This window comes from Parafrankia irregularis (assembly GCF_001536285.1).
GTDB lineage: Bacteria > Actinomycetota > Actinomycetes > Frankiales > Frankiaceae > Parafrankia > Parafrankia irregularis.
Map to the genome: position 1 here is coordinate 57,672 of NZ_FAOZ01000010.1, position 57,671 is coordinate 115,342.

The following is a 57,671-nucleotide window of genomic DNA, read 5'->3' on the forward strand; positions in this document are numbered from 1 at the left end:
GGGACGAGCGCTGCGTGCGGACGAGCGAAAGCGGCATATTCAAGGAGTCGGATGCGATGGCAACGGTACGTGCCGCGATCACCCAGGTGGCCTGGACCGGCGACAAGGAGTCGATGATCGCCCGGCACGAGGAGCTGGCCCGCGAGGCGGCGGCCGCGGGCACCCAGGTGATCGGTTTCCAGGAGCTGTTCCACGGCCCGTACTTCGGCGCCGTGCAGGACCAGAAGTACTACGCCTATGTCGAGTCGATCCCGGGCCCCACGGTCGAGCGGTTCCAGGCCCTGGCCGCCGAGCTGGGCCTCGTCATGATCCTGCCGGTCTACGAGGTCGCCAACGAGGGCGAGTACTACAACACCGCGGCGGTCGTCGACGCCGACGGCAGCCTGCTCGGCAGATACCGCAAGCACCATATTCCACACCTGCCGGCCTTCTGGGAGAAGTTCTACTTCCGCCCCGGAAACCTCGGCTATCCGGTGTTCAACACCGCGGTCGGCCGGGTCGGCGTCTACATCTGTTATGACCGGCATTTCCCGGAGGGATGGCGGGAGCTGGGACTGAACAACGCCCAGCTGGTGTTCAACCCGTCGGCGACCAAGCCGGGGCTGTCGAACCGGCTGTGGGAGATCGAGCAGCCGGCGGCGGCCGCCGCGAACCAGTACTTCATCGCGGCGAACAACCGCATCGGCCAGGAGATCGACGAGTTCGGCGCCGAGGCCCCGCATTTCTACGGCTCGTCCTATTTCGTCGACCCGCGCGGCCGGTTCGTCGGCGACGTCGCCTCCGCGGACAAAGAGGAGATCGTCATCCGCGATCTCGATCTCGACGAGATCAGCCGCGTCCGAAACGACTGGCAGTTCTACCGGGACCGCCGGCCCGACTCCTACCAGCGGACGGTGATGGCGTGAGCTCCCTGCTCATCAGCGGCGGTACGGTCGTCAGCGCCACCGGCACCGCCCGCCAGGACGTCCTCGTCGAAGGCGAGCGGGTCGCCGCCCTGCTGGAACCGGGATCCGCCCTCGCCGAGGCGATACGCACCGGCTCCGCGGTGCCGGACCGGGTCATCGACGCGACCGGCAGGTACGTGATCCCGGGTGGGGTCGACGCCCACACCCACATGGAGATGCCGTTCGGCGGAACGTTCGCCTGCGACACGTTCGAGACCGGTACCCGCGCCGCGGCCTGGGGCGGCACGACCACCATCATCGACTTCGTCGTGCAGGCCCACGGGCAGCGGGTGCAGGACCAGCTCGCGCTGTGGCATGAGAAGGCCGGCGGCAACTGCGCCGTCGACTACGCCTTCCACCAGATCATCGGCGACGTCGACGACGAGTCACTCAAGGCCATGAGCGAGCTGATCGGCGAGGGCGTCACCAGCTTCAAGCTGTTCATGGCCTATCCGGGGGTGTTCCTCTCCGACGACGGCCAGATCGTGCGGGCCATGCAGACCGCGGCCGACAACGGCGGGCTGATCATGATGCACGCCGAGAACGGCTCGGCGATCGACGTCCTGGTGCGCCAGGCCCTGGCGGAAGGCCGCACGACGCCGCTCCACCACGGGCTGACCCGGCCCTGGCAGACCGAGCAGGAGGCCACCCACCGGGCGATCATGCTCGCGGACCTCACCGGCGCGCCGCTCTACGTGGTGCACGTGTCGGCCCGGCAGGCCCTGGCGCGCATCGCCGAGGCCCGCGACGCCGGGCAGAACGTGTTCGGTGAGACCTGCCCGCAGTACCTGTACCTGTCGCTGGAGGACCAGCTCGGCGCCCGCGGCGAGCAGTGGGGCGACTTCGAGGGCGCCAAGTGGGTCTGCTCCACCCCGCTGCGCTCGCGGGCCGAGGGCCACCAGGACGAGCTGTGGCGCTACCTGCGCACCGGCGACGTCACCGCCGTGTCGACCGACCACTGCCCGTTCTGCATGAAGGACCAGAAGGAGCGCGGGATCGGTGACTTCTCCCGGATCCCGAACGGCATCGGCTCCGTCGAGCACCGGATGGACCTGCTCTTCCAGGGCGTCAGGGACGGCCGGCTGAGCGTGGCGCGGTGGGTCGACGTGTGCTGCACCGCACCGGCGCGCATGTTCGGCCTGTACGGCCGCAAGGGTGTGATCACGCCGGGCGCGGACGCCGACATCGTGATCTACGACCCGGACGGCCACACCTCCATCGGCATCGGCCCGGGCCGTAGCCATCACATGAACATGGACCACTCGGCGTGGGAGGGCTTCGAGATCGACGGGCACGTCGACATCGTCCTGTCCCGCGGCACCGTCATCAGGGACGAGACCGGCTACGTCGGCAGCCGCTCGCACGGCCGGTTCGTCCCCCGCGGCCTGTCCCAGAACCTCATCTGAGCCGTGTCTGAGCTGTGTTCGGAGGCAAGACCATGGATTTCGGCGTCGTTCTGCAGACCGACCCGCCGGCGTGGCGGGTCGTCGACCTGGCCCGCCAGGCCGAGCTGTACGGATTCAGCCACGTGTGGACGTTCGACTCGCACCTGCTGTGGCAGGAGCCGTTCGTCATCTACAGCCAGATCCTGGCCGCCACTCACCGGGTGACGGTCGGGCCGATGGTGACGAACCCGGCCACCCGCGACTGGACCGTCACCGCGTCCCTGTTCGCGACCCTGAACAGCATGTTCGGCAACCGCACCGTCTGCGGCATCGGCCGGGGCGACTCGTCGGTGCGGGTCACGGGCGGCCGGCCGGTCACCCTCGCGCATCTGCGCGAGTCGATCGAGGTGATCCGTCCGCTGGCCAACGGCGGGGTCGCCGAGTACCAGGGCACCAAGCTGCGCTTCCCGTGGGGCGGGGAATCCCGGCTGCCGATCTGGGTCGCCGCCTACGGGCCGAGGGCGCTCGCCCTCGCCGGTGAGGTCGGCGACGGGTTCATCCTCCAGCTTGCCGATCCCGACGTCACCGCCTGGTCGATTGCCGCTGTGCGCCGGGCCGCCGCCGACGCCGGCCGCGACCCCGCGACCGTCGCCATCTGCGTCGCGGCGCCGGCCTACGTCACGGACGGCACCGACGCGGGTCTGGCGCACGGGCGCGACCAGTGCCGTTGGTTCGGCGGCATGGTCGGCAACCATGTAGCCGACATCGTGGCCCGTTACGGTGCCGACGGCGCCGCCGTGCCCGCCGCGCTTTCCGACTACATCACCGGTCGCGCCGGCTACGACTACAACGCACACGGCAAGGCCGACAACTCGTGCACCGACTTCGTCCCCGACGAGGTCATCGACCGCTTCTGCCTGATCGGCCCGCCGGAAACCCACGTGCGGCGCCTCACCGAGCTGGCCGCCCTCGGCGTCGACCAGTTCGCGCTCTACCTGCAGCACGACCACAAGGACGCCGTCCTGACCACCTACGGCGAGAAGGTGATCCCTGCGGTCTCCACACGCCGCACCGCCAGGCTCTGAGCTGCGCCCACTCGCCGGTCCGTCGGTGCGGCCCGCGCGCTTCGGCCCACGATTACGGATGTCGCACCGACATCAAAGGTGAGTATGTATTTACTTATCCGCTGTCTGCGAACTCAGCTTTCGGCGCCCTCCACCAAAGCCGTCCCGCGACGCCACCGACTGGCGCCATTCGCAGAAACCGGCGTGCCGCGCCAGAAGTCCGACGGGCAAGCTGCTTCCCATTCTGGCCGCCTTCTGCGCCGGCAGATTCCGTCGTCGCGGTGACGGGCCCAACTGCACCCGGAACATGATTGCCGCCGCCTGCTCGCGTCGATGGCGGCCCCAGCGGCCGGCCGCCGGACAGCCCGGGTCAACCCGGGCTGTCCGGCACCTCACCTCTGCCAGGAGTGGCCCTGGGCCGACCGACGGCACCGGCAGACCTCCGCCCGGCGGACGGGAGGCCCCGATGAGACCACCAATCGGTGTCGCCAGCGTTGGACCTGACCTCCGCGCACCCTCGAGCTCCCCCGGAACACCTACTTGCTTTAAAGCAATTTCCTATGGAAGAAAATTGCATTCTCACCTATTTGGATCCGATCCAACTAGCCGTCCGGTTGGCTTGGCCACCAGTCCGACACATGGTGCCGCACGACCTCCATCAGGGGATGTCGATGAGGTCGCCGACGCCGTCTCCCACCCGCCAAAGGCGACCTCCGGAGCACCTTTAGCGCCTTGTTCGCAAGGTTTCGCCTAGCACGGCACGTCCATCGACCAGCCAGCCATGGTGGACCTTACGGAATTTGGCACTAGTTCAAGTTCATCCGGGACCTTGCGTCCCGGTTTGGCCAGTCCTAGGCTGCGCTGTGACCTGAGTGAGTGCTCACTGTTGAGAAACGCTCTCACGCCCATCGCCGGCGGCGACGAGATGCGCAGTCGGCCCGCGCCGACCGGGGTCGGAGTTCGGCGACGCCACATTCATCAGGGGAGGTGCTGTGCTTCTTGCCGGGAAGCTGGTTGTGGTCACTGGCGGCGGGAGTGGCATAGGTGCGGCGCTGGCCGTACGGGCTGCCGCGGAGGGCGCCAGCACCGTCGTGGTTTCCGATGTCAACCTGGCCGCGGCGAAACGAGTGGCCGAGATTGCGGCAGCACAGGGCTGTCGAACGGAGGCCGTCCGCGTGGATGTCGCGGACCGGGCGGACATCGACAGCCTCATCCGCTGCACCGAAAAGGATTTCGGCCCTGTCGACGTGTTCTGCTCCAACGCCGGGATAGCCGTCGGTGCCGGCCTGGAAGCCCGGCCGCGCCAGTGGGCCGGGACCTGGTCCGTGAACGTCATGGCTCACGTCCATGTCGCGCAGGCACTGCTCCCAGCCATGGTGGACCGCGGCTCGGGCGCATTGTTGATCACCGCTTCGGCCGCCGGGCTGCTTGGTCTCCCGGGCGACGCCCCCTACTCCGTAACGAAGGCTGCCGCGGTTGCTCTGGCGGAATGGCTCGCACTCAGTTACGGCGGCCGGGGCGTTCAGATCAGCGCGCTGTGCCCGCTGGGCGTCAACACGGACATGCTGAGGAACGGATTCGACTCCGGCCACCCGTCTGCGCGGGCGGTGGTGGCGAGCGCCCCGGTCCTGGAGCCCGAGCAGGTCGCCCGTTGCGCCTTTCAGGGCCTGGCGGCCAACCGCTTTCTGATCACGCCTCATCACGAGGTTGACGCGGCCTTTACGGAGAAGGCCGCAGACATCGACGAATGGCTGTCCGGAAGACGGGCATCCCTCTTCTCGGCTGCCAGCCGTACCAGTGGTGGTATCTAGTTCCGACTGGCACCCTTCCCGATCACGATTCAGTCGCAGGAACCCGATCTGATCTGCCTCGAGATCTGATCTGCCTCGAACAACGCAGGCAGGAGCACCGGACTCGACCGGCTGACCCACGGACACGAGGAAGTGACCTGTGAAATACGGCATGAAACACAGTCGAGACAGCGGATGCGACCAGATCGACAGGTCCCGGACAAATGTTCCGCGACGGGATCAGATTATCGGAGTCAGTCCTTTCGGCCTACCAGATCCCAGACTGGTCGCCGCGGTCAGTGGCGCGGGAGCGCTGGGGGTGCTCGACCTCGGCCGCGACCCGACCAGGGCGGCCGCTGCGCTGCGTCTGACCTCACGGATTGCCGGTACCTCGTTCGGCATTCGCGTCTCCGAACCTGCACAGCTTTCCCGATATTACCTGGCCCAACACGAGGAAAAGATTGACACCGTGTTCTGGCCCGGCGATGCGCTGGCCGGCCCCGGTGGCAGGCGTCAGCTTGCCAGATTGAAGAAAGAGCTTCCCGACACCCGGCTCCTGATCGAGATCACCAGCCTCAGTGAAGCGGCGACAGCGGTGGATGCGGGTGCCGACGGACTACTGGCACGGGGCAGCGAGGCCGGCGGTCGAATCGGCGAGCTCTCCTCCTTTGTCCTGCTGCAGCAGATTTTGGAAGCGGACCAGTTATGCCATGGAAGTTCCCCGCCGCCGGTGTGGTGCTGGGGCGGCGTGGGCTTACGGACGGCGGTGGCCGCGGTGGTCGGAGGCGCCGTCGGGGTGGTTCTGGATACCCAACTCGCCCTGCTCCGACAAGCCTCGACGCCGGCGCCCACCGCAGCCGCGCTGCGCAGGATGGACGGCACCGAGACCGTGACTGCCGGTGGTCATCGTGTCCACCAGTCGGCGGCTGCCAGGCGAACCAGGGGAAACGCTGAAAGCTGGCCCACCGAGGTGGTTGTCTCCAGCCTGGGCGGCGATGACCCCGACCTGCGGCTTCTGCCAGTGGGCGAGGACGTGTTCCTCGCCCGGGAGTTCGCCGCCCGGTTCGGGACGGTGGCAAAGGTGGTCCAGGCGATCCGTCAGGAGCTCGACACCACCGCGGACGCGGTGGGTCGCGGCGCCTCGGATGCCGCCTTCTCCGGAGAGTCACCCCTGTGCCGCGCGCTGGGAATCACGAGGCCGGTCGCGCAGGGACCGATGACCAGGGTGAGTGACCGCCCCGGCTTTGCGCGACGGGTCGCGGATGACGGGGCTCTTCCCTTTCTCGCGCTTGCGTTGGCGAACGGAGAGCAGTCCCGCCAACTGCTGACCGAGACCCGAGATCTGCTTGGTGACCGGCCCTGGGGCGTCGGTCTGCTGGGGTTCGCTCCCGAGGACCTGCGCACGGCCCAACTGGAAGCCGTCCGCGATATCCGCCCTTCCTGTGTGATTGTCGCGGGTGGCCGGGCCACCCAGGCCACCGATCTTGAGAAAATCGGGATTCCTACTTTTCTGCACGTTCCTTCGCCGGTACTCCTCCGTCAGTATCTGGCCGCTGGCTGCCGGCGCTTCGTCTTCGAAGGATCCGAGTGCGGTGGCCATGTCGGTCCGCGTGCAAGCTTCCCATTGTGGGAGGCTCAGATTTCGGTTCTCCTCGACCACGTCGGCGCGTCCTCGGCCGGTGTGGACCCGTCCACGGACATTCAGATCCTGTTCGCCGGCGGTGTGCACGATGCCCGTTCATCGGCAATGGTGGCCGCGATGGCGCGTCCGCTGATCGACCGCGGCGTCGGCGTTGGTGTGCTCATGGGCACGGCCTACCTGTTCACCGAGGAGGCCGTGGAACACGGGGCCATCCAGGAGGAGTTTCAACACCAGGCGGTGGCGGCGGGAAGGACCGCGCTCCTGCGGACCGCCCCGGGCCATGTCACCCGCTGTGTGGAGAGCCCGTACGTTGACCGCTTCCGGGCCGAGAACAACGAGTTGCGTGCGCAGGGCCTGGCCGATGAGCAGATCTGGGAACGACTGGAGCAGCTGAACATCGGTCGGCTCAGGGTGGCCAGCAAGGGTCTGGAACGACGTGGCGACAGCCTGGTTCCGGTCGGCCGGGAGCAGCAGCGCGACGAGGGACTCTTCATGGCCGGGCAGGTCGCTGTCCTCCGGTCGACGACCACGACCGTCCGGATGCTCCACGAGAGCGTCACCGAAGGCGCACGCCAGTACCTCCACGACCAGGCTCGCCGGCTGCGGGCGGAATACAGTCCGACGGACCCGCCGACGACCCTCGGTGCTGGACCGCTGGACATCGCGGTCGTCGGAATGGCGTGCGTCCTGCCGGGCGCACCCGACGTGGCCACCTACTGGTCCAATGTGGTTGCCGGCAGGGATTCCGTGACGCCTGTTCCAGCGGACCGCTGGGACACCGAGATCTATTTCGACCCGGAGGCCAGTGGGCCGAGCGGGGAGAGAACCCGCTCGAAATGGGGCGGCTTCCTGCCGCGGATCCCCTTCGATCCCCTGCGCTACGGAATCCCGCCCTCCGCGTTGGCGAGCATCGAACCGGTCCAGGTCCTTGCGCTGGAAACCGCGCGCCGTGCCCTCGAGGACGCCGGGCTGGACACGGACGAGGTAGATCACACACGGACCGGAGTGGTCTTCGGAACTGAGCCCAACAGTGATTTTTCCGCGGCGCTGACCCTGCGTGCGCTGCTGCCGGCATATTTCGGAGAGGTACCCGCGGAGCTCGACGATCTACTTCCCCGTGTGACGCCCGAGACCTTCACCGGCATTCTCGGCAACATCATTGCCAGCCGGATCTCGAACAGGCTCGACCTGGGTGGGCCGGCCTATACCGTGGACGCCGCCTGTGCCTCGTCCCTGGCCGCGCTGGACATGGCCTGCAAGGAACTTCGGTTCGGCAGCGCCGACGTGATGATCTGCGGTGGCGCCGACCTGCACAACGGCATCTTCGACTATCTGATGTTCTCCTCGGTGGGCGCGCTCTCGCCGACCGGTCGAGCCAGGCCCTTCGCCGCCGAGGCGGATGGAACGACCCTGGGCGAAGGGGTCGCCTGCGTCGTTCTGAAGCGGCTCGCCGACGCCGAACGTGATGGTGACCGCGTGTACGCCGTGATCAAGGGGGTCGGCGCGGCCAGCGACGGGCGTTCGCTCGGCCTCACCGCCCCGCGCCCGCAGGGCCAGCGGCTGGCGCTCGACCGTGCGTACCGCGCGGCCGACGTCTCACCCGCCCAGGTGGGTCTGGTCGAGGCCCACGGAACCGGGACGGTTCTCGGCGACCGCACCGAGATCGATGCCCTCACGGAGGTGTTCACCGAGGCTGGGGCCGCCGCCGGCTCCTGCGCCCTGGGGTCCGTCAAATCCCAGATCGGGCATACCAAGACCGCGGCTGCCCTCGCCTCCCTCGTGAAGGTCTCCCTGGCGCTACATCACGGAGTCCTGCCACCGACCCTGCACATCAGTGCGCCCAACCCGGCATGGGCTCCCGACGTCAGCCCGTTCGTCTTCTCCGACACGGCACGGCCCTGGTCCCCGCCGGCGTCCGAACGGGTCGCCGGGATCAGTGCCTTCGGCTTCGGCGGGGCGAACTACCACGCCGTGCTCACCGGCCACCCGGGTGCGGTGGACTCCCGGCACGCCCTCGACGAGTGGCCGGCTGAGCTGCTGCTGTTCCGGGGCGCTGACCTGGCGGCGGCGCTACGCGCCGTCTCGGAGCTGCGCAACCTGCTGACCAAGAACGACGCCCAGGGCCGGCCATGGCCGCTGCGTGACATTGCCGCCACCGCGGCGGTCACCCAGGCCCGACAGGGTCGGGTCCAGATCGCCGTCGTCGCCCGGGACCTCGATGACTGCGCACGTCTGCTGGAGCTGGCGGCGAGCGGCGGATCGGACCCACGCGGCGGGTTGTTCGTGGCGGACGGATCGCTCCCCGACGGGCCGCCCTCCGGCAAGGTGGCCGTGCTCTTCCCGGGGCAGGGAAGCCAGCGGCCGGGCATGCTCGGCGAGCTGTTCGTGGCATTCCCCGAGCTGCGGGACTATCTGCGGCTGGGGCAGGCGTGGGAGGGCACCATCCTGCCGCCCTCGCACTTCGACGCGGCGCAAGGCGCGGCGGCAGACGCGGCGGAGCGGCTGAAGGACACCCGGATCGCGCAGCCCGCGCTCGGCGTCGCCGGTCTCGGGATGTACCACCTGCTGTCCCGGCTGGGCCTGACACCGGACCTGGCGGCCGGCCACAGCTACGGCGAGCTGGTGGCGCTCTGTGTGGCGGGCGCCTTCGACGCCGAGACCCTGCTCGAACTCTCCGCCGCGCGGGGCGAGGCGATCATCGCCGCCGTCAGCGGACACCCGGCCGCCGAGGGCGCAGAGCCCGACCAGAGCGCAGTGCCCGACCAGGGCGCGATGGCCGCCGTCCGCGCCACCGTCACAGCCGTGACGTCGGTGCTGGCCGCCGACCAGCTCGCTGGCAGGGTGGTCCTCGCCAACCACAACGGTCCCGACCAGGTCGTGATCTCCGGGCCGACAGCGGATGTCGAGACGGCGATCAGGCTCCTGCGCGAGGCCGGGCACAGTGCTGTCCGGCTGCCCGTCGCGTGCGCCTTCCACAGCCCGCTCGTCGCTGACGCGGGCAAGGTCTTCGCCGCAGCGCTGAAGCAGGCCCGCGTCACCGCCCCCGGGCTCCCTGTCTGGTCGAACCGGACGGCTGCCCCCTACCCGGCCGCGGACGGGACCGGCGACGCCGTGCGGGTCGAGCTCGGCGCACAGATCGCGGCGCCGGTGCGGTTCGTGGAACAGATCGAGGCGATGTACGCCGCGGGCGCGCGGGTGTTCGTGGAAGCCGGACCCGGCCGGGTGCTCACCGGCCTGGTCACCTCGATCCTCGCCGACCGGCCGCACGTGGCGGTGGCCTGCGACGGGCGTCGGGGTGGGCTGACCGGCTTCCTGGACGCGGTCGGCGCGCTCGCCGTCGCGGGCGTGCCCCTGCGCACGGACTGGCTGGTCGACGGCCGCGACGCGGTCGACCGCACCGCGACGTTGCCCCCTGACCGCCACCGGTGGAGCGTCGACGGGCGCAGCATCTGCCTCGCGGACGGGAAGCCGGTGCCCGGCGGCCTGGTCCCCGCCCGGCGAGTCCAGCTGTCCCCGAGCGGCACGCCCGCCGCCGCGTTCCCCGTCGCGCCCGGCGCGCCCGCCGCGCCCGCGCCTGGGGCTCTGGTCAGCCAGTTCCTGCAGACCGCCCGGGACAACCTCGCCGGCCAACGGGACGTGTTGCTGTCCTACCTAGGCGTGGATTCCGCGCCGGCTCCGCGGAGCCGTAGCCGCACCGAGCTTCCGCCCGCTCCAGCGCTGCACGACCAGACCGTCGCAAGCCCTGGCACCAGCGGAACGCCGTGGGCCGCCGCGACGACGACACCAGCCGTGGCACCAGCCGCGGTGCCGGTGCAGGCAGCCGTGCCAGTGCCAGTGCCGGTGGCGGTGGCGGTGGCGGTGGCGGTGGCGCCGGATGTCACGACGGCCGTGGTCAATGTCATCGCCGACGGCACCGGCTACCCACCGGACATGATCGAGATCGACCTCGATCTCGAGACCGACCTGTCGGTGAACTCCCTCAAGCGCACCGAACTCGCCGGCAGGCTCTCGGAGCAGTTCGGGTTCGCCGACCGCAGCGGCGGCGTCGACGAACTGAGCCGCCTGCGCACCGTTCGCGGCATCGTCTCCTGGATCACCGACCAGACCCCCGCACCGTCCGCGCCCCCTCCCCCTCCCACGATCCAGACCGATCCCCCCGGCAGGGCGCGCGGCAGGAGCCCACAGCGCTTCATGCTCACGCGACAGCCGTCGCCGGCGGCACCGGGCCAGCCTGATCTGGCCGGAACCTCCTGGGTGGTGATCGGGCGCGGCCCCGAGCCGGCCATCGAGACCTCCGTCGCGGGTCGGCTGGTCGAACTCGGTGCGCGGGTCAGTTCCCGGGTGGGCGAGGACCTCGACGCCGCCGACCTGAGCGCGTTCGACGGCGTCCTGTACCTGGCCGGGTGGGGCGGCGACCTGGGCGGGCCGGAGCTGCCGGGCGCCTTCGGATCGCTGCGTGGCGCGCTCCGCGGGCGCCTGCGCTGGCTGCTGGCCGTGGCACCCACCGGCAGCACCCGCACGGCGGGCCTGCGCGGGCTGTTCCGCACGATCAGCCGGGAGTACCCGGCGATCGCCGTCCGGCTGCTGGAGGCCGGGCCGGACGCGGTGCCGAGGCTCGCGGATCTCGTGGTGGCCGAACTGAACGAGCCTCCGGGACCGGCCGCGGTCGTCTTCCACGACGGGGCGCGGCGCGAGACCGAGGCGCTGACGGCGGTCAGTGCCGGGCCGATGGCGTCGGTCGGTGCGGGGCCCGCCGACGACGGCGCGGCCGAGGCCGCCGCGCTCGGCCTGGACCGGGACGCCGTCGTCATCCTCATCGGCGGGGCCCGGGGCATCACGGCGGGCTTCACGACGCTGCTCGCGGGCGCCGGCCGATGCCATCTCGAGCTCGCCGGCAGCACCCCCGCGCCGGCGGACGACGAGGACCCGCGGCTGGCGGCGGCGGTCGACCAGCAGGCGCTGATCAGGATCCTGAGTGGCCTGGGGCAGGAGAGCCCGGGCAAGGTGGCCCGCAGGGCACGACTGGTGCTGGCGCAGCGGGAGATCCGGGCCACGTTGGCCGAGGTCGACGCCCGCGGCGGGCAGGCCCAATACCACCGGCTCGACGTCCTGGACACCGAGGCGGTCCATCAGTTCATCAAGCAGGTCCACGCCCGTCACGGCCGGATCGACGCGGTCGTCTACTCCGCCGGGATCATCGCCGATCGACTGATCGCGGACAAGGAACCCGAGGAGTTCCGACGGGTCTACGAGACCAAGGTCACCGGTGCCCGCACGGTGCTCGCGGCGCTGGGCGAGCTTCCCTTCCCGCCGCGGGCGGTGGTGTTCTTCGGCAGCGTCGCCGGCGCGCTCGGCAACCGAGGCCAGAGTGACTACGCCGCCGCCAACGACGCGCTCGAGACGCTGGGCGCGGACTGGCAGGCCCGAACCGGCCTGCGGGCGCTCACGGTCCACTGGGGCCCCTGGGCTCCGGACCCGCGGCACCCCGGAATGGTCAGCTCCGACCTGGAGAAGGACTTCGCCCGGCGCGGCGTGGACCTGATCGACCCCGACGAGGGCCACCGAAGCCTCCTGCGGGAGCTGGCCTGGGGGCCTCGTGACATCTGCGGTGTCGTGTACACGGCTTCCGGCTGGTAGGCGATGTCCACTTCTTCGACGTCCACTTCTTCGACGCCCACAGCCGCGACACCCACAGCCGCCACGCCTCCGGGCGCCTCGTCCGACTGGCGGCAGCCGCCGATCGCGGTGGTCGGCATGGCGGTGCTCCTGCCCGGAGCCCCGGACCTGGACACCTACTGGCGGAACCTGCTCGCCGGCGCGGACGCCATCACCGAGGTGCCGCCGAACCGCTGGGATCCGGCACTCTACGACCCGCGGGGAGCGACCGGCAGGCCGAGCGCCGACAGGATCTACTGCCGGCGCGGCGGGTTCGTCGACGAGTTCGCCCACGCCGATCCGCTCCGCTTCGGCATTCCGCCGCACGAGGTGGGGAGCATCGAGCCCGACCAGCTCATCGCGCTGCGCGTCGCGGCGGCCGCGATCGACGATGCCGGTGGCATCGAACGGCTGGGCGATCTGCGACAGACCGGCGTCGTGCTCGGCCGCGGCGGGTACCTCAGCCCCGGCTTCGTCCGTCTCAATCATCGGGTACGAACCGCCCGCCACCTGGTCGACACGGTCAGCGCCCTGCTACCCGACCTCGACGGTGATGATCTCGAGAGGATCCGCGCGGCGTTCCTCGAGCCGCTCGGCCCCGAGGTGCCGGAGGCGGCCATGGGCATCGTCCCGAATCTGGCCGCCTCCCGGATCGCCAACAGGCTGAATCTCGGCGGCCCGGCGTTCACCGTCGACGCGGCCTGCGCCTCCTCGCTGGTCGCCGTGGACAGCGCTGTGTCCGCGCTGGCTTCGGGGCGGTGCGACACGATGCTGGCCGGCGGCGTCCACCACTGTCATGACATCACCTTGTGGAGCGTGTTCACGCAGCTGCGGGCCTTGTCGAGGACCCAGCGCAGTCAGCCGTTCGACCGGAACGCGGACGGGCTTCTCATCGGCGAGGGCACCGGGATGGTCGTCCTGCGGCGGCTGGCCGACGCGCGGCGGGACGGGAACCGGATCTACGCGGTGATCCGCGGCACCGGCGTGTCGAGTGACGGGCGCGGCGGCGGGCTGGTCAGTCCCGATCCGGCCGGGCAGGCGGCCGCCATCGAACGGGCCTGGGACGCCGCCGGCCTCGACCCACGCGCCGCCGACGCGGTGGGCCTGATGGAAGCCCACGGGACGGGCACCCCGACCGGGGATGAGGCCGAGCTGGCAACCCTGGCCCAGGTCTTCGGTGGGCCCGTCGACGGTGATCCGGACGAGACCCGGCCCGCCGCCCTCGGCTCGGTCAAGGCGATGATCGGGCACACCATGGCGGCCGCCGGCATCGCCGGACTGGTGAAGGCCGTGCTGGCGCTGCACCACCGGGTCCTGCTGCCGGCGGTGAACTGCGCCGAGCCGCATCCGGCGCTCACCACCACCCGCTTTCGGCTGTTGTCCGCCCCGGTGCCGTGGGAATCCGCGGGCGTGCGCCGTGCCGGGGTCAACGCGTTCGGGTTCGGCGGTACCAACGCGCACGTGGTGCTGGAGGAGTCCCCCGTCGCCGCGCCGCCCGCTCCGGACCCGGCCCCAGGCACGAGCCCGCGGGCGAGGGCGAGCCTTCTCAGCGCGGTGGCCGAGCCCGAGGTGGTCCTGAGACTGGCCGCGGCGACACCGGACGAGCTGGCGGTCATGCTCGAGGTCGAGGACGAGACGCTGCGGCGCGACGCGGTGGGCACGCCCGCCTTCACCGGCGTCGGGGCACGGCTCGGTCTGGTGAACCCGACCCCGCGACGACTCGCCGCCGCCCGCCACGCGGTCGGCGGTATGCGCCTGGGGACGTGGCAGGCGTGGCGCGGCCGCGGCGAGGTCTGGGCCAGCGCGGAACCGCTGTCAGAGGGGCCCAACGCCGGCCGTACCGCGTTCGTCTTCCCCGGGCTCGAACCGGAGTTCTCGCCACAGATCCACGATGTCGCCGACCGTTTCGGGTTCTCCCTGCCGCCGGACCTCTCCGCGGCGGCACTGGGCACCCACGGTACGAGCGTCCTGCTGGTCAGCCGGGTGCTCGACCGGGTGCTACGGCGGATGCGCATCGAGCCCGACGCCCTCGCCGGGCACAGCATCGGCGAGTGGAGCGCGATGTTCGCCGCCGGAATGTTCGACGAAAGCGAGGCTGACGCCAGCGTCTTCGCCGCCGATCCGTACGACGGGGACGTTCCGCAGGTCGACTACGCCTCGCTGGCCTGCTCGAGCGACGATGCCCGGAAGTTCATCGCCGACTTTCCGGACGTGGTCCTCTCGCACGACAACGCACCGCTCAGCACGGTTGTGTGTGGCCCGCCGGCGGCGATCGAGCGACTCGCCGACCGGCTGCGGCGGAAGAACGTCGTCGTCCAGATAATGCCTTTCCGCTCGGGCTTCCACACGCCCATGCTGCGGCCCTATCTGCCGGCGCTGCAGGCACGGACGGATCGCCTCCGTATTCGCCAGGCGGCGCGGGTGGAGCTGTGGTCGGCGACCACTGGCGCGCCGTACCCCGCCGATCTGACGGCGGTCCGTGAGCTGTTCATCCGCCATCTGGTCGAGCCCGTTCTGTTCAGGCAGACGATCGAGGCCATGTACGCGGCTGGCGTCCGGGTGTTCATCCAGGTCGGACCGGGCAGGCTGGGTGGGCTGATCGACGGGGTGCTGGAGGACCGGCGGCATCTGACCATTCCGGCGAACTCCGCCCACCGGGACGGGATCGGCCAGCTCCGCCGAGTCGCGGTGGCCCTCTGGGTCGAACACGGGAACCCCGACTTCGCTGTGCTGGACGGACCGGCGGGTGCGTCTGTCCCGGGTGGTCGAACCGCCCAGGTACGGCTCGCCCTGGGTGCGGAGGTCGCCGCCGTCGACCCGACGCGGCTGCCGCGCGTCGGGCCACCCACGGCCGGGCTGGGGCAGCCCGCGACGGCGATGGCCGGGCACCCGCTGGCGGCCTGGGCGGACCGGGATCCGATGGCCAGACAGATCCTGGACCTGATCACCGACACCGCCGACACCGCCGCCGCCCTGTTGGCACACACGCAAACGCACACCACCGAACCAGCGCCGGCGCCGGACGTCGGCCACGCCGCCGGCCCCGCGGGCTCCACGGGCGTGCTGCGTGCGGAGCCCTCCGGGCAGGGATGGACGTCGACCCTGCGGGTCTCGGTGGCCGCCATGCCCTACCTGCTTGACCATTCCATGACCCCGCAGCCGCCCTCCTGGCCGGATCTGGAGGACAGCCGGCCGGTGGTGGCGGCGACGACCATCGTCCGGCTGATGGCGGACTACGCGGCGCAGGCGTCGGGGCGGATTCCGGTCGGCGTCTACGACGTGCGTTTCGACTCCTGGCTGCGCGCGGAGCCGCCGGTCGACGTCGCCGTCAGCGTGCGGCCCGAGGCGTCGGACCGGTTCCGGGTGACCTTCGCCGGCTACGCGAGCGGGCTGGTCCGGGTGGCCGACGCGTATTCCGACGTGCGGCCGCCGCGGTGGCCGGTGGACCACGACACCGAGCAGGCGCCCACCATCACCGGTCGAGATCTGTACCGGACACGGATGATGTTCCACGGGCCGGCCTTCCAGGCCGTGACCACCTTTCTGGGGTACGGCCCCTCCCACGTGCGGGCGGTGCTGCGAGGCACCGGCACGCCGGGAGCGCTACTGGACGCCGCCGGCCAGTTGCTCGGCTACTGGATCAGGATGCGGGAGAAGGACCGGTTCGTCATGTTCCCGGTGCGGTTCGGGGCCATCGAGTTCCACGGCCCCGAACCGGCACGAGGGACCCCGGTCACCTGCCACGCCTGGGTCCGCGAGATCGACGGCTCCCAGGTCGATGCCCATATGCAGCTCGTCGACGGCAACCAGGTCTGGGCCGTGGTCCACGGCTGGGTGGACCGGCGGTTCGACCTGCCCGCGGAGCTGGACGAGGCCTTCCGCTGGCCGGAGCTGCACCCCGTTTCCCGGCAGGCTCCGGACGGCTCCGTCATCGCCACCGAGCGCTGGGCGGATCTCGCCGTCCGGGAGATGGTGCTGAGCCGGTACATCGGCGCGGCCGAGCGGCCGGAGTACGAGCTGACGCCACCGCGCCAACGCAGGGAATGGCTACTGCGGCGGATCGCGGTGAAGGACGCAGTCCGCGGCGAGCTGTGGAAGGCCGGGCTCCGGGCGGTCTTCCCCGTCCAGATCCGGGTGACGGACCGCGTCGAGCCACCGGACCGGGACGCCCCCGCCGTGGTCACGGTGGCCGGAGTCCACGGCTATCCCCTGCCGCCCTTCGCCGTCTCGGTCACGAGCACTCCGGACGCGGCGAGGGCGATCGCCCAGCCGGCGGCCGCCGAAGAAGACCGGCGCAACGAGACGCATGCGATGTCAAGGAGAACCGAGGCGTGATGACAAGGAACAGTCCTGTCAGCCAGGTGCTGACCGAAATCAATGACATGATCAACAAAATCATTCGCAAATACGGATCACCTCCCACCCAGGTCACCATGGAAACGTACTTCCACAGCGATCTCGAACTGGAGAGCATCGACCTGGTGACGCTTGGCGGCCTGCTGGCCGAACGTTACGGCGACCATGTCAGCATGGCCGAGTTCCTCGCCGAGAAGGAACTCGGTGAGGTCATCGCCCTGCGCGTCGGCGAGCTGGTCGACTACGTCACCACCCAGATCAGCACTTCCGCGACCGCGGGTTGAGATGCCGACGATTCACGTCAACGGCGGCGATATTCACTACCTGCACGCGCCGGGGCGCGGTGACGGCCCGGCGCCGACGCTGGTCTGCGTGCACGGGCTGGGAACCGACAGCCTGGCAAGTTTCTACCTGACCCTGGCGGCGCCCCTGACCGCCGCCGGCATCAACATGATCTTTTACGATCTGCGTGGCCATGGCAACAGCGAACGGCCCGCGAGCGGGTACCGCGTGCACGACTTCGTCGCCGACCTCGACGGGCTTCTCACCGCGCTCGACGTGCCGTCCCCGGTGCACCTGGTCGGCAACAGCTTCGGCGGCACGATCGCCTTCGCGTTCGCCGCGGCACACCCCGACAGGACAGCCAGCATCGTGTCGATCGAGTCGGAACCGCCCACCACGGCCTGGGCTGACCGGGTCGGCCAGGTCCTGGAGAACACCAGGCAGGAGCTTGCCCGCGAGGAGACCTACCAGCTGATCTCGGCGACCTTCGGTGATCACCATGCCCGGCTGTCACGGCAGGCCTTCCGGCGCCTGCAGGAAACGACGATGGCCGAGGAGATTCCGGCCGGCCCCTTCCTGGACCTGGTGGACCTGGGCCGGATCAGGGTGCCGGTCCTGAGCATCATCGGCAGCGACGGTTTCCAGTCCGAGGACCCGTTCCTGCTGGAAGGCCTGCTGCCGAACTGCCGCACGGTCGTCCTGCAGGACCAGGATCACTCCGTGCTCGTCGAGGCGCACCGGCGGGTGCGTGATCTGCTCCTCGACTGGATCTTCTCCCAGAACTCGGTCGCCGCCGGGCCCGGTGGTCGGACGTGAGTACCTTCCTGTTGGTCGTTCCACCCCTCACAGGTCACATCACCCCGCTGGTGGCGGTGGCCGAGCAACTGGGTCTTCTCGGGCACCGGGTCGTCTGGTCCGGCGACCCGGCACCGATCAGAGAGCTGGCCGGCCCGGCCGCGGTGGTACACCCCGCCCTCGCAGGCAACGTCGGCGCCGTCAGCCGCGGCGCCGACCTGCGGGGATACGCCGCCGTGCAGGCGCTCTGGGAGGACTACCTCATCCCGCTGGCCGCCGCCACCCACGAGTCAGTGGCCGAAGCGGCCAAACGGTTCGACGCCGACCTCGTCGTCGCCGACATGCAGGCACTGGCCGGCCCGCTCGCCGCGGCCCGCCTGGGGATCCCGTGGGCCACCTCGGCCTCCACCTCGGGCTCGTTGGGAGATATGTTCGCCGCCACGCCCAGGATCCGGCAGTGGCTCGACGGGCTGTTCACGGATCTGATCGCACGGCTGCCCGAAGACGCGGCCACCACGCTGACCCCCGCGACCCTGGAACGTTCCCCGCATCTGGTTCTCGCCTTCACCACCGCGGCTCTCGCCGGCACGGTCCAGATCGCGGGGCCACCGCCCGCCTGGATCGGCCCCGCGCTGCGCAGGCAGGGCCCGCCGCAGGACGACCCGAAGCCAGCCAGCCCCTTTCCCTGGGCACGGCTCGACGCCCGGCGGCCGTTGATCATCGTCAGCCTGGGCACGGTCAACAACAGCGTCGGCGGCCCCTTCCTACGGGCCTGCGCGCAGGCCCTGGGCCAGCTCGGCGACCGCGTCCAGGGCGTGTTGGCCGACCCGCTCGGCGCGGTCGACGCCGTCCCCGACAACGTCCTCACCTGGGGGCACATACCCATGCTGGCTTTGCTGCCGCGCGCGGCGGCGGTCGTCTGCCACGCGGGTCACAACACCGTGTGTGAGGCGCTCACACACGATCTGCCGCTGGTCGTCGCGCCGATACGGGACGACCAGCCGGTCGTCGCCCAGCAGGTGGTCGACGCGGGCGCCGGCATCCGGCTGCGTTTCGCCAGGGCGACCCCGGGCCTGATCGCGGACGCCATCGTCGCCGTCCTGCGCGAGCCTGGCTACGGGCTCGCGGCACGGCGGATCGGTGCCTCGTTCCGGCGCGCCGGCGGAGCCGTGGCCGCCGCGAATCTGCTGGTGCGCCTCGTCGACGCAGGCACCCCGGTCCGATGAACGCCCAGGCGCACGACCTTCACCTGCCGCGGCATCGCCCACACAGCCCGCTGCGGCTGGCCCTCGGCTACACGACCGGCTTCCGGCTTCGGCTGGCGCTCGGCAGCGTCCTCACCCTGGCGGGAACAGCGTTCTCCCTGGCCCAGCCGCTCATCGCGCAGCGCATCCTGGATCGACTCGCTCGCGACCAGCCGATCGTCACCCTGCTGGCGCTGCTCGCCGGGGCGGTCGCCCTCGGGACCGTCATCGCCGCGCTGGGCTACTTCGTCGTCGAGTCGGTCGGCGAATCCGTGGTGCGAACCGTCCGGCGGCTGCTGGCGCAGCGCATCCTCCGGCTCAGGACACCGGTGTTCGACGACGTCGAGGCGGGGGATCTCATCTCCCGCCTGGTCGCGGACACAACCCTGCTGCGCCAGGTCACCACCCAGGCGATGGTGACGTCGATCACCGCGACGATCGGCCTGCTGGGCTCGCTGGTGATCATGGGTCTGATCGACTACATGCTCCTGGCAGTCACCCTGACGGCCGTCGTGACCATGAGCGTCGTGGTGCGCTGGTCCGCCGTCAGGATCGGGCGCGCGTCGGGGAAGGCCCAGGAGGCCGTCGGCTTCATGGCGACCCTCCTGGACCGCGACCTCGGAGCCTTCAGGACGGTCAAGGCCGCCGGAGCCGAGCAGAACGAGATCGACCTGCTGACCGCCGCAGCCGACACCGCATGGCGGCGCGGCCTGCGGGTGGCGGGATGGCAGGCCGCCAGCGGGGCGTCCACGAGCCTCATCCTGCAGACGTCGTTCCTCGCCGTCCTGGGAGTGGGCGGCGCCCGGGTGACCTCCGGAAAGCTGACCCTCGCGGACCTGATCGCCTACCTGCTCTACATGTTCTTCCTGACCCAGCCGGTCATGGCCCTGGCGGGCGCCTGGGGCCAGCTCAAGGTCGGCAGCGCCGCCATCGCGCGCGTCCAGGCCGTCCTGGCCCTCGCTGTCGAACCCGCGGGGACGGAATCCTCGGCGCCCGGCCCCGACCGAAGCCGTGCGAGCGTGTTCTTCGAGAATGTCGTGTTCACCTACCGGCCCGGACTGCCGACCGTGCATCGCGGCGTCACGTTCGCTGTTCCCGCGGGAAGAATGACCGCCGTGGTCGGCCCGTCCGGAGCCGGGAAAACCAGCCTCTTCGCACTCCTCGAACGCTTCTACGAAATACGGTCAGGTCGCATACTGGTCGACGGGCTGGATATTCGGGAATGGCCGCTCGCGGACCTGCGGCGGGCGATCGGCTATGTGGAACAGGAAAGCCCGGTACTCGCGGGGACGCTGCGGGAGAACCTCACCCTGGGGCTCGCCGGCATCAGTGACGGGCAGCTGTGGGAGATCGTCCACCTCGCGCAGCTCGGCGACGTCGTCCAGGCGCTTCCCGGCGGCCTGGACGGCTGGATCGGCTACCGCGGCGGCAGCCTCTCCGGCGGTCAACGGCAGCGGATCGCGATCGGCCGGGCGCTGCTGCGTCGCCCCCGGCTGCTGCTGCTGGACGAGGCGACCTCGGCCCTGGACGCGACCAACGAGGCGGCGCTGCGTGCCACCATCGCCGCCGCCTCGGAGGTGACGACAGTGATGGTCATAGCCCACCGGCTGTCAACGGTCGTCGAGGCCGGCCAGATCCTCGTCATGGAATCCGGAAGGGTGCGCGCCTGCGGCACCCATCGGGAACTGCTCGACTTCGATCCGGTCTACCAGGAGCTCGCGAGAACGCAGCTGCTCATCCCAACCTGAATGAATCCGATGGGAAGGTGCCGTGACCAGCATCGACGATGCCGAGCCCACCACGCGTGACCGTCTGCTCGACGCCGCCGAACGGCTACTGCTCGAGGAGGGCTACGCGGCTGTCACCTCACGGCGGGTCGGCGCCCACGCCGGGCTGACCCCGCCGCTGGTGCACTACTACTTCCGCACCATGGACGACCTGTTCCTGGCGATGTTCCGCCGCCGCGCGGACCCCGGCCTCGAGCTGCTCGGTGAACTGGTCCGCTCCCGCCCGACGGTGCGCGAGCTGTGGGACCTGCACGAGGTGGGCATCATCACGAGCACTCGCTTCAACCTGGAGTTCATGGCCCTGGCCAACCACCGCAAGGCGATCCGCGCGGCAATCGTCGAGTACTACCAGCGATATCGCCAGCTTCAGCTCGACGCCTTCACCGCGGCGCTGGCCGATCTGCGCGTCCCGCCAGACCTCTGCCCGCCACCGGTGGCGCACCTGGTGATGCTCGGCGTCACCCAGCTGATCGCCATCGACGCGGAGCTCGGCGTGGGATCGGATTACGAAAGTGCGCTCGACTTCCTCAACGAGCACACCGACGGTCTCGCCCGGGGACATGTTCCCGGCCGGGTTCCTTCAGCTCGCTAGCCGAAGGCGCGGACGGCGTCGTACATCAGCTGGGCGGCGCGCTGGCAGGTGACCTTCACCCCGAACCAGATCACCTGCGGTTCGCCGGCCGACCCGCAGGTCGCGCGCAGGTCGGTGAGGAACTGGTTGTCGATCGCGAGCCTGCGCTGCTGGGTGGGGTCGACCTTCGGGCCGTTCAGGAAGTTGCGGTAGCCGAAGTCGTGGCGCAGGCACGGGCCGGCGAACAGGGCGTCCACCTCGGGCGGGGTCGGGCCGCTGCACCCGTCGGTCGTCCACACCAGCTCACCGCCGGCCGGGCCGGCCGCCCGGGCGTCGCGCACGACGACGAAGTCCGCCAGCGGGAGCCCGTACACGCTGGGCACGTCGACCGCGGGCACCTCCCCGCCGGGCTCCTCATGGGTGTCGGTGTCCTCCCCCGTGACGTACACGGCGCCGCCCTGGAAGTAGCTGACGCTGTCCGCCCCGACAGCCGGGCGGGGGTCCAGCAGCGGGTAGCCGAGCGGGCCGTCCGCGCCGCCGCCGTCCGCCCAGGCGTCGGCAGCGGGCTCGGTGACGACGTGGGTGCCGGTCGACGGGCTGGTGGCGATCGTGCCGTTCTCGAACCGCTGGGTCGTGCCGGCGCCGGCTCGCGTCGCGTCGTCGACGGGACGTCCCAGCGCGCCGGTGGTGCCACCGAGCTGGGCGTAGCGGGTGTAGATCTGGCCGCAGACGTCGAAGTCGCCCACCTGGTGGCAGGTGTCACCGCCCGCCGCAGGCGTCGCGGGCCGCGTTGTCGGATCGGCCGACCGGTCGGCGTCCGGTTCCGCGGAACCGCCCGGATCCGCGGAGTCGATCACATCCGCGTCGACCGTTGTCCGGGTCGGGGCCGGCGGGCTCGTCGGCTCCGCTCCCGCCGGGGTCATCGACGGCGACGGCTCGCCGGCCTGCAGACCAGCGGCACCGGGCTGGCAGCCGGCCGTCAGCAGGACGAGCGCCAGCGTGGTGGCCGCGGCTGCCGCGGCACGGCGCGACAGCCGGCCGCGCGTGGCGGGGCCTCGGCGGTCCGACATGGTCTGCTTCCTCTCGACCAGTCGAACACTAGGTCCCGAACGGCCCGAGGTGACCCGTTTTCTCCTGTGCAATGACCGACAGGTCGGTCACCGACCGCTTCCGCGGCGCCGCGGCGCGCGGCCTGCGCCACCGAGGGCAGCCGGGGGCGGCCAGGCCGCCCATCCCACGATGATCGTTCCTGTGAAAGTCCATGTTCTTGGATGCGTAGGGCAACACCCCCGCCACTCCGCAGGCACGGGGATGCGGGCGGAAACAGGTCCGCGCTTTCGGAACCGACAGCGTGCCGTCGATATGCGCAGGTGGCGTCCGCTCAGGTAAGGAGGGGGGAGAGCAGACAGGCAGAGCCCAGTACACCAGGGGGATCGATGAGCCTCAGCATTCGTAACCGGCTGACCGGAACGGTCGCTGAAATTACCGATGGCGCAGTAATGAGCACAGTACGGATCACCCTTTCCGGCGGGCAGACCGTGACAGCGGCGATTACTCTCGACGCGGTCAAGGATCTCGGTGTGTCCGCGGGTTCCGCGGTCGAGGTGCTGTTCAAGTCGACCGAGGTGGCGCTGGCCACCGGCAGCGTGGACGGGCTGAGCATCCGCAACCAGCTGCCCGGCACGGTGTCCGGCCTGGAGACCGGCGGCGCCATGGCCGTCGCGCACATCGCCCTCGAGAACGGCGGCGAGCTCACCTCGGCGATCACCGTGGACGCCGCGACCGCCCTCGGCCTCGCCCAGGGTTCCGCCGTGACGGCGCTGATCAAGTCGACCGAGGTGTCGCTCTCGGCGGTCTGATCCGGCCCGGCGCGATGATGTGGGCGCCTATCCAGGTCGCGGCGGACGAACTGTCGTGTTCGGGCGGGCCGCCGCCACGTCGTGCGCCAGCAGAGCCAGGTGCAGCGACGTGCGGATCTCCGGGTCGTCCAGGCTGGCGCCGATCACCTGCTCGGCTTTCTCCAGCCGTGCGTAGAACGCCGGTCGGGACAGGTGGATCGACCCGGCGGCACTCGCCTTGCTGGTGGGATGGGCCAGCAGCGCCCGCACGGCGCCGACGAGGTCGGTGGACCACCGGGCGTCATGGGCACGCAGACCAGCCAGCTCACGGTCGACGAACGCGGCCAGCCGCGGGTCGGTGCCGAGCAACGCGATCAGCCCCCGGACGTGGACGTCGTCGAGCCGGTGCACCACCCGTGCCGGGTCGGCGCCGGACGCGTCGCCGACCGACTCCAGCACCTGCCGGGCCTCGGCGAGCGTCGCGCCGAGTCGCGCCGGCTCGTTGACCGGTCTTGACGCCGCGACGACCACCGCATGGCGCCGGCGGACGTCGGCCGCGAGACCGTCGACCGCGGCGTCGACGGCACCTCCCGGGGCATTCACGCTTCCCGGGACGTTCGCGCCTCCCGGGACGTCCACGGCCGGCAGGGACAGCAGCGCGTGGACGTCCGGCCCGATCTGGCTGACGAGGGCGGGCAGCCGCCGGGTACGGGTGGCGTGCACGACGGCCGCGACGACGTCGCCGATGTCCGATCCGGAAGAAGGACGCAGCGCGACCGCGACGAAGCGGCGCCGCCGCAGCGGCAGCCCGGCCAGCTCACAGCGGCGCAGGGCGTCCGCGGTCGGCCGGACCGCCAGCGCCAGCATGATCTCGTGGTGGCTGCGGCGGACGAGGCCGTCGCGGTCCCGATCGTTGAGCCGCCGCAGTGCGACGGCCGCGGCCGCCCGCTCGGCGAGGACGACGAGGCGGTCTCCGGGCGGCTGCGCGGTGACGATGACGAGGCGGCCCCAGCGCCGCTTCCCGGCGCCGACCGGGGCGACCAGCCAGCCGACCGAGGCGTCCCAGCGCGTCGATCCCGCGGTCGCGGTGAGCTCGGCAGCCGACGTGAGCGCGCTCGTCGTGGGCTCGACAGTCGTGGACAGGCCTGTGCGCTCAGCCGGGCCTGTGCGCTCAGCCGGGCCTATGTGCTCAGCCGGGCCTATGTGCTCAGCCCCGTCGGCGGGTTCGGCCGCGTCCGCGGGCCCAGGGGCGCTCACCAGGCGGGAGATCTCGGCCCAGTCGGCGAGCAGCTCCGCGTCGTCACCGGTCGGGTCGGCCGCGAAGGCGACGACATGGTGCTCGTCCGACTCCAGCACGACGGGCAGGCCGGCGATCCGGTGCGCCGCCTGCAGGATCTCCGGGACCTCGGCCTCGGCGAGGCTCAGTCGGGTGAAGGTCGTGTGGATGCGTTCGACCGCCCGCAGCTCGGTCAGCTGACCGTCGACGATGCGCTCACCGACTGCCTGCGCGATCGCCGCGAACCGGACCTCCCGGCCCAGGGCCACCAAGGGCAGGCCATGGGCGGCGCAGGCACGCACGACACCCGCGGGCAGACCGGCCGACCAGCGGCGGTGCAGCTCGACGACGAGGCCGGCCGCCTCGACGTCGGCGAGGCTCGCGACGAAGGCCACCTGCGCAGCCTCGTCGGACGACCACAGGCTTCCCGTCGTCAGCACGAGCTCGCCGCCGCGCAGCAGGGTCGCGATGTCCGGCAGCTCGGACGAGTGGACCCACCGGACGTCCCGGTCGAGACCGACCTCACCGGCGACGACCAGGGGCCGCGCACCGCGAACGACCGGCATCCGCAGCACCTCACGCAACGTCGGCAGCGCCACCCCGGCTCCTCCCCACTCCCCACGCCCGTTCCCCGCCGCCGAGGCGACCGCCGGGCGCCCCGGCGCCCCGGCGCATCGTACGGACGTCTCCTGACGAACTGTAAGGAAGTGTCCCAGCTTCGTTACGGATCGTCGGAGGCGGCCGCGGGCCGGCGGCGTTCTAATCGAGCTGACGCGACAAGCCGCGCGACAGGTGAGGCAGGAGAACATGACCACGACGACCAGCACCGACACCATCGCGCACTGGGTGGACGGAGCGTTGTACGCGCCGGCCGGGAGCGCGACGGCCCCCGTGACCAACCCCGCGACCGGCGCGACGACCGGCGCGGTGCTGCTCGCCGACGCACCGGCCGCCGCGCGCGTCATCGCGGCCGCCGCCGCGGCGGCACCCGGCTGGGCCGCCACCTCGCTCGCCCGGCGCACGCAGATCGTCTTCCGCTTCCGCGAGCTGCTGAACGCCCGCAAGACCGAGCTGGCCCGCATCATCACCAGCGAGCACGGCAAGGTCCACTCGGACGCGCTCGGCGAGGTCAGCCGCGGCCAGGAGGTCGTCGAGTTCGCCTGCGGCATCTCCCACCTCCTTCGCGGCGGGTTCTCGCCGAGCGCGTCGACCGGGGTCGACGTCCACTCGCGTCGGGAGCCGCTGGGGGTGGTCGGGATCATCAGCCCGTTCAACTTCCCGGCGATGGTCCCGATGTGGTTCTTCCCGATCGCGATCGCGGCGGGCAACGCGGTCGTGCTCAAACCGAGCGAGAAGGCGCCCTCGGCGGCGCTCTGGCTCGCTCAGCTGTGGCAGGAGGCCGGCCTTCCCGACGGGGTGTTCAACGTCCTGCACGGAGACAAGGCCGCGGTCGACGCGTTGCTGGACAGCCCGGACGTCGCGGCGGTCAGCTTCGTCGGCTCCACCCCGGTGGCCGAGTACGTCTACACGCGCGCCAGCGCCCACGGCAAGCGCGTCCAGGCCCTCGGCGGTGCCAAGAACCACATGGTCGTCCTGCCCGACGCCGACCTCGACCTGGCCGCCGACGCCGCCGTCAGCGCCGGCTACGGCAGCGCCGGCGAACGCTGCATGGCGATCAGCGTGCTGGTCGCCGTCGACCCGATCGGTGACGAGCTGGTGGCGAGGATCGCCGAGCGCACCCGCGGGCTCGTCACCGGGGACGGCGCGGCCGGCGGCACCGGCGGCACCGGCGGCCATGCCGGCACCGACCGCGAAAGCGACATGGGTCCACTCGTCACCCGTGCCCACCGGGACCGGGTCGCGGACCTCGTCGCGCAGGGCGAGGCCGCCGGCGCCAAGCTGGTCGTCGACGGCCGTGGTGTCGAGCCGCGTGGCGACGCCGCCGGCTTCTGGCTCGGCCCGACGCTGTTTGACCAGGTGACGCCGGACATGCCGATCTACACCGAGGAGATCTTCGGGCCGGTGCTGTCGGTCGTCCGCGTTCCCAGCTACGCCGCGGCGCTCGAACTGGTCAACGGCAACCCGTACGGCAACGGCACCGCGATCTTCACGGCCGACGGCGGGGCCGCCCGCCGGTTCGAGAACGAGGTGCGGGTCGGCATGATCGGCGTGAACGTGCCGATCCCGGTCCCCGTCGCCTACTACTCGTTCGGCGGCTGGAAGCGGTCGCTGTTCGGCGACACCCATGCCCACGGGACCGAGGGCGTCCACTTCTTCACCCGTGCCAAGGTCGTGACAACACGCTGGCCGGACCCGGCCAGTCGCTCAGGCGGCGGCCTCCAGCTCGGATTCCCCCAGAACGCCTGACCGCCGACCACCGACGCTCGACCACCGACGCCCGAGCACCGACCACCGCGGCCGAGAGGACCACCAATGACGACGAACGACACCATCACCGCGACCGGCCGCACCACCTCGAACAGCCGCATCACCTCGAACAGTCGCAGCGCGTCGGCCAGCCGCACCTCCCCGACCGGCGGCCTGGCCGCGCGCGGCGGCGGCTCCGCGGTGCCGCGCACACCCGCCGCCGCGCGGACGTACGAGCTCGACCGCAGGCACGTCTTCCACTCCTGGTCGGCCCAGGAGCGGATCAGCCCCATGGTGATCACCCGCGCCGAGGGATCCTGGGTGTGGGACGACTACGACCACCCGCTGCTCGACTTCAGCTCGCAGCTCGTGTTCACGAACCTCGGCCACCAGCACCCGCGGGTGGTCGCGGCGATCCAGCAGCAGGCGGCCACGCTGTGCACGGTCGCCCCGCAGCACGCGAACGCGGCGCGCGCCGAGGCGGCCCGACTGATCCTGTCGCACCTGCCGGACACCTTCGAGAAGATCTTCTTCACGAACGGCGGGGCCGACGCGGTCGAGCACGCCATCCGGATGGCCCGGCTGCACACCGGACGGATCAAGGTGCTCTCGGCCTACCGCTCGTACCACGGCGGCACCGACCTGGCGATCAACGTGACCGGTGACCCGCGCCGGTGGGAGAACGACCACGGCGCCGCCGGAGTCGTCCACTTCTTCGGGCCGTTCCTGTACCGCAGCCCGTTCCACGCGACGGACGAGGCGCAGGAGTGCGAGCGTGCCCTCGCCCATCTGGAGCAGGTCATCGCGCTGGAAGGACCGGGCACGATCGCCGCGGTCGTGCTGGAGTCCATCCCCGGAACGGCCGGTGTCATGGTTCCCCCGGCGGGCTATCTGCGGGGGGTCCGTGAGCTCTGTGACCGCAACGGCCTGGTCATGATCGCCGACGAGGTGATGGCCGGGTTCGGCCGCGCCGGGCGCTGGTTCGCGTTCGAGCTCGACGACGTCCGGCCCGACCTGGTGACGTTCGCGAAGGGCGTCACCAGCGGGTACGTGCCGCTCGGCGGCGTCGCGATCACCGGCCCGGTGCTGCGGACCTTCGACGACCGGGCCTATCCCGGCGGGCTGACCTACTCGGGCCATCCGCTGGCCTGCGCGGCGGCGGTGGCGACCGTCCGCGCGATGGAGGACGAGGGCACCGTGGCAGCAGCCGACCGCCTCGGTCGGGACGTCCTCGGCCCGGGCCTGCGCGATCTCGCGGCGCGGCATCCGGTGATCGGTGACGTCCGCGGCGTCGGTGCCTTCTGGGCCCTCGACCTCGTCGAGGACCGGGCGAGCCGCACACCGATCGCCCCGACCGGCGGAACCAGCGAGCGCATGGGACGCATCACCGCGGCCTGCCGGGTCGAGGGCCTGCTGCCGTTCGTGAGCAGCAACCGGATCCACGTCGTGCCCCCGCTGAACATCTCGGACGGCGACGCCCGCGCCGGCCTCGCGATGCTCGACCGCGCCCTGGGCGCCGCCGAAGGCTGACCCGCGCGGCCTCTCACGGCCTCTCACGGATCTCACACGTTCCTCAGAACCCTTCCGCATCGGCCGCTGGTGAGGTGACGGTGTCGGATCCCGCCGGTGCGGCGCGTCGGTACGAAGGCTCCGACCTGTGTCCTCATGCCATCGAGGTCGGGAGATGCGGTTGTGAACGTTCGGAGCCGGGTTCACCGGGGTGCCGCGGTCCTTGTCGGATGCGTGCTGATGACGAGTGTGTCGGCCTGCCGGGCCGGCGCGGGGCAGACGGGCAGCGCGGCGGCGGCCGACAGCGCGGCCACGACCACGACCGCCGCACCGGCCACGGCTGCCGCGCCGGCCACGGCTGCCGCGACGACGCCGGCGGAAGCCGGGCAGCCAGCGGCGCCGGTGGGCACGGGCGACGGCGGCCCGGGGTCGCTGACCCTCGCCATCACCAGCCCGATCATGCTCAGCGGCCACGTCAACACCGCGGTGAGCTGCGAAACCGCCGCCCGCAGGTACGTCGCCTCTGCCACCGGCACGCTCGACGGCGCCACCGTCACGCAGAACGTGCGCGTCGCCGGCTACGCGGGCCCGGGGAGCTATCCGGCGGTGATCAGCGTGTCGGTGGTGGCGGCCGACGGGTCGAAATACGCGATCAGCGCGGTCCCGACGACAGTGCAGGTCACCGCGGATGGCGGTGCGGTCTCCTTCAACGCCAGCACCTCCGGCGGCCGTGCCCTGGCCGGCTCGATCAGCTGGGCCTGCTCCTGACGCAGCGGCGCGGGAGCCGACAGATCGGGGGGCTCCCGCGCCGCCGTGTGCCCGCACGGCCGCGTGCCCGCACCGCCGCTCTCAGCGCCGGCTGTGCACGATCATCGACACGGGGCCCCGCGGACGGAGGGTGATCGCCGGTTCGGGTTGGACCGGGGTGTTGCTGGCCGGAGTCAGCGTCCACCGGCTGGCGATCGTTGCCAGGGCCAGGACACCTTCCGCGACGGCGAAGCCGTTCCCGATGCACTGACGCCTGCCACCACCGAACGGAAAATAGGCAAACCGCGGCCGCGTACCGGACGAATCAGTCGCACCGGCCCCACCGGCCGCGTCGGACGTGCCAGCGGCACCACCTGCCGGTTCGAGCCAGCGGCCGGGATCGAACCGTTCCGGATGAGGCCACCAGCGTCCGTCCCGGTGCATCACCCACTGGCCGATGACCAGCGTCGACCAGGCCGGCAGCAGGTACCCGGCCACCTCCCGGTCCTCGACGAGGTGGCGGACCATCGCCCACACGGGCGGGTACAGCCGCATGGATTCGTTGAACACCGCGTTGGTGTAGGTAAGCCGCGGCAGATCGTCGAAGGTCGGCAGCCGCCCGGCGAGGACGGTGTCGAGTTCCTCGCCCAGCTCCGCCGCGACCACCGGTGCACCGCCAAGCAGGTGGAACGTCCAGGTCAGGGCATTCGCGGCGGTCTCGTGGCCGGCGAGCAGGAGGGTCACGGCCTCGTCCCGGATCTCGTGGTCGGTCAGCTGCCCGCCGGTGTCGCCGTCCCGGGCGGCCATCAGCAGCGACATCAGATCAGTGCCGCCGGCCCCGGCCGCGCGATGCGCGGCGATCAGGTCGTAGATGGTCCGGTCGAGCGCGGCCCGGGTAGCGCGGCGACGGCGGACCGCCGGCAGGGGGAGCCGCGACGACTCCCCCAGCCCCAGCCCGCTGGCCTGCTGGACCGCCGAGCCGGACATCGTCTCGTCGAGAGCGGCGCGGACGACGTCCAGGACATGGTCGCTGATGTCGACGTCGAAGATGGTCCGAGCGACGATCGCCAGGGTCATCTCGGACATCTCGGCGTGCACGTCGAGTCGCTGGCCGTCGTGCCAGCTCGCCGCGGTCGACTCCGCGATGGCGACGAACTGCTGGCCGTACTCCGCGATGCGCTGTTTGTGGAACAGCGGCTGCATGAGCCGCCGCTGTCGCAGGTGATCCTCACCCGCGCTGGTCAGCAGGCCGTCACCGAGCAGCGTCCGCAGCGGTTGGACGACGCGGCGCCGGGAGCCGGGGCCGCTCAGCACCGCGCCCTTGCCGTACGCCTTCTGACCGCCCACGAGGATGTCCCCGATCGCCTCCGGGTCGCTGACGAGGAACAGCGACACCGGCCACCGGATCAGGCGCACCAACGGCCCGTACCGGTCGTGCAGCGCGGTGAACTGGGACAACGGATCTGCGCGCATGCGACGTACCGCCGCGAGCGGCCCGTCGGCCGGCCCGGGCACCTCGTCGACGGGACGCGGCGCACGCTGGGTGCTCCGCGTCGTCACCAGAGAAGCAGACACCACAAGGGACCTTTCGCGATCGGGCGCCGGTCGCGGACGGGCGTCTTCCGACACCGGCCGCTCAGACCGGACACGGCCACGCTTTGCACGGTAGGCGCGCCGGCAGCGGACCGCACCCCGTCAGCCAGGAGCACGTCAGCCAGGCAGCACGTCAGCCAGGCAGCACGATCCGCACGGTGAGGCCGCTGCCGTCGTCGGCGCTGGCCTGGGCGTGGGCGCTGCCGCCGTGCGCGGCGGCGACCGCGGCCACGATCGCCATTCCGAGACCGCTGCCGCCGCGGCCGCGCTCCCGCCCGGCGGCCGAGCGGTAGAAGCGGTCGAAGATCCGATCGAGGTCGGCCGGGGCCATCCCGGGGCCGTCGTCGCGGACGCGCAGCTCGACCTGACCGTCCACGGGGCCGCGCAGGCTGACCTCGGCCGGTGTCCCGGCCGGGGTGTGCACGCGGACGTTGGCGAGCAGGTTGCCGATCACCTGCCGCAGCGCGTCCCGATCGCCCACGACCGGGCAGGCCGACGGGCCCAGCACGGTCAGGGGGCGGTCCGGCTCCACCGCGGCGGCGTCGGTGACCGCGTCCCGCACGACGACGGCCAGGTCGACCTCGTCACGTGCCAGCGGCCGCGCCTCGTCGAGGTGGGCGAGGTAGAGCATGTCGTCGACGAGGGTTCCCATCCGCCTCGTCTCGTCCTGCACCCGGCGCAGCGCGTCGTCCGCGCCGGAGGGCGGCACCATGCCCTGGCGCAGCATGTCGACGTACCCGCGCACCGACGTCAACGGGGTGCGCAGCTCGTGCGAGGCGTCGGCGACGAACCGGCGCAGGCGCTGCTGGGAGCGGCGGCGATCCTCGAAAGCCGCCTGGATCTGGGCGAGCATCACGTTGAGCGCGGCGGCGAGCTGACCGGTCTCGCTGCGGGGCGGGCCGTGCGCCACCCGGCGGGTGAGATCGCCGCCGGCGATGGCGACTGCCGTGTCGGTGATGTCGCGCAGCGGGCGCAGTCCGCGGCCGAGCAGGAACCAGGCACTCGCCCCGCCGAGCGCCAGCACCGCGGCACCGGCCAGGACCTCGATGAGGATCAGCTGCCCGGTCGTCTCGACGACCGGGCGCATGGGCAGCGCGACCAGGGCTGTGACACCGCTCGGCAGCTCCCCGACGACCGCCCGGTACCGGACGCCGCCGGCCACCAGCCCGAACGGCGCGCCCGAGGCGATCCGCCGGTCCAGGTCCGGGACCGCCGCGAGCAGGCTGCCGGTTCCAGAGCCGCCGCCGCCTGAGCTGCCGGTTCCGGAACCGCCGGCGCCTGAGCTGCCGGCGGCCGGCGTCTCGGCGAGGCCGGTCAATACCGTCAGCGAGCCGTCCGGCTCCCGCATCTCGACGATGAAGTCAGTGGGGGCCACCGCCTGTTGCAGCCCGACACCATGCAGCAGCGGGGCGAGCTGGGACAGCGCCGTCGCGGCGCGGGTCTCGAACAGGGACTGCGCGGCCCGCAGCCGGCGGTCGGTCTGGTCGACCAGATGGGAACGCAGGGCCAGCACGCTCGCGGCGCCCGCGACGGTCAGGCAGACCGCCATCAGGCCGAGCAGGCCGAACATCAGCCTGGCTCGCAGCGTCACGGCTGGACCGCCTCGCCCGGCTGGGCCGTGCTGCCCGGCCGGGCCGCCTCGCCCAGCCGGGCCGCCTCGCCCGGCCGGAGCGTGCTGCCCAGCTCCGCCCGGGTGCCGGCGCGCAGCGCGTACCCGAACCCGCGCTGGGTGTGGATCAGCGGCGGGCCGTACGGGGCCAGTTTGCGCCGCAGGTAGCTGACGTACTGGTCGACCACCGTGAGACCGCCGCGGAAGTCCTCGCTCCACACCGCGTCGAGGATCTGCTCCCGGGACAGCACCCGGTTCGGGTTCTCCAGCAGGTAGCGCAGCAGCCTGAACTCGGTCGGCGCGAGCTCGACCAGGTGGCCGGCACGGGTGACCTGATGCGTGTCCTCGTCCAGGACGACGTCGGCGAACTCCAGCATCGACGCCCGCGTCGGCGCGGGCTGCTCGCGCCGCGTCCGCCGCAGCACGGCGCGTACCCGCGCGACCAGTTCGTCGATCGCGAACGGCTTGGTGACGTAGTCGTCGCCGCCGTAGGTCAGCCCGGCGACCTTGTCGGCGTGCCGGTCCCGCGCGGTCAGGAACACCACCGGCACCTCGACGCCGGCCTGCCGCCACTGCCGGCACAGCGCAAGCCCCTCGCAGTCGGGCAGCATGACGTCGAGCACCACCAGGTCCGGGCAGCTTGCGGTCACCGCGGCGGTGGCCTCCCGGCCGGAGCTGGCGGTCTCGACCTCGAAGCCGTGGAAGCGCAGCGCCATCCGCAGCATGTCCACGATGTTGGGCTCGTCGTCGACGACCAGCAGCCGCAGCGCCTTCGTATCCACGCCCCACCCCCGACGCTGCGTGCTTGCGACCCGGTGAGGAGAACATACGAGTTCGTGGCGGATCGGGCGTCACCGGCCCGTCACCTGCCGGGCTCACGCTCCGGACCAGATGCCGGACCGGATACCGGATGGATCAGGCGCCGGTGGCGCGGTGGCCCTGGATCGGTCCCTCACCGCACCGTCGAGGTGGGCGCCGTCGCCCCCGAACAGGCCCAGCGGACGTCCACGCGACCGACCTGACCCAGCCGAGCCGCCAGGGAAACCGACGAGCCCGAAAAATTCTTTGTTTAAGTATTTCTTCGGATCCGACGGACTATCACGCCCGATGCCGGGTAGCTCACGCTCCATCGCCGCCCGGGCAGGCCAGGCCGGGCGCCTCGTCCCGCCCACGCGGGATGTCATGGAAGGAGCGCAGACCATGGGCATCGGCGCAGCCATCGCATTGATGGCGCTCGGCGCGATCCTCACATTCGCCGTCGACGTCAGCGTTTCCGGGCTCGACATCGCGGTCATCGGCATTGTTCTGATGCTGGCGGGCGCCGCCGGGCTCATCCTCGATCTCGCAGTGTTCGCGCCGCGCCGCCGCCGGGTCGGCTATGGCGCCGGCCTGGCGGAGTCCGACAGCGAGCTCTACCCGCCCGGCGTCGGCTCCCCGCCTGGCGGCGACTACCAGCGGACCACCGACGTCTACGAGGACCAGCCGGTCGGCAGGTCCTGGCGCCGGCGCCGGGTCACCGACGTCTACCGCGGCTGATCGCACCGCAGCGCCCACCAGCGCTCCCAGACCACACCGCAGCCACATCGCCACACCCGCCCTACCGCGCGTGGACAGCGTGGTCCCGCGCGGGCCGCCCCCGTCACACCAGAATCCCCCGGTGACGGGGGCGGCCCGTGCGAGACCGCCTGCCAGGCGAGCCGAACGATTCACCACGCCAGACCGCACGGACTGCCCTCGGTTCGGCAGATCGCCAGACAGGTCGGATCGGTCGGGTCAGGATTCTGGTCGCCCGAGAGCCTCGCGGGTCGGCGCCGGTCAGGATCGGCCGTCGGCGAGCGGGGAAGCCCGCACTCCACGAGCACGGTCGGACGCCCGAGAGCCGAGCGGCCAATGACCCGGTTTGGCGAGCCGCAAGAATGAACGATTTCGGTCGTTCCAACGACCAAAATCCTTCTTTCTTGCGGGTGGCCAGGCAACCCTGCGCCCCTTTTACCCCACTCGGGGTGAATTGCCGACGCGGCGCGGCGGAGCGAGATCCTCGATCTGCGGCCACGACGTGTCGATCCGGGGCCATGCCGTTCGACCTATGGGTCAGAGGGTCGACGCGCCGCCCCGGCGGCAGGGAGACACACGATGGCGAAGTACATGCTGATCATGCGGAACACGGACGAGCCCCTCGCGCGGATGCAGGAAACGCCCTTCGAGGAGATGCTCGCCCGGATCGGGCGTTACAACGAGGAGTTGATGCGGGCCGGGGTCGTGGTGGCCGGCGAGGGCCTCGACGACCCGTCCGAGGGTGTCGTCGTCGACTTCAGCGGTGACACGCCGGTGGTCACCGATGGACCGTACGGCGAGACGAAGGAGCTGTTCGGCGACTTCTAACTGATCAAAATGGCTTCCAAGGAGGAGGCGATCGAGTGGGCGCGGCGACGCCGGCGGTCCCCGGCTCGAGGTGCGAGATCCGGCGGGTGCCGGGCATCGACGAGTTCCCCCAGGACAACGAGTGGATCATCAAGGAGCGGGCGTGGCGCGAGAAGCTTGGCCAGCCCTGACCAATCGGCCAGCTGTGGCTATTCGGCCAGCTCAGTCCACCTGGCCGACCAGATCCACTCGGCCAGCCCCGTTCTCGCGGCCAGCCCAATCCCTTCGGCCAGCCCAATCCCTTCGGCCAGCGCCGTTCCCTCGGCCAGCTCCGACGTACGCCCATGGCCGGGCCTGAGGCGGCGCGGCGAGCGGTCGAGGCGGAGGGCCAGGGGCAGGGGCAGGGGCAGGCCGGAAGCTGGGCGTCAGGCCGACCAACGAAGCGGCGGACCGCCCTCGCCCGCGGGCCGGACGGCAGCCTCGTGGCGGTGCTGGCCCACCCGCTCACGGCGCCGGGCGAGAAGAACGTCGGCGAGCGCATCCGCCCGCTCCATGTCGTCGAGCGTGGCGCGGGTGCGCCCGTCGACGGTCAGAATGGCCGCCAACAGCTCAGCGGACAGCCGGGTACGCGCCGCCACCCGGGCCACGCTGGGCGGTAGCGTCGTCGCCGGGCGACCGGGCAACGAGCGGGTGGACGGGGCACTCCGCTGTGACGGCAGCGGACGACCCGGCGCCATGTGCTCACCCTGGACGGCGGGCTCGCCGTGAGCGGTGCGAGGACGTGGCCGGACCCCGAGGAGATCGAACATACTTTCGATCCTGGCCCCGGTAGATCGCCCTGTCAAGAGTCGCGGATGTCCGGCGAGGCACTGTCGCGCCTCCGTTGTCACGGCGGCATCAACCCAGGTCAGAAGTGGTCAGAACCGATCAGGACACAGCAGGTCAGGCTACGGCGGATCGGGTCGGAGTCGGTCGGCCGGAAGGTCGGACAGACGGGCGGGCGGAACAGCTCAGATACCTGGAAGTTCGTCGGCCAGGCCGAGCGCGACATAGACCCGCGCGGAGATCTCGGTGGCGGCGTGCCGCTCCCCGAGGGCCGCACCGACCACCCCGACCGCGGGCACGTTCGCGACCGCACGATGCCACCTCCGACCCTCCGCCCGCCCGTCGATCAGCCGCCGCACGGCCCACATCTCACGCGCCAGCGTGACGACCCCGGCCGGCACCCGACGCACCAGCCGCAGCCACTGCGCCCGCTCCTCCTCGGTCCCGTCGATACCCAGGGCGGAGCCGGCGTCCTGGGCAGAGCCGGCGTCCTGAGCAGAGGCAGCGTCCCGGGTGGGGTCGGCATCCTGGGCGGAGCGGGCACCCGGGATTGAACTGGCGCCCGGGGCCGGGAGCTCACCCGCGGACGGCTGCGGCGGCACGGCAACCGGTGGTACCCAACCGGCGGGGAGCGTCTCGTCGAGCACCGTGTGCGCGAGCAGCCGCACCTGGCTGTGCACATCCGTCACGTCGCACAGGCGGGCGAGGGACAGCACCAACAGGCCCTGCACCGTGGCGGACAGTACGTCACGCACCGGCCCCCCGAACCGCCCCGCGAAACCGGGCAGCGCTGACAGCGGCGCGAGCTCGGAGCGCCAGTGCCGGACGATCCGGTCGGCATGCTCCCGGCGCAACCGGTGGTCGGCATGGGTGTAGGCATAGGTGTCGACGGCGGTGGAAGCCGGAGCGGCGGCGGCGGAAGGCTGCCCATCACCGCCCGTCGCGCCGCCTGGCCGGGACACCTGGACAGCGCCCGCCGCCATCGGCTGCGCGAGCTGGACGAACCTCGCCAGCCGATCGGCGTCAGCAGCACGCACGGACGTCTCCCCGGCCGTTGTTCATATGTCTGCGCCTTCCTCTCCCCCACCCCGCACGACCCGCCACGAACACCCCGCCACCAGGGCAGTCAGGTGCATTCTCCCGTCTCGCAGCAGCCTGCTACGACGACCCGACCGCGGGTGGCCGCGACGGCGCTACAGCCGGGTGAGGTCGATCGTGACCTGGAAGGGGGCGACCGCCTCGACGACACCCGCCCAGACGCCGGCATCCCGGTAGGTTCCCGCGGCCGGATCAAGGATGTGCGCATACACGAGCGGAACCCCGCCGGCGGGCTGCTCGACACGCCAGTAATAGGTGATGGCTGCTCGCGCGTACTCTCCGGCCTTGACGAATCTGTCCGTCGACTCGGAACCCGGCGAGACGACCTCTGCGACCAGCAGCACATGCTCGGGGCGGGCCGGCATGATGTCGAGGGTGTCGGCGCGGTACACAACGACATCCGGTCGGCGATTGGTCAGCGGCACGTCCTGGAGCCGCAGATCAAAGTCGCTGTCAGCCTTCCAGCCCGGCCCTCCAGCCGTGTCCAGCGCGTTCGTGATGAGCCTGACCAGCCGGTTGTGACGTCTGGAGGCGCTGGGACTCACGACGACCATCCCGTCCACGATCTCGATGCCCGCGCACTGTTCCTCGGACCAGGAGCCATACTGCGCCGCCGTGATCTGCTGGTGCATCCAGGCCGGGGCGATCATCTCCGCGGTGATGGCGGACCTCCCTCAGTCGGGTCCTGCAGTCGGTCGGGCCCCTTGGCCAGCGTAACCAAGCCGGGATTCGCCTGTCCCGGTCCCGGTGTGCCCTCGGTGGCCTCATCGTCGGCGCTGCTCGATGGTGCCGGGTCCCCGGCTGGTGGCCGGGTGTTTGCTGGATGGCTATCCGCGGGACACCGAGCCGCCGCCCGGGGTCCACGGGTCCCTCACTACGATCCCTTCGTCCCAAACGCGCCATCTGCGAAAACACGAAAACGGGGGCCCATGGCCACGACACGTAGGCAGCTGATCACCGCTACGGGCCTCGGCCTGCTCGGTGCGGGCCTCGCGCCCGGTCTCGGACAGGCGGCATGGGCCGGCGGCACCTCCGGCTCCAGCTCCAGCGCGGGCGCGGGCAGCGGGACGGCCTCGGGCGGCACGGGCTCGGGTGCGGGCGGGTTCGGAGCGTTGCGCAAGGCCGGCCCGGAACTGGCGCTGCCGCCGGGCTTCAGCTACCGGTCCTTCGGCGCGGCGGGCAGCCGGATGTCGGACGGCCTGGCCACCCCGCTCGCCCACGACGGGCAGGCACTCTTCGCCACCGCCGGCAGGGACACGGTCGTGCTGCTGCGCAACCACGAGATCGACACGGACCTGCCCGGCATCACCCGGCGCAGCATCGGCAGGAAGGCGGCCTACGACCGGGCGGCGCCCGCCGGTGTCACCTCGTCACGCTACGACCTGGCGGCCGGTCGGCTGCGTGAGAGCTTCCTGGTCCTGAACGGGACGCTGGTGAACTGCAACGGCTCGCCGACGCCGTGGGGAAGCTGGCTGTCCTGCGAGGAGACGGTCGACGGGATCGACGCCGGCTACGAGAAGCCGCACGGCTACGTCTTCGAGGTCCCGGCGAACGCCCGCGGGCCGGTCGACCCGGTGCCGCTGCGGGCGATGGGCCGGTTCGAGCACGAGTGCGCGCCCGTCGACCCGGCGACCGGCATCGTCTACCTGACCGAGGACAACGGCGACCCGGGCGACGGCCTCTACCGCTTCCTGCCGGCCCGGCCCGGCAAGCTCGCCGCCGGCGGGCGGCTGCAGATGCTCGCCGTGCGCGGCGAGCCGACGTACGACACCGAGACCGGCCAGCGGGTCGGCCAGAAGCTGCCGGTGACCTGGGTCGACATCGCGAACCCGGATCCGTCCGATGCGGAGTTGTTTCCCGGTTCTGTCTACAGCCAGGGCCGGGCCCGCGGCGGTGCCCGGTTCATCGGCCTCGAAGGCGCCGAATGGGCGGGCGGGGCGCTGACCTTCGTCGCGTCGGAGTCCGGCGATGCCGGCCAGGGCCAGGTGTGGCGCTACCAGCCGACCGGCCGCGACACCGGCGTCCTCACCCTGCTGTACGAGTCGAGGAGCGCAGGCGTCCTCAACCAGCCGGACGGTGTCACCGTCGGCCCGCACGGCGGCGTCCTGATGACCGAGGACGGCGACGGAGAAGATGAGGACGGCGGTGACAACTACCTGCGGCTGCTCACCGCCTCCGGCCGCATCGTCGATGTGGCGAAGGTGATCGCTCCGCTGGACCTGCACTACTGGGAGGCCGAGGACTTCCCGGAGCCCGGCGCGATCGGCGCCAGTGAGCTCGCCGGCCCGCGTTTCACCGCCGACGGCCGCCACCTGTTCGTCAACCTCCAGTACCCGGGCCTCACCCTCGTCATCACCGGCCCCTGGGGCGCCCTGGTCTGATCACCGCGCCCTTCCATTCCTGGCCCTGGATACAGCGACCACGCTGGCTTCTGGCGGCGACGTACAACCATGAAAGGCACTACGCTGACCGGACGTCAGACCGGGCTCCCGAAGTTCCCGGTCCGGCGTTCTGTCGAGTTCCGCCGTTCTCTGGTTCCACGTTGCCGTCACCCGTTGGCAATACGCGTCGACCGTTACGCGTCACGCGTCGCCTGTTCCAGGGCCAGGAGGCTCCCATGATTCTTGCCGGCAAGGTCGCCTTCATCACCGGCGCGGCCCGCGGGCAGGGCCGCTCGCACGCGGTGCGGCTCGCCCAGGAAGGTGCCGACATCATTGCCGTCGACATCTGCGCGGATATCGATTCGGCCGGCTATCCACTGGCCACACCGGATGACCTGAAGGAGACGGTGCGCCAGGTCGAGGCCCTCGGCGGCGGTATTCACGCGGCGGTGGCCGACGTCCGTGATCCGGTCGCCTTACAGGCGGCCCTCGACGCCGGTGTGGCGGCGCTGGGGCCGGTCGACATCGTGGTCGCCAACGCCGGTATCGCTCCGTTCTCCGCCGCAGGTGTCGGCAGCGGGAACGAATGGCGCGACGTGCTGGACGTCAACCTCACCGGCACCTACAACACCGTCCGGGCCGCGGCGCCCGCCATGGTCGAGCGGGGTGCGGGCGGCTCCATCGTGATCACCAGCTCGACGGCCGGCCTCACCGGGATGTCCGTCGACACGCCGGGGGTCCTCGGCTACACGGCGTCGAAACACGGGCTGGTGGGCCTGATGCGGACCTGGGCCAACGCCCTGGCGCCGCACCGAATCCGCGTCAACACCGTGCATCCGAGCGGTGTGGGCACGCCGATGGTGATGAACGACATGATGCTCGGGTTTCTGCGGAGCGACCCGAACATGGTCAATCCGCATGCCCTGCCGGTGGCGATGCTGGAGTGCTCGGACATCTCCGAGGCCGTCCTGTGGCTCGCCTCCGACCACGCCCGCTATGTCACCGGCGTGACCCTCCCGGTGGATGCCGGATTCGTCAACAAACGCTGACGAGGTGCCGGCCACGGAACACAGCCGCGCGCGGGGTGCGGTCACGAGGACGCCGTCGGCGCTGTCGGCGCCGCTTTCTCGTCAGCCCGGCGCGGTCGGGCCACGGGCAACTGCCGGCCGATGCCGAAGACGATCAGAGTTGTGCCGAGGGTGATCGCGAAGTCGGTCGGCGGTGAAGGCGTCACCAGACGCAGCGCCGACAGCGCGAAGACACCGAACAGACCACCGACGCAGCCAGCGGGAACGAAACGCAGGCCCCGCCGGGACGACGGCGCCGGCAACGGGTTCCGACCCAGCGAGAGAACCGCGGCGGCGGCGAGCAGCGCGGCCAGCATCAGCAGGCCCAGGCCGAACAGGCCGTAGGTCGACAACAGCGACCCGTGGATCCGCGCGCGGCCGTCCCGCACGCCGGCCACGGCCAGGTCGCCGTCGCGGATCTCCACCCGGATCGGCATCAGGCCGCTCGCCCGGCCGGCGAGGTCACGCAGGTCGAGGTCCACCGTCCAGGCGGCCTCGCCGCGGGCGGGCACGGTGGTTCGGACCCGCGTGTCGTAGTCGAAGAACGTGAGCCCCAGGACCGCTCCGCGCAGGCGCACGGAATCGACCTCCAAGGCCGAGCCGCCGAGATTCTCGACACCCACCACGAGCTGCGTGGCGGCCGACAGGTCCAGCACGACGTCACCATCGAGGGGCTGACCATCGATGGTGACGGACAGCCGTGCGGTATTGTCTCCGCCCGCCCGGGCGGCAGCGGCGGGAAACACGCCGAGGCTTGTCACGAACACCACAACAAATGCCAGCGCACGCCATTTTGATGTTGCTTTCGGTTCACGCGATCCGGAAATCACATCTCCCCCATGGACCGGGTGGTCACCAACTCCGATGTTACGCTGGAAAACAGGTTGACGCGCTCGGGCCGACGGCCGGAGGGTACGCAGGCACGCTGGCACGTGGCGGCGCAATGAACCGGCAGCGCAATGGCTGGCAGCGTCGCGCCTTTCCACTGCAGGTCACCGTTGAATTCCACCCTCGGGTGGTGACAGAGAAAGTCGATGGCGGGCATTTCGTTGGTGACCGGCGCCACCCACCGTCGGCGCGCGTCACGGGCAGGCAGGCGATCTGGGGGCAGGCCGATGTTGGGCTGGAGAAGTACCGTTGTCGCGCGTACGGCGGCACGGCGGCGGCGTCAGCGGTTTCCGCCGCTCGCGCTCGCGGCGCTGCTGATCACCGCTCTGGCAGGCGGCTCACTGGCAACAGCCGTGGCGGCAGCCGCCGAGAGCCCGGCAGCCGGGTCCGAGTCCTCGGGCACCACCGCCGAGCCCGAGCCCGTGGCCGCGTCCACCCCACGGCCGTCGCCACCGCCGCCGCCGCCGCCATCGCCTGCGCCGGTGGCGACCGCTGCCACTGCGGACACGCAGGCTCGCCACGACACGTCCGGCGATGCCACACCGCCCGCGCGCACGTCCACGCCCGCACGCACGTCCACGCCCGCACGCACGTCCACGCCCGCACGCACGTCCCCGCCCGCACGCACGTCCCCGGCCACGCGCACGTCCACGGCCACGCGCACGTCCACGGCCACGCGGAGGTCGCAGGCCGCCTCGACCGCGCCATCGACACGTGCCGCACCCGCGACATCGGCAGGAGCGGCGACCCGGGCACCGTCGACGAAGCCGACGACAACGACTCGGGCGCCATCCACGAAGCCGGCGACAACCACTCGGGCACCGTCCACAAAGCCGGCGACGACGACCCGGGCTACGTCCACAACCCCGGCGGCACGGGCGACACAGGCGCCGCCACCGACGTCACGCGCAACACGGACGACGAAGGCCACTCCGACACGAACGACCAAGGCCACGCCGACACGGATACCGACGCCGGCGCAGCGGCCCGCGCCGACGCGCTCGCCGGCATGTCCAGGTTCTGGCCGGGGCTACGGTGCGCAGCGCGCAGCGTCCTGCCCGCCGGCCGGTAGCCCGACCCGCGGTACCGGGAGCACGTCCGGCGGCGGGCCGGACGGCGGAGCCACCACCACGGGCAACGGGCCGGGGAACGGCATCCCGGATCCCGGCACGGGAGGCGGTGTAGGCGGGACGGGCACTGCCACCAGCGGGACGAGCGGCACGAGCGGCACGGACGGGAGCACGGGCACCAGCGGGTCGGGATCCGGTTCCGGTTCGGGTTCCGGTTCCGGTTCCGGTGGCGGCACGGGCCCAGCGGGCGGCAGCGGTACCGGGAATGGCAGCGGTACCGGGAATGGCACTCCGTGGGTGCGCTGCGCCGACGGTTCCTGGGCACCGACGTCCGCCGCCTGCCCGGTCCAGCGTGTTCAGTGCCCCGACAGCCCGGTCAGCGTGGCGGTCGGAGAGCAGTGTCCCAGGCCGGCGGCGACCAGGAGGACGTCCGTCGCCTGCTGGGACGGCTCGTCCGCGCCGAGCACCGCCGACTGCCCGCCGGGGCGCACCTTCTGCCCGGGCGGAGTCACCGTGCCTCTCGGCGGGAGATGCGCCGAACCGGTCGAGACGGTGGCCTGCCGGGCGGGGAGTGTGCGGGTGCTGGGTGTCTGCACCCCGATCGCGAAGGCGGGCGCTCCGCAGCCGGCGCGCGGTGTGCCGGTGGCACGCGAACCGGAACCCGGCGAGCTGCGTTTCGACCGCTACGTGTTGTCCGCCGGTGACCCTCTCTACGCTCAGGGCGCCGGCTGCGCACCAGGCGGTGAGACGATGCTGACCGCGGGCGGTGAGCTCGTCGGGCGCACCGTCGCCGACCAGGACGGCCGCTTCGAGACGGTCGTGCGTTTCGCCAGCTTCCGGCCGGGCCACCGGCAGGTCGTCGCCGACTGTGGCGTTCGGCTTCAGGCCGGGGTCGACATGATGCTGGTCTCGGCCGACAGCAGTGTCTCCGTCTCGTCCCTGCTGCTGCTTTTCTGCCTCGCCGCCGGAGGCCTGGCTGTCCACCAGCAGGCGGCGCCCGGGCGCCGGCGGCTGCCCGGCCTGCCGGCCGTCGCCCCGAGCACGGCCGGCCGCGACGGATGACGATGAGCTCATCCACCTCCCCGGACCCGCCTGCCGACCCGGCCGAGGTCGGCCGGTACCGGTTGGTGCGGCGCCTCGGGGCGGGCGGAATGGGCACCGTCCACCTGGGTGTGGACCACGCCGGCCGCCAGGTGGCCGTCAAGCTCATCCGCACCGATCTGGCCTCCCGGCCGGAGTTCCGGGAGCGGCTCAAGCAGGAGGCGGACAGCGCCCGGCGGGTCGCCCGGTTCTGCACGGCCGCGGTTCTGGACGTCGACGTCACCGGGGACGTCCCGTACCTGGTCACGGAGTTCGTGGACGGGCCGACCCTGGCCGGGTCGGTACGTGCGCGCGGGCCACTCAGCCACTCGGAGCTGCATCTGCTCGCCGCGAGCATGGCCACCGCGCTGATGGCGATCCACCGCGCGGGAATCGTGCACCGGGACCTCAAGCCGGGCAACATCGTGCTGTCCAGGCTCGGTCCGAAGGTCATCGATTTCGGCATCGCCCGCGCGCTCGACACGGCCGTCTTCTCCAGCCGGGACCAGGCGGTGGGCACACCCGCGTTCATGGCACCCGAACAGGCCCGCAGCGGCCTGATCACCCCCGCGGCGGACGTGTTCGCCTGGGGCGGGGTGCTCGTCTACGCCGCGACCGGCCATCATCCGTTCGGCACCGGCCCGGCCGCCACGCTGCTCCGCCGGGTGGTCAACGACGAACCGGCGCTGGACGGATTCGAGGATTCCCTGCGCCCGCTCGTCGAGGACGCGATGCGCAAGAACCCGCAGGAGCGGCCCACCGCCGAGCAGCTCTACGCCCGCCTGCTCGATCTGCGCCACACCGAGTCCGAGCCACCTGTGGGGCCGCCGCTCGCAGAGGTGACGGTGCTGATCGAGCCGGTCACCCCGCGAACGCCCGGCACGGCGGCGACCCCCGTGGACGCAGTGACGCACTCACTGTCCCCGCCGGCCCACACGTCGACGTCGACCGCGGCGACGGTGATGGTCCCGCCGGACTCCGCTGACCCGGAGCCAGCGATCCCCGCTCGTCCCGCCGCGGCCGAGATCGTCGAGACCCATCCGACCGTCATCCCGTCGACGCCGCCCGCGGGGACCGGCCCCGAGCGGCGAGAGCCGGAGCGGCGAGAGCCCGTGCGGCCGAAGCCGGGCGGGAAGCCCACCGGACGGGCCGGGCGGGCCGGGCGGGCCGGGATTGGGCGGCGCGGGGCGAGAGCGCTCGCGGCCATCCTCGCCGTGGTCGTCGCCGCGGTTGTGCTCGTCGCCCTGTCCAGGAGCGGCGAGTCGCCACCGGCGGACACCCCCGCGCAGGTCGCGGCCAGAACGCTGCGCCTGCAGGTCGAGAACCGCCCGCTTGCCCGCCGACTCGCGCTGGCGAGCTACCAGGCGTCGCCGGACTCGCCGGCCACCCGGTCCGCAATGATCGGCCTGTTCGCCGCGGACCTCGATCCGCTGGCCGTGCCGCTCGGCAGCCGGGTGCTGAGCGCCGCGCTGCGCCCGGACGGCCGACTGCTCGCGGCCGGGACGGAGGCCGGGACGATCGAGTTGTGGGCCGTCGGCGGCGGCGCCGACCCGGCCGGCCTCACCCATGCCGACACCATCACGAACGTCGGCGACTGGGTGTACTCGGTCGCGTTCCATCCGAACGGAAGCGTGCTCGCGGCCGGTGTCGGTAACGGTCAGGTCCGTCTGTGGGACCTGGCGAACCCGGCACGGCCGAAGGCACTGGCCACCATGAGGTTCCACCAGGACAGGGTTCGCTCGATCGCCTTCGCCCCGGATGGCCAGGTCCTCGCCTCCGGCGGGGACGACGGGCAGATCGCGTTGTGGACGGTGGCTGATCCGTCGAATCCCACCCGGGTCTGGGCGGCTGACGGCGCCACCGCCGGGATCCGAGCGGTCGCGTTCTCGCCGCGCGGCCGGTTGCTTGCCTTCGGCGGCAACGACGGCACCGTGCGGCTGTGGGACGCCACGGATCCCGCGCGCCCCACGGCGCGACCCGCACTGCGCGGCGGTGAAAGTGGCGGCGGAGGTGGCGGGCGGACGCTGCAGGCTGTCGCCTTCTCCCCCGATGGTTCGGCACTCGCCGCCGGCGGTATCGACGGCTCGGTGCAGCTGTGGGGGGTCCGTTCGGCAGAGGCGGTCGACCTCGGCTCGACCGCCGGCGGCCTGGGCGGTGTGACCAGCGTCGGCTTCGACCAGGACGGCGGGATCCTCGCCACCGCGGGCGAGGACGACATCGTCCGGCTGACCGACGTCTCGTCGCCGGCCCGGCCCGTCCCGCTGACCGGTCTGCGCGGGCACACGAAGGCGGTGAACGCGGTCGTGCTGACGCCGGACGGGCGGACCGTGCTCTCGGCCAGCGGGGACGGATCGGTCCGGGTCTGGACCATCGACCCCGCGGCGCTGGCCCGGAACGCCTGCGCCGACCCGGCGAACCAGATCTCCACGGGGGAATGGCGTGAGCACTTCGGGAGCCTGCGCTTTGAACCGCCGTGCGCCTGACACCGCACCCACCCGGAAACCCGATTCCGGTTTCCGGGCTCTCTGCTCAGGAACAAAAATTCCGGAGTCCCGGCGGTCCGGCCGTTCGGCGCGGTAAAGTTGCCGCTGGATTCAGGGGGGTAGGCGCCGCGAGCACCATCGGGGCCGTGACGGGCACCGGGCGACCACCGCGGCGGTAGGCGGAGTCAACATTCCGCTCTGTTTTCAGCGAAGGAGATCCGTCGTTACGCGCGGATAGAACCGGTCGGACAAGGCGGTCGAATCGGACAAGCCCGACGAGGCTTCCGGTTCAGCGTTGCGCGATGGTGAACAGTTAAATGCGGAAGATTGATATCTGACGGTATCGCCCTACGTTTCTGCTACACATGGTCCGCATCGGACAGTCCGGTGCGGAAATTCCCCGCAATGAATGCTCAGTTTCTGATGCGTAGGTCGGATCCGGGCCCGCTGCCGTCACTGACGGTCAGCGCAGGAAGGCACGGCCGCGGCGACCTGCCGGACAGGGGCCAGAAATGGACGACGTGCCGCTGCAGGTCGCGGCTCTCCCAGGCATCATCGCGGGCCCCGTGCTGCGCCGGGTGACCCGGACGAAGGTGTCCGTGTGGCTGGCGCTGAGCCGGCCGGATCCGGTCACGCTGCATGTCCGCAGAGCCGGGGTGCCCGCCTCGGAGATCGCCGCGGGGAGCGCGACGCCGGTCAGGGTCGGCGGCAGCCTGTGGATCGTGGTCGTCACCGGCACCGCACCGGGCGGGCAGTTCACCGCGGGTGACCTCTACGAGTACCGGATCAGCTCACCCGGCTGGCCCGAACCGAACTGGGGCGAGGTCTCGATCGGCACCGGGCGACCGGCGTTCCCCGCCCCACCCGCTTCCCTCGATGACCTGACGATCCTGCACACGTCCTGCCGCAAGGTCCACGGCAACGGCCGGGACGGCCTGGCCGAGGCCGAGGAGCTCATCACCGGGCGGCTCGCCGCGGGCACACCGTCCGCCCGCCCGCACCTGCTCGTCATGTCCGGTGACCAGATCTACGCCGACGAGGTTCCAGCCCCGCTGGTGCCGCGGATCCGCCGCATCGCCACCGATCTCGTCGCCGTCGACGACGCGGCGCCGTTCCTGCCGCTGCCGGCGATCGGGGGGCGGCAGGCCCGCTCGGAGGCCTATCACCTCACCTCCTCGGCGGCGAGCGACCATCTCTGGCGGTTCGGCGAGTTCCTGGCGACCTACCTGCTCTACTGGTCCGACACGCTCTGGCCGGCGACCGTGCCGGCCTGGGCGGACGTCGCGCCCGGTGACGTCGCCGCGGACAGCGGCCTCGACGAGGCGTCGTGGGCCGAACTGCGCGCGGCCGTGGAGCTGTTCCGCGCCGGGCTGCCCGCCGTCCGCAAGGTGCTGGCGACCGTGCCGATCCTCATGGTGGCCGACGACCACGAGGTGACCGACGACTGGAACCTCGACCACCCGTGGGCGGAGGCGGTCTACGCCGACGCGGCCGCCAGCCGCATCGTGACCAACGGGCTGCTCGCGTACGTCCTGTGCCAGCACTGGGGCAACACCCCGGAGCGGTTCACCGCCGCCGGCAGCCCCGAGGCCGCCGTCCTCGCCGCCGCCGTCCATACCGGCGCCTCCCCTGACACCCCGGCCCTGCGGCAGCTCCTCGGTGTTCCGGCCGGGCCGCCACCGCCGCCGCCGTCGGTCCTGCGCGACCTGACGGCTCCCGGAACGCTGCGCTACGACTTCACCCTCGGCCCGGACGACGGCTGGCCCGTCCGGCTGCTCGCCCTCGACGAGCGCACCGCCCGCGAGTTCCACCGCGTCGACCATCCGGCCGCGCGGATCAGCCTCGACGCCCTGGCACTCATGGTGCCGGAGCCCGGTGGCCTCGCCCCGGTCCCGCTCACGTTCGTCGTCGCACCGGCGCCGATCCTCGGCACCCACCTGGTCGAGCACCTGATCCAGCCGGCGGCGAGCCTGATACCCGGCGGGTCGATCTTCGCCGACTTCGAGTCCTGGTCCGCGGCGACCGCCAACCACCAGGAGCTACTGCGGCGCCTCACCGCACTGGGGCCGCTCGTCGTGCTGTCCGGCGACGTCCATTTCAGCGGCACGGCCGCACTGACCTACACCCGCGCCGGGACGACGACGCGCGCGGCGCAGATCACCAGCAGCGCGGCGCGAAACGCGGAGGTGAAGACCATGGTCCTGCACCTGTTCGGGGACCTCGCCATGCGCCTGGGGCTGGAGCGGCACCGGGCGTTCAACGGCTACGCCGACCTCGGCCTGCCGCAGCGGGCGCAGCTCGCCGCCCCGCCGCCGGGGGCGGACCTGCCCTACGACGAGTTCACCGACGTGTTCCTCGGCCGGGTGTTCCGGGCCGCGCAGGAGACTCCCACCGTCCTGTCCGAGGAGATCGCCGACGCCTACGGGCTGACGCCGGGGCCCGGGGACTGGCGCTTCGAGGTGACACCGGTGGACGACGAGACCATGCCCGGCCCCGGTCCGCTGCTGACCGACATGACGGCCGCGCCCGCCCCGGCCGGGTGGACATCGTGGGACCCGGCCAGGTCGTACCTGATGCTCAAGGCACTGCGTGCCGGTGACCTGCACCGGATCGGGCGCATGTTCGTCGGGCTGCCGCAGCTGTCGCTGCTGGAGTTCGAAGCCACGCCGTTGGAGGTGCGGCACCTGATCGTCTCGCCGGTCGGCAACCATCCGTCCCCCGCCGCCCGCCAGCAGACGGTCACGAAGGTGCGGCTCGTCTGATGGCCGAGAAGTCACTCATCGAGGTGATCTCCGCGGCTTTCGCGGATGCCATGCGCTCGGCGCTGGACGGCACGAACCCGGCGCTGCCCCCGCTGAGCCCACCGGACGCGGCCGGCGCCCGGGCCGCCATCGAGCAGCTCGCCGACCGCGCCGGCGGTGTCACCGACGCGGCGGACCCGGTTGCCTGGCTGCAGGCGCTGGAAAGCTGGCGGGACACCGCGTCCGACGTGGCCGACCGGGCCTTCACCGGCCCGAACCCGGCCGAGCAGGCGTTCGTCCGCTTCCTCACCGAGCGGATGCCGCGCACGGCTGCCTTCCTCGCGCTGACCGGGGTGATCAGCCATACGCCGGACGGCCCGGCCCGGGTCGACCGGCCGAAGCTGCGCGCGCTCGTCACCGACCCGGGCACGCTCGTCAACGAGGGCCTGTGGGACGCGCTGCTCGCCGATGTCGGCCTGCCCGGCACCGGCCGCCTTCCCGCGGTGCTGGTCGGGCTGCTGCTGCTGGCGCCGCAGACCGTGCTCGCGCTCACCCGAGGCGATCTGCGCGTCGCGGGCCTGTCCGCGCCGCCGACGGCGCAGCCCGGCCCGTGGCGGGTGTTCCGCGAGGCCACCGAGGGCTGGATCTCCATCACCGTCCCGATCGGCGACCCCGCCGACCCGCAGCCCAACCCCCGCGACATGTTCGACTGGGCCGCCGACCTGACACCGGACCTGTCGGGCACGCTGGCAATCCGTTCGCAGCGCCACGACCTCGGCGGCGGGAAGCGCCGCACGGTCTTCGAGATGTGGCTCGCGCTGGCGGCCGAGGAGGACCGCTGGCAGTACGACTTCGGCAGCGGCTGGTACCTGCGGGTCGAGCCCGGCCTGACCGGCGGTTTCGGCTACGACGGCTCCTGGCACGGGGCGTTCCGCCAGTTCGCCCTCGACCCGGCCCGGCTGCCCGGGCCCGGTGACCCGGTCGAGGTCACGTTCGGCCGGGAGCTCGACGCTGGCGCGCCCGACATCGCCTTCGGCCCGCCGTACGACACCCGCCTGGTGCTCCGTGACCTCGGGCTGTTCCTGCGGCTGCGCGAGGACCACCCGGTCGTCGAGGTGGGCCTGTTCCTGCACGGCCTGTCGGCGGTGCTCACCAACCGCTGGTTCCGCACGTTCGGGGTGACCGACACCGTCTTCCGGGACGGGATCCGGCTCGACCTGGATCTCGACCTCGCCTACGTCGAGGGCCGCGGTGTCGTGCTGGGCCTGTCCAGCGGCCTCGACGTCACCCTCGGCATCGACGCGGAGTTCGGGAAGAACGCCCCCGTCGGCTTCAAGCTGCACAGCATCCGCATCCACGTCCCGGTGCGGGCCACCGAGGACAGCTTCGACGTCCGCGCCGAGGTGCGCTTCCACATCTCGACCCATCTCGGCCCGGTGAGCCTGGTCGCCGACGGGCTCGGCGGCTGGGTGGGCTACTGGTCGGAGGACGACACCAGGAAGTACGTCGGTCTCCTCCCGCCGACCGGCGCCGGGCTGGAGATCTCCGCGGGCCCCTTCACCGGGGGCGGTTACCTCGACTTCACCGGCGGCCCGAACGAGCGGTTCGGCGGCGTCATCCACGTCAAGGTCGGCACGTTCGAGGTGACGGCCTTCGGCCTGCACGAACTGACCGGCGAACCAGGCGCGGCGAACCGCCCCACCTCGGTCATCGTCGTGCTCGGCGTGCGCTTCTCCCCTGGCATCCCGCTCGGGTTCGGTTTCGAGATCTCCGGTTTCGGCGGCCTGGTCGGCATCAACCGGCGGGCCGACACCGACGCGCTGCGGGAGCGGCTCACCAGCGGCGCGGCGGGCAACGTGCTGTTCGCCGAGGATCCGATCCGCAACGCGCCGCGCCTGCTCGACGACCTCGACCACCTCTTCCCGCGCAACGCGGGCACCCACGTGTTCGGCCCGACGATCCAGATCAGCTGGCTGAACATCGCCGGGCACAAGGTGTTCCGGTTCGACGTCGGGCTCTTCTTCGAGTTCCCCGGGCCGCGGCGCATCGTGCTGCTGGGCTCCGCCCGCGCCCAGCTGCCGCCGCTGGCCGGCGGCCCGCACCTGATCGACATCCGGTTCGACATCGTCGGGTTCGTCGACTTCCCGAAGCGGATCGTCGAGGTCGACGCGACCCTCATCAACTCCTCGGTGATGGAGATCTTCCACCTCACCGGCGACCTGGCGTTCCGGATCGCCTGGGGCGACCATCCGTACCTGCTGCTGAGCTTCGGTGGCTTCCACCCGAGGTTCACCCCGCTGCCCGCGCAGTTCCCGGAGCTCGCCCGGCTCGCGCTCACCGTCAAGCCGGGGAAGCTCCCGGGCGGGGTGTTCTTCCGCGCCGAGGCCTACCTGGCCATCACCTCGAACACGGTGCAGTTCGGCGGGCAGGTGGAGCTCGGCTACAAGGCCGGCCCGCTCAACCTGATCGGTTTCGTCGCCCTCGACGCGCTCATCCAGTTCACCCCGTTCCACTTCGAGGTCACGATCAGCGCCGGGGTGCGGCTGCGCTGGAAGTCGACGAACCTCGCCGGGGTCCGGCTCGAAGGCACCCTGTCCGGCCCCGGGCCGTTCACGATCAGCGGCAAGGCCTGCTTCGAGATCCTCTGGTTCGACATCTGCGCCGACGTCAGGATCCAGCTCGGCAGCTCCGGGCAGCCGACCGCACCGCCGGTCAGCAGCGTCGTGCAGGCGCTGCGCCCGCAGCTCACCGAGCCGGCCAACCTGACCGCGCTCGACGGCGACGACAACGAGGTCATCCAGGCCAGGCGGCCCGCGGCCGCCGGCGGCCATCCGCTGGTCTCCCCGCTGGGGGCGCTGAGCTGGGCGCAGAAGCGCACCCCGCTGGGCCTGACCCTCGACCGGTTCGACGGCGTGCCGCTGGCGGCACCGCAGCGGGTCGTCGTGGAGTCCCCGCGGGCCGCGGGCCCGGAGCAGGACTGGTTCGCGCCCGGCTCGTACGCGAACCTCACCGAGGCGGAGCGGCTCAACCGGCCCGCGTTCTCCCGGCTCGACGCGGGGATCAGGATCGGGCTCGGCGCCCCGGGGGCGTCCACGGCGATCCGGCGCGACGTGACGGTGGTGGAGATCCGGCTGCCGAAGCCGCCCAGCACCGGCGCGCTCGCGACCGCGTTCGCCGCCGTCACGCTTCGCGCCGCCCTGGAGCGCACCGCGCCGTCCCAGGTGCGCACGACGGCGCCGGCGTTCGGGGTGCGCGAGGAGCGGTTCGCCGTCCGCGACCGCGGTGGCGCGGTGCTGGCCGAGGACCTGTCCGTCAGCGAGGCACACCAGCGGGCCCGGCGCGCCGGCGGCGTCGCCGCGGCCAAGCGCGATCTCGTCGACCTGGGAGCGATCTGATGGCTGTGCGTCTGGACTTCTACGCCTGGCGCCGGTCCACCGTCTTCGAGGCGGTGGCCACCCCGGCGCTCACCCCGGCCGGCCGGCTCACCGGGCGCGTCCCGCTGACGTTGCGCAACACCGAGCGGCTGGGCGACACGGCCACCGAGAGCGTCGTGTTCGACCTGCTCGGCCCCGGCGACGTCGGCGGCCTGAAGCCGGCGGCCGTGCGGCGCGTCGTCCCGGCGCCCGGGTCGACGGAGGCGGAGAACACCAAGTGCGCCTACGTCGAGTTCAGCGCCCCGGACCTGCCCTGGCGGTACACCCCGCGCCTCGCCGCGGGACGTCAGCTCGCCCCCTGGCTCGTCCTGGTCGTCGGGACGCCGGAGGAGATCGTGCCGCAGCCCGGCGGAACGGTCGCGATCAGCGCCAGCGCCCTGGGGGCGCACCGGCTCGTCGAGTCCCCCCGGTGGGCCCATGTGCAGGACGACGTCGACCATCCCGGCCAGCGGCTGGTGTCGCGGCTGCTCTCCCCGCGCCCGCTCGCCGGGAACACCGGCCACCGCGCGGTCATCGTCCCCGCGTTCACGCCGAACGGCGCGCCCGCCTGGGCCGACGGCTCCCCCGGGGTGACCGTGACGCTGCTCTACTCCTGGGAGTTCACGACGGCGCCGGCGGGTGACTTCCCCACCCTCGCGGCCCGGCTGCGGCCGCACTCCGGCGACGCCACGCTCGGCCGGGTGGCGCTGGCCTACCCACTGCCGCCCTCCCCGGGCCCAGGGCCGGAGGCGCCGATCGTGCGCGGCGCGCTGGCGCCCCTCGACAGCGTGGACGTCGACATCCCGGTGGAGATCGGCGACGACCTGGAGACGATCGCCGCACCGGTGCTCGACCCGGCCGCCGACGCGCGGCGCCCCGTCGTCTCGCTGCCGGTGTACGGCGACGCCTGGGTGGCCGACCCGACGCTTGCCCTGTGGTCGGCGCAGTTCCGCCGCGACCCGAGGCACCGGGCCGTCGCCGGCCTCGGCGCGAAGGCGGGCATCGACGAGCAGGACAAGATCGTGGACGCCGCGGTGGCCCAGGCCGGGGCGCTCGCCGCGGCGTCCGAGCGGATCAGGGCGCTGACGGCGGGGCTGGCCGCGGCCTCGGCGCTGTGGAACCGCCGGCTGCCGCAGGACCGGCTCCGCCGCCTGGTCGTCTTCGGGCCGGCCCTGCGCGGCATGCAGACGCAGACCGGCACCGTGCTCGACCGGGCGACGGGTGGGGCGCGCCCGCTGCCGCCCGCGATCTTCTCCGCGGCCGCGCGGCGGGTCCTGCGCCCCGGCCCGGCGCGCACCCGGCACGCCGCCGACGGCGCGACCGACCCGCGGGCCGTGCTGGAGGTGGCCAACCGGTGCGCCGAGCCGCCGCCCCGCGCGCCGGACGGCCTGCCACACAGCGACCACCTCAGTGAAGTCGTCGGGGTCCGCAACCTCGACAAGGTGCTGCGAGCGGCTGCCGGGACGGGCCGGGTGCCCGTCAGACGGCTGCGCGACCTTGTCGGCGCCTTCGACCGCAGCCCCTACAGCGCCTCCACCGTCGGGTTCTTCGAGCAGGTCATGCGGCAGATCCTCGACCGGGTCGAGGCGGGCCGGCCGATCCCGCTGTTCGATGTGCTGACCGTCCTCGAACCGCGCGACGGCCATCCGCTCCCGGAGCAGGACCTGCTGATCGCCCTGCGTGCCCTGCTGTCCGAACGGCCCGACGACGAGTACGACACCCCGGTGCTGGACGACCTCGTCATCGAGGTGCTGACCGAGCGCCCCGACCGCCCCTGCGACCCCGTCGACCTCGACCGGCTCGCCGACGCCGTCGCCGACGCCGTCGATCCGACGGCGCACCACCCGGTCGTCGTCGACCGGGTGCTGGACACCATCGACGGCCTCGACGACCAGCCGCTCACCCCGCCGGAGCTGTCCCCGGATCTCGACATCCCCGCCTGGCAGCTGCTGCGCGACCACGATCCCGACTGGCTGCTGCCCGGTGCCGGCACCATGCCGGTCGACCGTGTCGTCGCCGTGACGACGAACCTGGTGTTCGTCGACGCCTACCTGCTGGGGCTGAACACCCAGATCCTCGGCGAGCTGCGGTTCCGCAACATCGCGGTGCGGGCGGGCAGCACCCCCCTGCGCCAGTTCTGGTCCCGGGCGGCGCCGGACGGCGAGAGCTTCCTGGACGACATCCACGGCGTCCACCTGTGGCCGACCGGCTCGGCGCTGGGCAGCGGCACCCACCAGCCGCCGGCCGCCGCCGGCGCCGACCTCGTCATCGTCGCCCGGACCCCGCTGTTCCGCCGCTACCCGCACACGGTCGTCTACCTCACCCCGGCGCCGCTCGCCGGCGGCGAGCCCGACTGGGACGCCGCGCCCGACCTGGCCCAGCGCATCATCCCCAGCTTCCAGGGCTCGATCACCCCCGAGATCGTCTTCTTCGGGTTCGACCTCGACCCGGCGCTCGGCGGGCAGCACTGGGTGGTGTTCGAGGAGCCGCCGCACGGCGTCCAGTTCTTCAGCGGCCCCCACGAAGGCCTCTCCCCGGCGCGACGTCACGTGTACACCGACCCGTTGCTTCACCTCGACGGCGCCGAGTTCGCCGACGCCGCCTACGCCGACCCCTACCGCGTGATGGTCCGCGGATCGTCACTGATTCCGGGAGCGCTGTGAGCACGCCGATCATCGGGGTTCTGCTGCCACTGCGGCTGGAGACACGGTTCGCCGAACCCGACGCCCCGGGAGCCGGCTGGCGGCTCAAGGTCCGGGTTGTGCCCGACGCGGCCAGCCTCGACCGGCACAACCCGCTGCCGCTGGACAGCGAGCTCGACGCGGTCGAGGCGCTGTGGCAGGCGGTGGACGGCGGTGTCGACGCCCTGGCCACCGAGCACGGCCGGGCGCAGTGGCAGGCGTTCGCCGCGCAGGTCGGCGCCGCCCGCGGCGCCTGGCTGGCCCGCTCGTTCCCCGCCGAGCCCGCCCCCGGCGGTGGCTGGCGGATCACCCGGCCCGCGGCGACCAGCGAGCCGCTGACCTTCGCCCGGGTCGCCGGCCTGCCGAAGACCCTGCAGCTGTGGCTCGGCCGCGGCGGCGGCGCGCCGGTCCGGATCGCCGAGCTCACCGTCGACCGCGACCGGCTCGCGCTCGACCCACCCGACCCGGAGACCGGCCAGGCCCGCTGGTGGACGTCCTTCAAGGAGGCCGAGCAGGTCCAGCTCGGCACCACAATCGACCTCGGGCCGGACCGGCCCGACGACATCGACGTCCTCTACGTGGTCGGCCTCGGCGAGGAGTCTCCCGCCGACCTGTTCGCCGCACACCGCGACGCCGGCATCCTCGGCGTCGCCGCGCTGGGAACCGCCACCAACAGTGTGGACGGCGCCCCGACGACGGATCTCGCCCGCGACCCCGAGGTGTGGCGCACCCTGCTCACCGCGCCGCCGCCGCAGCCCGGCGCGGAGGCGGTCAGCGCGGCGCTCACCGGGAAGGACACCGCCCTCGGGCCACTGCCCGGCGGCGAGACCGACCACCGGCCGGTCAACCAGGCACTGGTCGGCAGCCTCTGGTCGGTCCTGTGGGGCCACTGGGTCAAGGACGTGTGGCTGGACGGCAAGGGCCTCGAGCTCGGGGCATGGGCCTACGACCACCTCGCCCCGGAGGGCCCGTTACCGCCGATCCGGATCGGGGACCAGCCGTACGGTGTGCTGCCGGTCTCGGCGCCCTCCCGCTGGGTCACCGCGCCCGGCGACCCGGCCGTGGAGAAGCATGTGCTGCGGGTCGGGCTCGGCGCCCGCGACGTCGCCGCGACGGCGGCCGAGGCGGCCGGCACGATCGTCGGCGCCGACACCGCGCGGCTGCTCGACCTGATCGGCCGGGTTCCGGCCTCCCGCGGCTACGCCTGGCGGTGGGCGCTGCCACTGGAACTGCTCTACCTGCTCGAATGGGCCTACGGGGACGGCGTGCCCTGGGCGCGGCTGCAGAAATGGTGGGACGAGACCGCCGTCCGCGCGACGAAGATCGCGGACCGGTCACCGTCCCGGCGCTACGCCACGCTCGGCGAGCCGCAGGACCTCACGCTGCCACTCGTCGTGCCGACCAACCTCACCGACGGCAGGGCACTGGACAAGCTGATCGAGATCCTGCTCGACGTGCCACCGAAGGAGCTCGCCTCCCCCCGGATCCTCGACGAGGTGTTCCGGCCGATGCCCGACAGCCTGCTGTTCCGGCTGTTGCTGCACGCGCGCCTGGTGGACACCGCCGAGGTGGTCCGGTTCACGGTCGAGGCCAGCGGACCCGCGCTGGAGCCGATCGAGGCCCCCGACTCCGAGCCGACCCGGCTGGCCAGGTGGGCCTCCCAGTTCAACGACGCGATGGTGGGCTCCGACCCGGCGAGCCTGCTGTTCCGGATCGGGCGGGAGGCACTCGGCGCGCTGCCGGGCCTGGACCCGGCGGTCGTCGAACGCGTCCTGCGGGCGACGCTCGACACGGCCTCGCACCGGATCGACCCCTGGCTCACCGGGGTGGTGACCCGGCGGCTGCGGGAGCTGACGGCCGCGGTGGAGCCGGCGCGGTTCCAGCTCGGCGCCTACGGGTGGGTGGACGCGCCCCGCCCCCGTGACCCGGCGGCTCCCCCGCCACCCGCCGAATACCTGCACGCGCCGTCCATGGAGCAGGCGCTGACCGCCGCGGTTCTTCGCGACCGCGCGCTGTCCGACGCGGAACCCGCCCGCTGGCAGATGGACGTCGACAGCGACCGGGTACGGCTCGTCGAGGAACTGGCGGAGCAGGTCCGGCTCGGCAGCCACCTCACCGAGGTCCTCGGCCGCGCGGTGGAGCGCGCGGTGGCGGCCCAGGCCGACGTCGAACGGCTCCGGGCGCAGTTCCCGATCCGGGTCGAACACACCGGCCGCCGGGTCTGCGACGGTCAGGCGGTCCTCGACCGGTACGTCACGAACCCGGCCGATCTGGGCCTCACCGGGGCCCAGATCGACGCGCTGGCACCGCTCGCGCACGCCGTGGACACCTATGGCGACCTGCTGGTCGCCGAGGCCGTCCACCACGTCGTCTCCGGCCGCGGCGCGATGGCGGCGACGGCGATGGAGGCCGCCGCGGGGCTCGCCGCACCCCCCACGCTGGAGGTGCTGCGCACCCGGCGGGGCGGGCGCATCGCGCGCACCACCGTCGTGGCCGCGCTGCCCGCCGCCGCTGGCCCGCCGGCACCGGACGCCTTCACCAGCCCCGGGGTGCTGGCCGAGCCGGCCGTCGCGGCCTTCCTCGAAGCCCAGACCGGCGCGCCGGGCACGGACCCGTGGCGCTGGGAGGCACTCGACACCGCCGACCAGCCACTCGGCCCGGTCACCCTTGCCGACCTCGGTCTGACGCCCGTCGACACGCTGTCGCTGTCGGCTGTGAACCTGTACGAGCTCGCGCTCGCCGCCGTCGAGGGAGCGGCCCGACTCGAACCGGCCGCCCTGCCCGCCCAGGCCGCGGCCCAGCGGCTGGCCGACATCCTCGGCAGCCGCCCGGTGCTGCCGGAGGATCTCGTCACCGGTGGGCCGGCGGCGCCTGGCACGGAGGCGGCGCTCGCTTCGCTGCAGGCAGGCGTCCAGGCCGAGCTGCACGGCCGGTACAGCGCCGTGCACGCGCTCGCGGACGACCTGCGGACGTGGCTGGTGGCGGCGGCCGCCGACCCCGCCGACCACGCTGCGGCACTGGTCGGCGCGGCCCGCTGGGGTATCACCCCGCTGCGCGCGGACGGCGCGCCGACCGCGACGCTCGTGGCCCGCGCGGCGGCGGCGCTGTCCGAACGACTGGCGAAGGCAC

Annotated in this window: 38 protein-coding genes (1 of these 38 only partly in view); 26 read left to right on the forward strand and 12 right to left on the reverse strand. The window is 72.1% G+C overall.

Features of this window, described 5'->3' with window-relative positions:
- Nucleotides 1-56 precede the first annotated feature (56 nt).
- The 11 genes from AWX74_RS17665 (at nt 57) to AWX74_RS17715 (ending at nt 21,536) form a co-directional block, all read left to right on the forward strand.
- Nucleotides 57-905, forward strand: coding sequence for a nitrilase-related carbon-nitrogen hydrolase (locus tag AWX74_RS17665; protein WP_091278019.1), 849 nt, complete (start codon nt 57-59; stop codon nt 903-905).
- Nucleotides 902-2,350, forward strand: a complete 1,449-nt coding sequence (hydA, locus tag AWX74_RS17670; protein WP_091278020.1) for a dihydropyrimidinase — start codon at nt 902-904, stop codon at nt 2,348-2,350. The genes AWX74_RS17665 and hydA overlap by 4 nt, the downstream gene beginning before the upstream one ends.
- Before the next feature lie 32 nt (nt 2,351-2,382).
- On the forward strand, nt 2,383-3,414 hold the full coding sequence (locus AWX74_RS17675) for a TIGR03842 family LLM class F420-dependent oxidoreductase (protein WP_091278210.1): 1,032 nt from the start codon (nt 2,383-2,385) through the stop codon (nt 3,412-3,414).
- A 995-nt stretch (nt 3,415-4,409) separates the two neighbouring features.
- Nucleotides 4,410-5,204 carry an SDR family oxidoreductase gene (locus AWX74_RS17680; RefSeq protein WP_242666302.1) on the forward strand — a complete coding sequence of 265 codons (795 nt, stop codon included), beginning with the start codon at nt 4,410-4,412 and terminating at the stop codon, nt 5,202-5,204.
- 298 nt (nt 5,205-5,502) lie between these two features.
- A complete protein-coding gene (locus tag AWX74_RS17685; RefSeq protein WP_242666289.1) occupies nt 5,503-12,462 on the forward strand; it encodes a type I polyketide synthase in 6,960 nt (2,319 codons plus the stop codon).
- Between the two features lie 117 nt (nt 12,463-12,579).
- Complete coding sequence (locus AWX74_RS17690; RefSeq protein ID WP_242666290.1) at nt 12,580-16,815, forward strand: type I polyketide synthase; 4,236 nt, start codon at nt 12,580-12,582, stop codon at nt 16,813-16,815.
- Nucleotides 16,815-17,120, forward strand: coding sequence for an acyl carrier protein (locus AWX74_RS17695; protein WP_091278027.1), 306 nt, complete (start codon nt 16,815-16,817; stop codon nt 17,118-17,120). Before AWX74_RS17690 ends, AWX74_RS17695 begins: the two co-directional genes overlap by 1 nt.
- Nucleotide 17,121: 1 nt before the next feature.
- On the forward strand, nt 17,122-17,934 hold the full coding sequence (locus tag AWX74_RS17700) for an alpha/beta fold hydrolase (protein ID WP_054569249.1): 813 nt from the start codon (nt 17,122-17,124) through the stop codon (nt 17,932-17,934).
- Nucleotides 17,931-19,139, forward strand: coding sequence for a glycosyltransferase (locus tag AWX74_RS17705; RefSeq protein WP_091278029.1), 1,209 nt, complete (start codon nt 17,931-17,933; stop codon nt 19,137-19,139). The genes AWX74_RS17700 and AWX74_RS17705 overlap by 4 nt, the downstream gene beginning before the upstream one ends.
- Nucleotides 19,136-20,905 (forward strand): ABC transporter ATP-binding protein, encoded by a 1,770-nt coding sequence (locus AWX74_RS17710; protein WP_091278031.1) that lies wholly within the window; start codon nt 19,136-19,138, stop codon nt 20,903-20,905. The genes AWX74_RS17705 and AWX74_RS17710 overlap by 4 nt, the downstream gene beginning before the upstream one ends.
- Nucleotides 20,906-20,927: 22 nt before the next feature.
- Nucleotides 20,928-21,536: a TetR/AcrR family transcriptional regulator gene (locus AWX74_RS17715; protein WP_091278033.1), complete on the forward strand. Its 609-nt coding sequence runs from the start codon at nt 20,928-20,930 to the stop codon at nt 21,534-21,536.
- Here the strand turns inward: AWX74_RS17715 and AWX74_RS17720 are convergent.
- A complete protein-coding gene (locus tag AWX74_RS17720) occupies nt 21,533-22,585 on the reverse strand; it encodes a phospholipase A2 (protein WP_091278035.1) in 1,053 nt (350 codons plus the stop codon). The genes AWX74_RS17715 and AWX74_RS17720 overlap by 4 nt on opposite strands.
- Nucleotides 22,586-22,951: 366 nt before the next feature.
- On the opposite strand from AWX74_RS17720, the gene AWX74_RS17725 reads away from it, so the two are divergent.
- Nucleotides 22,952-23,374, forward strand: a complete 423-nt coding sequence (locus AWX74_RS17725) for a TOBE domain-containing protein (RefSeq protein ID WP_091278037.1) — start codon at nt 22,952-22,954, stop codon at nt 23,372-23,374.
- Nucleotides 23,375-23,401: 27 nt separating this feature from the next.
- Here AWX74_RS17725 and AWX74_RS17730 read toward each other — a convergent pair whose 3' ends face one another.
- Nucleotides 23,402-25,228, reverse strand: coding sequence for a PucR family transcriptional regulator (locus AWX74_RS17730; RefSeq protein WP_165615672.1), 1,827 nt, complete (start codon nt 25,226-25,228; stop codon nt 23,402-23,404).
- A gap of 208 nt (nt 25,229-25,436) precedes the next feature.
- On the opposite strand from AWX74_RS17730, the gene AWX74_RS17735 reads away from it, so the two are divergent.
- The 3 genes from AWX74_RS17735 (at nt 25,437) to AWX74_RS17745 (ending at nt 29,273) form a co-directional block, all read left to right on the forward strand.
- Nucleotides 25,437-26,996 carry a CoA-acylating methylmalonate-semialdehyde dehydrogenase gene (locus tag AWX74_RS17735; RefSeq protein ID WP_091278041.1) on the forward strand — a complete coding sequence of 520 codons (1,560 nt, stop codon included), beginning with the start codon at nt 25,437-25,439 and terminating at the stop codon, nt 26,994-26,996.
- A 66-nt stretch (nt 26,997-27,062) separates the two neighbouring features.
- Entirely contained in the window at nt 27,063-28,526 is a 1,464-nt protein-coding gene (locus tag AWX74_RS17740; protein ID WP_226931330.1) for an aspartate aminotransferase family protein, read from the forward strand.
- Nucleotides 28,527-28,745: 219 nt separating this feature from the next.
- Complete coding sequence (locus AWX74_RS17745; protein WP_091278215.1) at nt 28,746-29,273, forward strand: hypothetical protein; 528 nt, start codon at nt 28,746-28,748, stop codon at nt 29,271-29,273.
- Nucleotides 29,274-29,354: 81 nt separating this feature from the next.
- On the opposite strand, the gene AWX74_RS17750 is transcribed toward AWX74_RS17745, so the two are convergent.
- The 3 genes from AWX74_RS17750 to AWX74_RS17760 form a co-directional block, all read right to left on the reverse strand.
- On the reverse strand, nt 29,355-30,830 hold the full coding sequence (locus AWX74_RS17750; protein WP_091278042.1) for a cytochrome P450: 1,476 nt from the start codon (nt 30,828-30,830) through the stop codon (nt 29,355-29,357).
- Between the two features lie 148 nt (nt 30,831-30,978).
- The gene (locus AWX74_RS17755) at nt 30,979-32,436 is read right to left on the reverse strand and encodes a sensor histidine kinase (protein WP_091278044.1); all 1,458 of its coding nucleotides are present in this window, start codon (nt 32,434-32,436) and stop codon (nt 30,979-30,981) included.
- Nucleotides 32,433-33,236 (reverse strand): response regulator transcription factor, encoded by an 804-nt coding sequence (locus AWX74_RS17760; RefSeq protein ID WP_397312819.1) that lies wholly within the window; start codon nt 33,234-33,236, stop codon nt 32,433-32,435. The genes AWX74_RS17755 and AWX74_RS17760 overlap by 4 nt, the downstream gene beginning before the upstream one ends.
- A 418-nt stretch (nt 33,237-33,654) precedes the next feature.
- Here AWX74_RS17760 and AWX74_RS17765 point away from each other — a divergent pair, with 418 nt between their 5' ends.
- The 3 genes from AWX74_RS17765 (at nt 33,655) to AWX74_RS42855 (ending at nt 35,006) form a co-directional block, all read left to right on the forward strand.
- Nucleotides 33,655-33,990, forward strand: coding sequence for a DUF6458 family protein (locus tag AWX74_RS17765; RefSeq protein WP_091278046.1), 336 nt, complete (start codon nt 33,655-33,657; stop codon nt 33,988-33,990).
- A 597-nt stretch (nt 33,991-34,587) separates the two neighbouring features.
- Nucleotides 34,588-34,836, forward strand: coding sequence for a YciI family protein (locus AWX74_RS42850; protein WP_226931329.1), 249 nt, complete (start codon nt 34,588-34,590; stop codon nt 34,834-34,836).
- Nucleotides 34,837-34,871: 35 nt separating this feature from the next.
- Entirely contained in the window at nt 34,872-35,006 is a 135-nt protein-coding gene (locus tag AWX74_RS42855; protein WP_278184635.1) for a hypothetical protein, read from the forward strand.
- A 234-nt stretch (nt 35,007-35,240) separates the two neighbouring features.
- On the opposite strand, the gene AWX74_RS17775 is transcribed toward AWX74_RS42855, so the two are convergent.
- From AWX74_RS17775 to AWX74_RS17785, 3 genes are all read right to left on the reverse strand, one after another.
- On the reverse strand, nt 35,241-35,624 hold the full coding sequence (locus AWX74_RS17775; RefSeq protein WP_091278047.1) for a hypothetical protein: 384 nt from the start codon (nt 35,622-35,624) through the stop codon (nt 35,241-35,243).
- Nucleotides 35,625-35,825: 201 nt separating this feature from the next.
- A complete protein-coding gene (locus tag AWX74_RS17780) occupies nt 35,826-36,677 on the reverse strand; it encodes a hypothetical protein (RefSeq protein ID WP_242666291.1) in 852 nt (283 codons plus the stop codon).
- A 156-nt stretch (nt 36,678-36,833) separates the two neighbouring features.
- Nucleotides 36,834-37,388, reverse strand: coding sequence for a Uma2 family endonuclease (locus AWX74_RS17785; RefSeq protein ID WP_091278049.1), 555 nt, complete (start codon nt 37,386-37,388; stop codon nt 36,834-36,836).
- 279 nt (nt 37,389-37,667) lie between these two features.
- Between AWX74_RS17785 and AWX74_RS17790 the strand changes: the two genes are divergently transcribed.
- Nucleotides 37,668-39,119: an alkaline phosphatase PhoX gene (locus AWX74_RS17790; protein ID WP_091278051.1), complete on the forward strand. Its 1,452-nt coding sequence runs from the start codon at nt 37,668-37,670 to the stop codon at nt 39,117-39,119.
- Nucleotides 39,120-39,355: 236 nt separating this feature from the next.
- Entirely contained in the window at nt 39,356-40,168 is an 813-nt protein-coding gene (locus AWX74_RS17795) for a mycofactocin-coupled SDR family oxidoreductase (RefSeq protein ID WP_091278053.1), read from the forward strand.
- Nucleotides 40,169-40,209: 41 nt separating this feature from the next.
- Here the strand turns inward: AWX74_RS17795 and AWX74_RS17800 are convergent, their stop codons facing one another.
- The 4 genes from AWX74_RS17800 to AWX74_RS40055 form a co-directional block, all read right to left on the reverse strand.
- Entirely contained in the window at nt 40,210-40,947 is a 738-nt protein-coding gene (locus tag AWX74_RS17800; RefSeq protein ID WP_242666292.1) for a hypothetical protein, read from the reverse strand.
- A gap of 65 nt (nt 40,948-41,012) precedes the next feature.
- Complete coding sequence (locus AWX74_RS40050; RefSeq protein WP_165615673.1) at nt 41,013-41,252, reverse strand: hypothetical protein; 240 nt, start codon at nt 41,250-41,252, stop codon at nt 41,013-41,015.
- Nucleotides 41,253-41,354: 102 nt separating this feature from the next.
- Nucleotides 41,355-42,029, reverse strand: a complete 675-nt coding sequence (locus AWX74_RS17805) for a hypothetical protein (RefSeq protein ID WP_131799491.1) — start codon at nt 42,027-42,029, stop codon at nt 41,355-41,357.
- Between the two features lie 471 nt (nt 42,030-42,500).
- Nucleotides 42,501-42,656 carry a hypothetical protein gene (locus tag AWX74_RS40055; protein WP_165615674.1) on the reverse strand — a complete coding sequence of 52 codons (156 nt, stop codon included), beginning with the start codon at nt 42,654-42,656 and terminating at the stop codon, nt 42,501-42,503.
- A gap of 1 nt (nt 42,657) precedes the next feature.
- Between AWX74_RS40055 and AWX74_RS17815 the strand changes: the two genes are divergently transcribed.
- The 6 genes from AWX74_RS17815 to AWX74_RS17840 form a co-directional block, all read left to right on the forward strand.
- A complete protein-coding gene (locus tag AWX74_RS17815) occupies nt 42,658-43,206 on the forward strand; it encodes a hypothetical protein (RefSeq protein ID WP_091278059.1) in 549 nt (182 codons plus the stop codon).
- Nucleotides 43,207-43,208: 2 nt separating this feature from the next.
- Nucleotides 43,209-45,707, forward strand: coding sequence for a WD40 repeat domain-containing serine/threonine protein kinase (locus AWX74_RS17820; protein ID WP_226931326.1), 2,499 nt, complete (start codon nt 43,209-43,211; stop codon nt 45,705-45,707).
- A gap of 512 nt (nt 45,708-46,219) precedes the next feature.
- Complete coding sequence (locus tag AWX74_RS17825; protein WP_091278062.1) at nt 46,220-48,469, forward strand: metallophosphoesterase family protein; 2,250 nt, start codon at nt 46,220-46,222, stop codon at nt 48,467-48,469.
- The gene (locus AWX74_RS17830) at nt 48,469-51,843 is read left to right on the forward strand and encodes a DUF6603 domain-containing protein (RefSeq protein ID WP_091278063.1); all 3,375 of its coding nucleotides are present in this window, start codon (nt 48,469-48,471) and stop codon (nt 51,841-51,843) included. The genes AWX74_RS17825 and AWX74_RS17830 overlap by 1 nt, the downstream gene beginning before the upstream one ends.
- Nucleotides 51,843-54,524, forward strand: coding sequence for a hypothetical protein (locus AWX74_RS17835; protein WP_091278065.1), 2,682 nt, complete (start codon nt 51,843-51,845; stop codon nt 54,522-54,524). The genes AWX74_RS17830 and AWX74_RS17835 overlap by 1 nt, the downstream gene beginning before the upstream one ends.
- Nucleotides 54,521-57,671 carry the 5' portion of a hypothetical protein gene (locus tag AWX74_RS17840; RefSeq protein ID WP_091278067.1) on the forward strand. 698 nt of this gene lie beyond the right edge of the window, so only the first 3,151 of its 3,849 coding nucleotides appear in the window; the start codon lies at nt 54,521-54,523; its stop codon lies beyond the right edge, outside the window. The genes AWX74_RS17835 and AWX74_RS17840 overlap by 4 nt, the downstream gene beginning before the upstream one ends.

What these genes read in the sequence shown, in the direction of transcription:
- AWX74_RS17665 (WP_091278019.1), top strand. Translation starts at nt 57, where the DNA reads ATGGCAACGGTACGTGCCGCGATCACCCAGGTGGCCTGGACCGGCGAC.
- AWX74_RS17675 (WP_091278210.1), top strand. Translation starts at nt 2,383, where the DNA reads ATGGATTTCGGCGTCGTTCTGCAGACCGACCCGCCGGCGTGGCGGGTC.
- AWX74_RS17690 (WP_242666290.1), top strand. Translation starts at nt 12,580, where the DNA reads ATGGCGGTGCTCCTGCCCGGAGCCCCGGACCTGGACACCTACTGGCGG.
- AWX74_RS17695 (WP_091278027.1), top strand. Translation starts at nt 16,815, where the DNA reads ATGACAAGGAACAGTCCTGTCAGCCAGGTGCTGACCGAAATCAATGAC.
- AWX74_RS17700 (WP_054569249.1), top strand. Translation starts at nt 17,122, where the DNA reads ATGCCGACGATTCACGTCAACGGCGGCGATATTCACTACCTGCACGCG.
- AWX74_RS17710 (WP_091278031.1), top strand. Translation starts at nt 19,136, where the DNA reads ATGAACGCCCAGGCGCACGACCTTCACCTGCCGCGGCATCGCCCACAC.
- AWX74_RS17720 (WP_091278035.1), bottom strand. Translation starts at nt 22,585, where the DNA reads ATGTCGGACCGCCGAGGCCCCGCCACGCGCGGCCGGCTGTCGCGCCGT.
- AWX74_RS17725 (WP_091278037.1), top strand. Translation starts at nt 22,952, where the DNA reads ATGAGCCTCAGCATTCGTAACCGGCTGACCGGAACGGTCGCTGAAATT.
- AWX74_RS17735 (WP_091278041.1), top strand. Translation starts at nt 25,437, where the DNA reads ATGACCACGACGACCAGCACCGACACCATCGCGCACTGGGTGGACGGA.
- AWX74_RS17740 (WP_226931330.1), top strand. Translation starts at nt 27,063, where the DNA reads ATGACGACGAACGACACCATCACCGCGACCGGCCGCACCACCTCGAAC.
- AWX74_RS17745 (WP_091278215.1), top strand. Translation starts at nt 28,746, where the DNA reads ATGACGAGTGTGTCGGCCTGCCGGGCCGGCGCGGGGCAGACGGGCAGC.
- AWX74_RS17765 (WP_091278046.1), top strand. Translation starts at nt 33,655, where the DNA reads ATGGGCATCGGCGCAGCCATCGCATTGATGGCGCTCGGCGCGATCCTC.
- AWX74_RS42850 (WP_226931329.1), top strand. Translation starts at nt 34,588, where the DNA reads ATGGCGAAGTACATGCTGATCATGCGGAACACGGACGAGCCCCTCGCG.
- AWX74_RS17775 (WP_091278047.1), bottom strand. Translation starts at nt 35,624, where the DNA reads ATGTTCGATCTCCTCGGGGTCCGGCCACGTCCTCGCACCGCTCACGGC.
- AWX74_RS17785 (WP_091278049.1), bottom strand. Translation starts at nt 37,388, where the DNA reads ATGATCGCCCCGGCCTGGATGCACCAGCAGATCACGGCGGCGCAGTAT.
- AWX74_RS17790 (WP_091278051.1), top strand. Translation starts at nt 37,668, where the DNA reads ATGGCCACGACACGTAGGCAGCTGATCACCGCTACGGGCCTCGGCCTG.
- AWX74_RS17795 (WP_091278053.1), top strand. Translation starts at nt 39,356, where the DNA reads ATGATTCTTGCCGGCAAGGTCGCCTTCATCACCGGCGCGGCCCGCGGG.
- AWX74_RS17820 (WP_226931326.1), top strand. Translation starts at nt 43,209, where the DNA reads ATGAGCTCATCCACCTCCCCGGACCCGCCTGCCGACCCGGCCGAGGTC.
- AWX74_RS17825 (WP_091278062.1), top strand. Translation starts at nt 46,220, where the DNA reads ATGGACGACGTGCCGCTGCAGGTCGCGGCTCTCCCAGGCATCATCGCG.
- AWX74_RS17830 (WP_091278063.1), top strand. Translation starts at nt 48,469, where the DNA reads ATGGCCGAGAAGTCACTCATCGAGGTGATCTCCGCGGCTTTCGCGGAT.
- AWX74_RS17835 (WP_091278065.1), top strand. Translation starts at nt 51,843, where the DNA reads ATGGCTGTGCGTCTGGACTTCTACGCCTGGCGCCGGTCCACCGTCTTC.